The organism is Amycolatopsis sp. NPDC058340, assembly GCF_042723975.1.
Taxonomy (GTDB): Bacteria; Actinomycetota; Actinomycetes; order Mycobacteriales; family Pseudonocardiaceae; genus Amycolatopsis.
Genome location: NZ_JBHXIB010000060.1, coordinates 1 through 48,001, shown reverse-complemented (window position 1 = coordinate 48,001; position 48,001 = coordinate 1). Strand labels below are relative to the sequence as shown.

The window sequence follows — 48,001 nt, the reverse complement described above, 5'->3', positions numbered from 1 at the left end:
CAAGGCAGTGGCTTTCAGAGTCACCACGCGACCAAGACCGGACCCTAACCACTCACACGAGCAGCACAACCACCCTGACACTGAGTGGCTTTCGCGACACGCCCTCTGGCCAGGGACCTCGCCACCGCGGGGGACGGCCCAGCTGACGTTGCGAAAGCCACTTTCGCAACGTTGAAGGTTGCGAAAGTGGCTTTCGCAACCTGCCACCTTCGCCTTACCCCAAGAGCCCGTTCCCGGGACGAACGCAGGGCCTTTTGGTCCAGTGCGACAACCGAGATTTGGCTCTTCGCCTTGGACCAAAAAGCCGCCATCGTGAGCGGTATGGACAACGAAAGAAGAGGCGTGACGATCGGCGTGCTGGGGGTGCTGATCGTCGGCGCGTCCGTGCCGGTGACGGGAATGCTCGACGGATACCCCGTGCTCACCGGGCAGGCGCTGCGGTACGCGCTGGCGGGTGCGCTCCTGCTGGCGTGGGCCCGGCTGAGCGGGCGCCCGCTGCCGTTGCCGGGCGCGCGCGACCTGCCGTCGCTGATCGCCCTCGCGGCGACCGGGATGATCGGATTCCAGGCCTGCCTGCTGTTCGCGCAGCGCTACGCCGAACCCGGCCTCGTCGCCGCGTTCCTCGGCGGCACACCGCTCGTGCTCGCGCTCGCCGGCCCGCTCGCGAAGGGGAAACGGCCGTCGTGGGCGCCGGTGACCGGGGCGGTGCTCGCCGGGCTCGGGATCGCCGTGCTCTCCGGCGGCGGTGCGGCGCGCTGGCAAGGACTGGTGCTCGCCACGCTGGCCATGGTGTGCGAAGCGCTCTTCACCCTGCTCGCCGTCGGTGTGCTCGAAAGGCTCGGGCCGTTGGCGACCGCGACCTGGGGTTGCTTCGCCGCGGGCGCGGGCGGCGCGATCGTCGGGACGATCGCCGACCCGTCCGGCGCCTGGGCCTGGCCGAACGGGCGTGAACTGATCGCGCTCGGCTACCTGACTGTCGTCGTCACCGCGATCGCGTTTCTTCTTTGGTACTCGGCGGTTTCCGCGCTGGGCGCCGATCGGGCCGGAGTGCTGGTCGGCCTGATGCCGGTCTCCGGACTCGCCGTCTCGCTCCTGCTCGGCATGCAGGATTTCCGCTTCTCCCAGGTGATCGGAGTCGCGCTGGTGTCCTCAGGCGTCGCGATCGGCCTGCGCCGTCGCAAGCTCGACGAGCCTGGCGCACTTGACGTCGAAGTGCTTCACGACGTCGCCGCCGATGACCGCGACCATGACCGAGCGCAGCGGCCCGTCCATGGTGACCTTCTGGACGAATTCCGTCCCGCCGTCGACCTCGGTCAGGCTCAGCACGAGATCCATGGCGCCCAAGGGAATCGGCTGGCGAAGGGCGATCTCGCGGTCCTGGATCAGGGACGTGATCGTGAACGGCTCGGCGACCCGTGAGTGCACGCGGCCGCGCAATCCGTTCGGTACCAGGAAACCGGTCGAGCCCGCCTCGGCGGGACCGCGCAGTTCGACGCCGACGAGGTCGGGATCCCAGTCGGGCCACCGGGTGAAGTCGGCCAGCGTCGCCCAGAGCGCGGACGGCGGGCAGGGAAGGATTTCGCGGGAGGTTCTGGTCCAGGACATACCCCGACGATATACGGAACTGGCGGTCTCGTAAACTGGCGTCATGGCGAGAGGCAGGCCCAGGGAAGAAGGAATCGACGACGCGGTCCGCGAGGCCGTGCGGGCGTTGCTGGCCGAAACCGGTTACCAGCGCTGCACGATCGACGCGGTCGCGGCGCGGGCGGGGGTGGGCAAGGCCGCGGTGTACCGGCGATGGCGGTCGAAGGCGGAACTCGTGTTCGCCGCGGTGATCCATCCCGTCGAGCTAGAAGCGCCTTCGGACACGGGTTCGCTGCGGGGCGACGTGGCAGCGGTCCTCGAAGTGATCCAGTCCTCTTTGGACAGTGCGGAACTGCGGCAGGCATTGCCGTCGCTGCTCGCCGACGTCCGGGCGGATCCGGTGCTGGAGGCCCGGTTCGGCGAGGTCTTCCTCGGCCGCGAACGCGGTTATCTGGTCCAGATGCTGGATCGGGCCGTCGCGAGAGGGGAACTCTCGCGACGGCCCGATCCGGCTCTCGTCCACGCGATCCTGCTCGGCCCGGTGCTGACATGGCTGCACCTGTTCACCGAGACACCGCCTTCGGGTGGGTTGGCGGCTTCGCTCGCCTCACCGCTTCACGCGGCTGTGGTCGCTCTCGGCGTTTAGCGGCCTCCGCGCGCCATGCGGAGTACGTCGAGAGCCTCGTCCAGCTGAGCTTCGGTGAGCTTGCCGTTCGCGACGTGACCGCGTTCGATCACGACCTCGCGGATCGTCTTCAGCTCCTTGAGCGCCTGCTTCGCGATCGCGGCGGCCTCTTCGTAGCCGATGTATTTGTTGAGCGGCGTCACGATCGACGGCGAACCCTCGGCGTACTCGCGCGCGCGGCCGGCGTTCACCGTCACACCCGCGAACACCTTGTCCGCCAGCAGCCGCGAGACCGCGGCGAGCAGCCGCGCCGATTCGAGCACGTTGCGCGCGATCACCGGCAGGTTCACGTTGAGCTGGAAGTTGCCGGCCGCGCCCGCGAAGGCCACCGCCGCGTCGTTGCCGATCACCTGGGCGACCACCTGCAGCGTCGCCTCCGGGATCACCGGGTTCACCTTGCCCGGCATGATCGACGAACCCGGCTGGAGATCCGGCAGGGCCAGTTCGGCGAGCCCGGTGCGCGGGCCGGATCCCAGCCAGCGCAGGTCGTTCGCGATCTTGTTCAGCGACACCGCGACCGTGCGCAGATGCCCGGACGTCTCGACGACACTGTCCTGCGTCGCCTGCGCCTCGAAGTGGTCGCGTGCCTCGGTCAGCGGAAGACCGGTCACCGAAGCCAGTTCCTGCGAGACCGCCGCGCCGAAGCCCTCGGGCGCGTTCAGCCCGGAGCCGACCGCGGTCCCGCCGATCGGCAGTTCGCCGAGCCGCGGCAGGCCCGACTTCAGCCGCTCGACCCCGAACCGGACCTGCGACGCCCACGCGCCCGCCTCCTGGCCGAAGGTGATCGGCACGGCGTCCATCAGATGCGTGCGGCCGGATTTCACGATGTCCGCCCATTCGCCCGCGCGTGTCTCGATGGCGGCGGCCAGGTACTCCAGAGCGGGGATCACATCGGAGAGCACTGCTTCCGTCGCGGCGACGTGGATCGTCGTCGGGAAGGTGTCGTTCGAGGACTGCGAAGCGTTGACGTGGTCGTTCGGATGCACGTCGCGGCCCAGCGCCTTCGACGCGAGCGTCGCGATGACCTCGTTGGCGTTCATGTTCGACGAGGTCCCGGAACCGGTCTGGAACACGTCGATCGGGAAGTGCGCGTCGTGCTTGCCTTCGGCGACCTCGTCCGCGGCCTTCGCGATGGCCTCGGCGACCTCGGCGTCCAGTACGCCGAGCCGCGCGTTGACCCGCGCCGCGGCGGCCTTCAGCAGGCCGAGCGCGCGGATCTGGGCACGCTCCAGGCCACGGCCGGAGATCGGGAAGTTCTCGACGGCGCGCTGCGTCTGCGCGCGGTAGAGGGCGTCGACGGGGACGCGCACCTCGCCCATGGTGTCGTGTTCGATCCGGTATTCCTGTTCAGCCATACCCCAAGTCTCGCGCAGCGCCTCTCGGCGCGCTCCGTGTCTTTCGGCACGCGAGGGCTAGGATCGATTGTGTTCTCGATCACGCCGCCCACCACCGGCCGGGAGAGTGCCGAATGAGCGAGTCCGCTGGGGAAACGTCGTACGACCTCGTCATCATCGGGGCAGGTCCGACAGGTCTTTTCGCCGCCTACTACGCGGGATTCCGCGGCCTTTCGATGGCCGTCGTGGATTCACTGCCGGAAGCGGGCGGCCAGGTCACCGCGATGTACCCGGAAAAGATGATCTACGACGTCGGCGGGTTCGCCGAGGTCCGCGGCCGCGATCTGGTGCGGGGCCTGCTCGACCAGGCGGCTCCGTTCAAACCCGCGTATCTGCTCGGACGCAAGGCCGAGAAACTCGAAAGCGTCGAAGGCGGCGTCGCCATCGCCCTCGACGGCGGGCAGGTCCTGCGCGCCGGCGCGGTGCTGATCACCGCCGGGATCGGTGAGTTCACCCCGCGGCCGCTGCCTGCCGGCGACGGCTGGCTCGGCCGCGGCATGGTCCATTTCGTGCCCTCGCTGAAGGCGCACGAAGGGCAGCACGTGGTCGTCGTCGGCGGCGGGGATTCGGCGTTCGACTGGGTGCTCGCGCTCCATCCGGTCGCCGCGAGCGTCACCCTCGTGCACCGGCGCGCGAAGTTCCGCGCGGCCGAGTCGATCGTGCGGCAGGCGCGGGAACTCGGCGTGCGGATCGTCACCGACGCCGAGGTCACCCGGTTCCTCGACCGCGACGGCACACTGGCCGAGGTCGAGATCCAGGTCAAGGGTGCCGAGCCCGAAGTGCTGCGCGCCGACACGGTGGTCGCCGCGCTCGGCTTCACCGCGGATCTCGGGCCGATCGAAAGCTGGGGACTCCAGATCGACCACCGCGCGATCGCCGTCGACTCGACCATGGCGACCCCGCGGGAGCGGGTCTACGCGGCGGGCGACGTCGCGGCGTATCCGGGGAAGGTGAAGCTGATCGCGACCGGGTTCGGGGAGGCGGCGACGGCGGTGAACAACATCGCGGTCATGCTCGACCCGGAGGCGCATCTGTTCCCCGGTCATTCGAGCAACGCGGAATAGCGCGTCACGCCGCGGGCGGCGTGATCTTCTCCGCGATCCACTGCGCGTACGCCACCACCGAAGTCGCGATCGACGGCGAGGTCGCGCACACCGGGTCCGCGTTGCCCGGGCGGCTGATCGTGCCAAGCAGCACCCATTTCCCGTCGACCTTGGCGATCTCCGGCCCACCGGAATCGCCGTAGCACGAACCCGTGTTCCCGCCGGGGTTGTCGGTGCACAACTCGACGGCACCGTCGAACTTCGCGGTGCATCGCGTGCCTTCGACGATCTTCGTGTCCAGCTGCTGCAGCTTCGCCGGACCCTTGCCGCAGCCCGAAGTCGGGCACGTCTGGCCCCAGCCGAGCAGCCGGGTCGGCGTCCCGGGTGCCACGACGGCCCCGATCGCGATCGGCGCCGCTTTCACCGGGGCGGCCAGCCGCACGAGCGCGAGATCGCCGCCCGCGTGCTCGGGTTCGGGGTTGTAGGACGGATTCACGACGATCTCGGCGGGTTTCGCGATCTCGCCGCCCTGGGTGTTGTCCGTGCTGCCGATCCGCGCGCCCAGATTCGCCGGGTTCTTGCCCTCGACGCAGTGGCCCGCCGTCACGAGCCAGTCCGCCGCGATCAGCGTCCCGGCGCAGAAAGCCTTGCCGGAGGCCGAATGCAGCGAAACGACGAACGGATAGGGCTCGTCGGCCTCTCTCCCGCCGACGAGGTCGCCCGCGCCCGTGGCCTGCCCGGCCGGCGTGAGGACCATCGCCGCGAGCAGGACCACGAGCACGCGCTTGAGCACGGTTTCTCCTTAGGGGAGCGGGGGAACTACGTCGTCTTCCAGAGAATCGTCGAGGTGGCCGTCGAAGTTGACGGACGAGTACGAGCGGAGCTTGGTCAGCCGGTGGTAGCCGTCGATCATCCGGACCGTGCCGGACTTCGAGCGCATCACGATCGACTGGGTGGTGGCGCCGCCCGCGCGGTAGTGCACGCCGCGCAGCAGGTCGCCGTCGGTGACGCCGGTGGCGCAGAAGAACACGTTGTCGCCGCGGACGAGGTCGTCGTTGCCGAGCACGCGGTCGAGGTCGTGGCCCGCGGCCAGCGCCTTCGCGCGCTCCGCCTCGTCCTTCGGCCACAGGCGGCCCTGCAGTTCGCCACCGAGGCACTTCATCGCGCAGGCGGCGATGATGCCTTCGGGGGTGCCGCCGATGCCGAGCAGCATGTCGACGCCCGTGCTCGGCCGGGCCGCGGCGATCGCGCCCGCGACGTCGCCGTCGGAGATGAAGCGGATCCGGGCGCCCGCCTCGCGGACCTCCTTGATCAGCTGTTCGTGGCGCGGCCGGTCGAGGATGCAGACGGTGACGTCGGAGACGCTGGAGTTCTTGGCCTTCGCGACCCGGCGGATGTTCTCCGCGATCGGGGCGGCCAGGTCCACCTTGCCCGCGGCGTCCGGGCCGACGGCGAGCTTCTCCATGTAGAAAACCGCGGACGGGTCGAACATGGCGCCGCGTTCGGCGACCGCGAGCACGGCCAGCGCGTTCGGCATGCCCTTGGCCATCAGGGTCGTCCCGTCGACCGGGTCGACCGCGACGTCGCAGTCCGGCCCGTCGCCGTTGCCGACCTCTTCCCCGTTGAACAGCATCGGGGCTTCGTCCTTCTCGCCCTCACCGATGACGACGACACCGCGCATCGACACGGTCGAGACCAGCTGGCGCATCGCGTCCACCGCGGCACCGTCCCCGCCGATCTTGTCCCCGCGGCCCACCCAGCGGCCCGCGGCCATCGCGGCGGCTTCGGTCACGCGGACCAGTTCCATCGCGAGGTTGCGATCGGGGGCTTCAGGACGTCGCGAAGAGTCGGCGGACGAGGTGGGGGTGGGCATGCGGCCTCCCGGGTCAGGAACTCGGCGGGGTCCCAGTCTCTCAGATACCCACGGCGGTTCGGTGGCGCAGGAGCATGGTGAACGTCACTGACCGTCGCCGGCCTCGTCCTCGACGGACGACAACGCGGCCTCGATCCGCTCGCGCGCGCCCTCGAGGTGGTGCTCGCAGACCTTCGCCAGCTGCTCGCCCTTCTCCCACAGGGCGAGCGACTGTTCCAGGGACAGCCCGCCGGCTTCGAGCTCGCGGACGACCTCGACCAGCCTGTCGCGGGCCTGCTCATAGCCGAGTTCGGCGGTCTCGCCACCGGGTTTGCTCACGCTGTGCTTCCTTCTACCGGACGTCGGTGCTTGCCGATACCCGCGCACACTACCGCGCCGGCCATGGCGTTGTCGTAACCCACGAAGGCGAGAGCGAACTCCTGGCCGTCACCCTCCGCGATCGCGGCGACGAGGTTCTCCTGCGCCCGCGCCACCCGTTTGCGGTGCACGGAGCCGTCCGCGAACCACCAACGGGTGCCGACGTGCTCGGCCGTCGCTTCGGAGAGTTTGCGCAGCTGGGCGTCGAGACCCCGCTTCGCCGAAAACGGTGCCGATGAGCCCTCGGCGGACAAGAGTGCCTCGGCCTGGCAGCCCGCCAGCAGCACGGTCCAGCATTCGGCGGCCGCGCGGTCGGTCAGCAACGCGTTGCGCAGTACTCCGGGGGCGTCGGCCCGTCTCGCGGCGTCGATGGTCAAGGGCAGGAAACTCGCCGTCAACGCCCCTCCTCCGGCTCTCCCGAGACGACGGCGCCGAGTGCGCCGTCGACCACGCGGACGCGCAGTTTCGCGCCGTCCACGACCTCGGAGACGGACCGGAGTACCTGGAGGTTGCCTTCGGAATCGGTGTACTGCACCACGGCGTAGCCGCGTTCGAGGGTCGCCGCCGGGCCGAGCGCGGTCAGCCGCGCGCGGGCACTGGCGATCTCGGCCTGATCCTTCGCGAGCAGCGTGAGCATCGCGCGCCGCCCGCGTTCACGGTGGATCTCGACGTCGTCCGAGCGCCGCTGGATCGGGCCGAGCGGATCGGCGAGCACCGGACGGCTGCGCATCTGGTTCAGCAGCCTGACCTGCGTGTCCACCCAGCCGTGCAGGGCGCGGCGGCCGCGATCGCGCATCTGGCGGACGCGCTGGGTCTCCTCGCGCACGTCGGGCACGATCCGCTTGCTGGCGTCGGTCGGCGTCGAACAGCGGAGGTCCGCGACGTGGTCGAGCAGCGGGGTGTCGGGCTCGTGCCCGATGGCGCTGACCACCGGCGTCCCGGCCGCGGACACGGCGCGGCACAGCGCTTCGTCGGAGAACGGCAGCAGGTCTTCCACGCTGCCGCCGCCGCGCGCGATCACGATGACGTCGACATCCGGGTCACGGTCCAATTTGGACAGTGCCTGGAGGATCTGCGGGACGGCGAGCGAACCCTGCACGGCGGTGTTGATCACCTTGAACGCGACATGCGGCCAGCGGGCCTGCGCGTTCACCAGCACGTCGCGTTCGGCGGCGGACGCGCGTCCGGTGATCAGCCCGATTCCCTTGGGCAGGAACGGGATCTTGCGTTTGCGCTCCGGCGCGAACAGGCCCTCGGCGGCCAGCAGCCGTCGCAGCCGCTCGATCCGCGCGAGCAGCTCGCCGATACCGACCGCGCGGATCTCGTTGGCGCGCAGGCTCAGCGAACCGCGGTTCATGAAGAACGTCGGCTTCGCGTGCACCACTACGCTCGCGCCCTCGCGCAGCGGCGGTTCGATCGTGCGCAGCAGGCCCATCGGACAGGTCACCGACATCGAGACGTCCGCGGACGGGTCACGCAGGGTCAGGAATGCGGTGTTGGTGCCCTGGCGGGCCGAGATCTGCGTGACCTGGCCTTCGACCCAGACCGCACCGAGCCGGTTGATCCATTCGCCGACCTTGCGGGCGACCGTGCGGACCGGCCACGGGTTTTCGGCGGTCGTGGACGGACCCGCCGCCGCGGAGGTGGGTTCGGCGCTCACTGGCCTTCCGCGCCGTCGCCGTCGGCCTTCTTCACGTTCCCGATCCGCCGCGCGAGCATGCCGACGAACGACGCCCGGTCGGCGTTCGCCTTTTCGTAGGTCAGCAGCTCTTCCAGCTGCGCGAGGTCGAACCGGCGCAGGCGGGCGCGCAGCTGCGGCAAGGTGAGCGTGTCGTAGTCGTCGAGCCCGGCCGGGCCGGAGGTCACGGGCGCGCCCGCACCGGCGACACTGTCGAACTCGCCGTCGGCATGCTCCTCGGCGAGTGCGCGTTCTTCCTCGGCCCACGGGTCCTCGGTGAGCGCTTCGAGGTCGTGCAAGTGGCCGTTGGTCTCCGCACGCGGCTCGGGGACTTCGGCGTCTTCCCGCAGCGGGATGACGCACGAGTCGCGTTCGTACCGGCGTTCGCCCAGGTCCGGCGGGAGATCTTCGTCGAAGGTCGCCCAGCTGGGCGTGTCCTCGACCGGGCGAAGGCCCGACAGCGCGTCGTCACCCTTGATCGCGAGCTCGGTGACGTGCTGCTGGACGCGCATGGAGAACTGGAGCACCTGGCTGACCACCGTCACGGGGAGCCCGGTGAGCTGCTTGGGAAGTTCGCGAACCCGCTCGGCGGTGGTGACGGCGAGGCCCGCGGCGACCCGGAGGGGGAGCGGGAGAGGCTTCATGCGTCTAGCCTGCCGTATCCGGGCCATCCTGCCCAACCGAACGGGTGTGTCGGCTCACAGGACGTGACTCCCCGCACATACTTCGGCGGGGTTCCCTGGTCACCTGAACGTGAGTGCGAGTAGCCCCGGGGGCAGCCCGTACCCTGGGGGCATGAGTTCTGCGAGTCCCGGAATCACGCCCGCCGGCAGTCCGACGATCACCGAGTCCGGTGTGCCGGCAGGTGGCAAACGTGTCCTGCTCGCCAAGCCTCGCGGCTACTGCGCGGGTGTCGACCGCGCGGTCATCGCCGTCGAAAAGGCACTCGAGCTCTACGGCGCACCCGTGTATGTGCGCAAGGAGATCGTGCACAACCGGCATGTCGTGGACACCCTGCGCGAACGCGGCGTGATCTTCGTCGACGAGACCTCCGAGGTCCCCGAGGGCGAACTGGTGGTGTTCTCCGCGCACGGCGTCTCGCCCGCGGTGCACGCCGAGGCGGCCGAGCGCAACCTGCGGACCATCGACGCGACCTGCCCGCTCGTGACGAAGGTGCACAAGGAAGTCAACCGGTTCGCGAAGGACGACTACGACATCCTGCTGATCGGCCACGAAGGCCACGAAGAGGTCGAAGGCACCGCCGGCGAGGCTCCCGACAAGGTGCAGCTCGTCGACACCGCCGAAGACGTCGACAAGGTCGAGATTCGCGACCCGTCGAAGGTCATCTGGCTTTCGCAGACCACCCTTTCGGTCGACGAGACCATGGAGCGGGTGGATCAGCTGCGGGACAAGTTCCCCGGCTTGGCCGACCCGCCCAGCGACGACATCTGCTACGCCACCACGAACCGCCAGGTCGCGGTCAAGGCCATGGCCGCCGAATGCGACCTGGTGCTGGTGGTCGGCTCGAAGAACTCGTCCAACTCGAAGCGGCTGGTCGAGGTCGCGCTGAAGGCGGGTGCGCGCGCGTCGCACCTGATCGACTTCGCGCACGAGGTCGACGAAGCCTGGCTCGAAGGTGTCGAGACCGTCGGTGTCACCAGCGGTGCTTCGGTGCCGGACGTGCTGGTGATGGACCTGCTGTCGTGGCTGGCCGAGCGCGGCTGGGACAGCGTCGACGAGGTCACCACCGCGAACGAGAAGATCGCGTTCGCGCTTCCGCACGAACTGCGCAAGGCCGCGAAGGCCTGACGTTCCTGACGAGAAAGGGCCGCCCGAGGAAGTCCTCGGGCGGCCCCTTCTTTTGATCGGGCTCAAGCTGCTGGTCAGCGGCTCAAGTGGTAGCAAAGGTCCCTTGCTTCACCGCTCGTCGTCCCACGGACGGCGGCGAGGCGGCTGCCCTCCTCGGCGCGGGTCGTCCGCCCGTGGCGGGCGGCGGCGCGGGGCACCGGGGGCGCTTTCGCCACGGGGGTCGCGACGGCGCGGTTCGCCGTCTTCCGGCGGACGCGGCCGGCGGGGCTGACGTCCCGGAGGCGGCGGTTTGCGGGCGCCGGGTTCGGCGTCGCGGCGGGGCCGGCGCTCGTCGTCGACCGGACGGCGGCGGGGCGGGGCACCTTCTCGCGGCCCACCGTCCCGCGGAGCTCCGCGGCGGGAAGGCGGCGGCGGGGTCTGCCCGGTCCTTGCCGCCGGACGGCCACGCCCCGGCGCGGCGGCCGCGGCGGGCCGGGCGGCGGGCTTGGCCTCCGGTTTGGCGCCAGACTTGACCTTCACCGGGGCGTCGGGATCGCGTTCGCGGTAGATCCGGAAGAAACCGATCGCCAAGGTGACACCGGTGGTGATGGCCATCGTCGGGAAGCCGTTGATCAGCGGCGTGCCGACGTCGAAGGCTCTCGAAAGCAGGTCCGTGCCCTTGCTGCCGTCCGAGGTCAGGAGGATGACTCCAGGGACGGTCACGGCGAGGACCAGGGGCGGCTGCACCATCGGGCCGAACAGCCCGCGGCGCTGGACGGCCACCACCGCGGCCACCGCGCCGAGCGCGTAGCAGGCCTTGAACAGCAGGCCCAGGTCCTTCTGCATCATCATGTCGACGAAGGCGCCAAGGATGGCGAGCCCGAAGCCAACCAGGACGGCCGCCCACCAGGGCAGCCCGCGCCTGGCGCCGACGAGCGGACGCTCGTCCCAGGCAACGGGGACGTCGTCGGCATCAGGATCGCTCTGGCGATCGCGAATCGCGGTCACAGGCTCCACCGTATATCCAAGCTGCGGGCATACCGCCAACAGGCGGTGTGTCTATCGCCTGGTAGTGGTCATTCCGGACCACCCGGACGGACCGTCCGGGCGCTTACCGGAGGTACTACGAGTAAGCGGGCGACAAGGTTGCCGGCCGGGCCGAAACGGAGCCCGCGATTCCGGAAACCGCTGGTGGGGCGGTTCGGTCCGCGTTGGGCTCGTGAGTTCCAGGGTGCCCTTTCGCTCTCCGGCGGCTACTCGATGTGCTTGATCGGCGCGCCAGTGTTACCGCGGGTGAGGGGTGTGTGGAAATAGGGACGTTCAATGTCCCTATTTCCACACACCCTCACCCGCGGGCCGCTTCGAGGCGGGACTGTGGGATTTCAGGTCATCCAACGCCCCACAGTGGGCGTCTGGGGGGCGACGTCACGCAGAGTCGCTGACCTGCGCCACGAACTCGCCACCTTTGCCTCAACCCTGGTCAGACCACTCACGAGGCGGGGAGTTCGTCCGCCTTCCTGATCAGGGGCACCGGCGCCGGGCTGCCCGCGGCGTCCGTCAGCGGCGAGACCGTGCTCCGGAAGCTTTCGAGCGCCTCCAGCTCCCGCCGCCGGGCCGAGATGAAACGCTGCAGGTGGGTGCTCGACAGGTTCAGCGCGTCGACCGCGTTGCCCGCGGCCCGGTGCGCGGCCGCGGCGCCCGCTCGTACCTGCTCGACGTCCTCGACCAGTGCCCGTTCGGTCGCGGCGAACAGCGCGGCGGAGGCCAGTACGGCGAACCCCGTCGGCCCGCAGAGGAAGACCCGCCGGTCCAGCATCCAGCGCAGCAGCTCCGGGTCGGTGTCCAGCGCGGCGACCACGGCCGCGTCGGACGGGACGAACATGATCGTCCCGTAGATCGCGTCGGCCCAGCGCTGGTAGCCCTTGCCCGCCAGCTCGGCCGCCCGTGACCGGAGCTGCCGGACGTGGACGCGCAGGGCGTCCAGCCGTTCTTCGGGGTCGTCGGTTTCGACGGCCTCGGCCCAGCAGGCCATGCTCGCCTTCGCGTCGACAGGTACCGTCCGGCCGCCGCCGACCCGCAGCACCATGTCCGGTTTCGCGGCGCCGCCGCCCGCGAGGTCGGTCTGCAACGTGAAATGCAGCTCCTCGCGGAGCCCGAGCGCGCGTGCGGTCTCCAGGAGGACCTGCTCACCCAGCTCGCCCCGGCCGCTGATCGACGCGAACGCGACCTCGTACCGGCGCAGCGCGAGCTGCTGCTGATCCGCCTTGGCCCGCTCGGCCGCGACCTGTTTCGCCGCCGCGTCCGCCCGCCGCATGCCGTCGTTGTACAGCCGCCACAGCAGCGCGACGGCCGCGAGCAGCAGCAACGCGAGCACGACGGCCGCGGTGGTGATCACCGTCGCCACCGGTACCTCCCCTCCGGATCCGAGTCGGAGGACATCATGGCGGAACCCACCGACAAAACCGGAGTGACGCGGTCGCGCTCCGTATCTGACCTGCGCCGTCCCCGGCGTGTCGGAAAGCGCGGTGCCGCCAAGGGCGCGCCTCCCCTGTCCGGCCGGTGCGCGGCCCTACCTTGGGCTGCGTGAAGCTCCTGCACACCTCCGACTGGCATATCGGCCGCACCTTCCACGGCGCCGATCTGCTCGCCGAACAGGAAGCCGTGCTGGGTCATCTCGCCGATCTCGTGGTCGCCGAGTCGGTCGACGTCGTGCTCGTGTCCGGCGACATCTACGACCGTGCGGTGCCCTCGGCGGAGGCCGTGCGCGTGGCCACCACGGCGCTCGGCCGGATCCGCCAGGCCGGGGCGAAACTGGTCATGACGCCGGGCAATCACGACTCCGCGCCGCGGCTGGGCGCGTTCGCCGAATTCGCCGCGGCGGGCGGACTGCATCTGCGAGCCACGATCGACGGGCTCGCCGAGCCGGTGCTGTTGTCCGACGAGCACGGCGAGGTCGCCCTCTACGGGATCCCGTATCTGGAACCGGAGCCCGCGCGTCACGCCCTGGGCGTGCCCGAGGCCCGCGGCCACACCGGCGTGCTCACCGAAGCGATGCGGCGGATCCGTGAAGACCTCGCCGGACGACCGTCCGGAACGCGGTCGGTGGTGCTCGCGCACGCCTTCGTCACCGGCGGCGAGCCGACCGAATCCGAGCGGACCATCGCGGTCGGCGGCGTCGAGCAGGTGCCGGGTTCGGTGTTCGACGGCGTCGATTACGTCGCGCTCGGCCACCTCCACGGCCCGCAGACCCTCGCCGAGCACCTGCGCTACTCGGGCAGCCCGCTGGCGTACTCGTTTTCCGAGACACGCCAACGGAAATCGGTCTGGCTGGTGGAGCTCGGCGCCGACGGGCTGGCCGAGGTCCGGCGTCACGAACTGCCGGTGCCGCGCCGGCTCGCGATGCTGCGCGGAGAGCTGGCGGAGCTGCTTTCGGATCCGGCGCACGACGGCCTCACCGAGCATTTCCTCTCCTTCACGGTCACCGACCGGGTCCGCCCGATCGACGCGATGCGCAAACTGCGTGAGCGGTTCCCGTACGCCGTGCACATGGACTGGCAGCCGGAAGGCGGACATGACGGGGCCGCGCTGAAATACGCCGAAGCCGTCCGCGGGCGGTCCGACGTCGAGATCACCCGCAGTTTCCTGGAGGACTGCCGCGGCTCCGCGCCGTCGGAGAGCGAGGAGCGGCTCGTGCTGGCGGCGCTGGGCGCGGCGGGCAGGGAGCGCGAAGTATGAGACTGCACCGGTTGGAGGTCGCCGCCTTCGGTCCGTACGCGGGCCGCGAGGTGGTGGACTTCGACCTGCTCGGCGCCGACGGGCTGTTCCTGCTGCACGGTGACACCGGCGCGGGGAAGACGACGCTGCTCGACGCGATCGCGTTCGCGTTGTTCGGTACCGTCCCCGGCGCCCGCGGCGAGGTCAAACGGCTGCGCTGCGACCTCGCCGAGCCGGATCAGGTCACCGAGGTCGTCCTCGAACTGACCGTGCAGGGCCAGCGGATGCGGATCGCGCGCAACCCCGAGTACCAGCGGCCGAAGCGGCGGGGCGAGGGGATGACCGTCCAGCAGGCGAAGGCGGTGCTGAGCTGGGTCGGCACGGTGCCCGCCGGCCACGTGGCCGAGGGCATCACGCGGATCGACGAGGTCGCGCGCACGGTCGAACGGCTCATCGGCATGACGCACGAGCAGTTCTTCCAGGTGGTCCTGTTGCCGCAAGGCGAATTCGCGCGGTTCCTGCGCGCGAACACGGCCGAGCGCGAGGAGTTGCTGGAGCGCCTGTTCGGCACCGAGCGCTTCTCCGACGTCGAGAACTGGTTCGCGAATCTGCGTGCCGAACGCGGCCGGGAGTTGCACGCCCGGCAGCAGACGCTGCGGGAATGGGTCGCGCGGTTCGCACAGGTCGCGGGGCAGGAGGCACCCGAAGAGGGACAGGCCGAGTGGGTCGGCGAGGTGCTCGCCGAGTCGGCGCGCCGCGTCGGCGAGGCGCAGGAGCGTGACACGAAGGCCCGTGCGGCGGCCAAGAAGGCCGAAGCCGTCTGGCAGGAGAACCGGTCCACCGCCGAGCGGATCCGCCGGGTGCGTACCGCGTACACGCGGCTGTCGGTGATCGCCGAGCAGGCGGACCAGCGCGCGGAGTGGGCGGAAGAGGTCGAAGCGGCCCATCGCGCCGCCGGGGTGGTCGCGGAAGCCGATCTGCTCGAACGCAGGCTCGACCAGCTCGCCGAGGCCGAAGCCGCCGAGGCCCTCAGGGCCCGGGAAGTCCCGGACGCAGCGGACAGTCCCGCCGCGGAGCTGCGTGCGCGGGCGGGCGGTTTGCGTGAAGAGGCGGGAGCGCTCGCCGAACTCGTGGCGGAAAGCGAGCAGCAGCAACGGGATCTGGTTCGGCGCGAGCAGCTGACCGCCGCCGCGGGCAAGGCGGAGAAGCAGGCCGAGGACTTCGCCGCCGAACTGGGTGCCGCGCCGGAGAAGGTCTCGGCTTTGCGTGCCGAGGCGGCCGCCGCCGCCGAAGCCGAAGCGAAGCTCGACGGCGCCCGAACGCGCGTCGACGAGCTGACCGCGCTGGTCCGTGACGCCGACGAGATGCCTCGGGCGAAGCAGGTCGTCGAGCGGGCGCGCGCGGCGGTCAGCGAGGCCGTGGACGGCCATCAGCAGGCCCGGCAGCACCGGCTGGACCTGCGGGAGCGGCGTCTCGAAGGGATGGCGGCCGAGCTCGCCGCCGGTCTGCACGCGGGCGAGGACTGCCCCGTCTGCGGGGCGACGGAGCATCCGTCGCCGGCGACGCATACCGGTGGCCTGGTCGACCCCGAGGACGAACGCCGCGCCGAAGTCGCGGAGCAGCAGGCGCATACGCGGCGCGAGAAGGCGAAAGCCGCGTTGCAGGAGGCCGAAAACCGCCTGACCGTCCTGATCGAGCGGTTGGGCGAGCAGACCGCCGAGAGCCTGCGGGCCGGGCTCGGCGAGGCGCGCGATCTGGTCGCCACGCTGTCGGAAGCCGCTCGCCGAAGGCCTGCGCTCGAGACCCAGATCGGTGCCCTGGAACGGAAGATCGAGCAGCTGACCGAACAGCGCGGGGCGGCCGAGCGTCGGACGGTCGAGATCGCGACCGAGGTACGCGGCCTGACGGAACGGCTGACCGAACGCGAGCGGCGGCTGGAGAGCGCGCGCGGCGAGTTCGCCGACGTCGCCGCCCGGCGGCGGCATCTGCTCGGCTTCGCGACCCGCCTCGACGCGCTCGCCGAAGCGCGGCTGAGCGTCGCGGGGGCAAGAGAACGGCGTGACGAGCAGGCGAAGCTGGTCAAGGAAGCGTTGCGGGCCAAGGGTTTCGCCGATCTCGACGAGATGCGGGCCGCGGCGCGGCCGGACGAGCAGATCACGAAACTGGAGGCCAGTCTCGCCGACGCGAAGGTGATGGAGCGGGCCGCCCGCGAGGAGCTTGCGCAGCCCGACCTGTTCGGCATCTCGCCGGAGGACGAGATCGACGTCGGTGCGTCGGCGGACGCGGTGCAGGACACGCGAGGCGAGGCCGAACAGGCTTTCGCGGCCCTGCGGACGGCGAAGACGCGGCACGCGGACCTGACCGGCCTGGCCGAGCGGGTGACGTCCTTGATGGCGGAGCTGGCGCCGGTCGAAGAGCGGTACCTCGAACTGAAGGCGCTGGCCGAGGTGGTCAACGGACGCGGGCAGAACGCGCGGAAGATGTCGCTGCGCTCCTACGTCCTCGCCGCGCGACTTGAAGAGGTCGCGGTCGCGGCGACCGCGCGCCTGCGGACGATGAGCCAGGGCCGCTACTCCTTCGTGCACTCCGACGCGGCCGGGGCGCGGGGCACCCGCGGCGGCCTCGGACTCGACGTGCTCGACGACTACTCCGGCTCCATCCGGCCCGCGAAAACACTGTCAGGCGGCGAGTCCTTCCTCGCGTCGCTCTCGCTGGCTCTGGGGCTCGCCGACGTCGTCGCCGCCGAAACCGGCGGAGCGCTGCTGGACACGTTGTTCATCGACGAGGGCTTCGGCACGCTGGACGCCGAGACGCTCGACATCGTCATGAACATCCTCGACGAGCTTCGCGCCGGCGGGCGAGTGGTCGGGCTGGTTTCGCACGTGGAGGAACTGCGGCAGCGAATCCCGACGCGGCTACGCGTCCGGAAGGCGCGTACGGGCTCTTCGGTGGAGATCCACGCCGCCTGACAGGACCGCGATGGGTCTCGTGAGTGGCAAGGACGGTTAGAACCGTCCTTGCCACTCACGAGGCGGTTCAGGCGGCTTCGTGCGTCAGCAGCCACTGCTTCGCCGGAACGCCCCAACGGAAGTTCCCCACGCCGCCGCCGCTCCGCACCACCCGGTGGCACGGCACGAACAACGCCGCAGCGTTCTTCGCGCACGCCGACGCGGCCGCCCGCACCGCCGCCGGATTCCCCGCCAGCGCCGCGTACTCCGCGTAGCTCACCGGCTCTCCCGCGGGCACCTTCCGCAGGATTTCCCAAGCGTGCTCCCGGAAAGCGCCGGACCGTTGCCGCACCTCGATGTCGGCGACGGCGTCCAGGTCACCCTCGTGGTACCGGCGGATCGCGGTGCTCACCGGCCCCAGATCTCGTCGCTCCTTCACCTCGCCGGGGGCGAGCGACGGCGAGATCAGCGGCGTCAGCTCGGCGACGTCGCCGGTCCAGCCCGAGGCGAGCACGGCCCCGTCACCCGCCACCACGGCGGTGAACGGGCCGATCTTCGTGTCCATTGTGGACCAATACGCGATGCTCATCGTCTTCCTTTCAAGCGCGCAACAGGTACATGCCGGCGTACGAGGACCAGGGCTGCCAGGCCCGTCCGCGTTCGGCCAGTGTCTTTTCGTCGTCGGTGATGCCCAGCGCCGCTGCTCCACGGCGCAGCGCCGGATCGCCGGTCAGCAGGACGTCCGGTGCGCCGAGCACCCGCATCAGGACGTAGTCCGCGATCCCCGGCCCGATCCCCGGGAGCTCCAGCAGCTCCGCCCGCAACTCCAGCGGATCGCGGCCGACGTGGACCGACACCTCGTCCGCCAGCGCGCGGGCCACCGCGGCCACCCGCTCCGGGCCGTGTCCGGCGACCTGGGCCGCCGTCGGGAACAACGTGGTCAGCCCTTCGAGCGACTCGTCGCAGCTGGGCACGCGTTCGCCGAGGCTTTCGACGAGCTCGGCCGTCTCGGCGGGGGAGAGCATCGCGCGCAGCACGAGCTCGTCGCCGTCGACGGCACCGGGCACCCGGATACCGGGGATCGCCTCGACCAGCGGCGCGAGGGCCGGGTCGGCCCCGAGGACCCGCGCGACCGCCTCGGGATCGGCGTCGAGGTCGAGCAGGCGCCGCACCCTGGCCACCGCGCTGCTCAGGTCACGCAGATCGGTGAGCCGCAGGTCGCAGCGGACGTGGTCGTCCTTCGCCGTCACCCACGCCACGCCGGAGCCGTGCGCGAGCCGCAGCGTGCGCCCGTAGCCGGTCACCCCGGAATCGTCGCGGGTCACATGCTCGATGCCGGGAATCGCCTGGTCGGCCAGGAAGTTCAGCGTCCCGTCCGCGTCGAACGGCTTCCGGAACGGCAGCCGCAGGCTCAACCGGGTCCCGGTCGGCAGTTCCTCGGCCTTGCGGCGGCGAAGGCTCGCCGCCCGAAGCTGCGAAGGCGTCGTCGCGAAGACTTCCCGGATCGTCTCGTTGAACTGGCGGACGCTGGAGAACCCCGCGGCGAACGCGACGTCGGTCAGCGGGAGTCCGGACATCTCGATCAGCAGCCGCGCCGAATGCGCCCGGTGCGCCCTGGCCAGCGCCAGCGGACCCGCACCGAGCTCCGCGGTGAGGACGCGGCCGAGCTGCCGTTCGGAATAGCCGAGCCGCCGCGCGAGCCCGGGGACACCGTCGCGTTCGACGGTGCCGTCCGAGATGAGCCGCATCGCCCGTGCGGCGAGGTCGGCCCGGATGTCCCAGTCGGGCGAGCCGGGGACCGCGTCGGGCAGGCAGCGGCGGCAGGCTCGGAAGCCGTGGGACTGGGCGGCCGCCGACGTCGGGTAGAAGCGGACGTTCTGCTGCTTCGGCGTCGACGCGGGGCAAGAGGGACGGCAGTAGATCCCGGTGGTGGAGACGGCCATGATGAACTGGCCGTCGAACCGGGAATCACGGGCGGCGACGGCGCGGTAACACCGTTCGGTGTCGCGCCACACGGCCCGTTCGGCCAGGGTCTGCTCGGTCATGACATCGATCGTGCCACCAGGTCGGAGCGGCGGCTGGCGGAAATCCGACACCGCGATCAAGGCCTCGGCGGATGGGGCGGCGGGCGGCACGTAGACTTCTGGCCCGTGAGTCTCACCCTCGGCATCGTCGGCCTGCCCAACGTCGGCAAGTCCACCCTGTTCAACGCGCTGACCCGCAACGACGTGCTCGCCGCGAACTACCCGTTCGCGACGATCGAGCCCAACGTCGGTGTCGTCCCGCTGCCGGACCCGCGGCTGGACAAGCTCGCCGAGGTCTTCGGCTCCGAGCGGACCGTGCCCGCCGTCGTGTCCTTTGTGGACATCGCGGGTATCGTGAAGGGCGCCTCCGAGGGGGCCGGCCTCGGCAACAAGTTCCTCGCGAACATCCGCGAGGCCAACGCGATCTGCCAGGTCATCCGCGTGTTCGACGACCCGGACGTGATCCACGTCGACGGCCGGATCGACCCGGGCAGCGACATCGAGACGATCAACACCGAACTGATCCTCGCCGACCTGCAGACCTTGGAGAAGGCGCTGCCGCGGCTGGAGAAGGAAGCGCGGACGAAGAAGGAGAACAAGCCCGCGCTCGACAACGCCCAGAAGGCGAAGGAGATCCTCGACGCCGGGCGCACCCTCTTCCAGGCGCAGAAGGAGGTCGACTTCGAGGCGCTGCGCGAGCTGAGCCTGCTCACCACGAAGCCGTTCCTCTACGTCTTCAACGCCGACGAAGGCATCCTCACCGACGAGTCGCGCCGCGAGGAGCTGGCCAAGCTGGTCGCCCCGGCCGACGCGGTCTTCCTCGACGCCAAGGTCGAAGCCGAACTGCTCGAACTGGACGACGAGGAGTCCGTGCGCGAGCTGCTGGAGTCCGTCGGCCAGCACGAGCCGGGCCTCTACTCCCTCGCGCGCGCCGGCTTCCACACCCTCGGCCTGCAGACGTACCTGACCGCCGGCCCCAAGGAGTCGCGCGCCTGGACGATCCCGCAGGGCGCGACCGCCCCGCAGGCCGCGGGCGTCATCCACACCGACTTCGAGCGCGGCTTCATCAAGGCCGAGGTCGTCTCGTTCGACGACCTGATCGAGAACGGCTCGATGGCCGCCGCCCGGTCCGCGGGCAAGGTGCGCATGGAGGGCAAGGACTACGTCATGGCCGACGGCGACGTGGTGGAGTTCCGCTTCAACGTCTGATCTTTCCCGGTACGACTTGCGACGTCTAGAAGACGGCCCGCAGGAAGGCCACGAAGCCGGCGATCCCGAAGAGTGCCAGTCCGCCGGTCCAGATCCGGTAGGACCGGAGCCGGATCATCCGGCGGCGCGTCCGGCCGGCGTTCCTTGCCCTGATCTCGCCTGTGGCGAAGATTTCCGGCCAGCCGTGTTCCCGTTCGATGCGGTGCAGCAGGACCGAGTCGGTGACCTCGTTCTGCCGCTGCCGGAGCAACAGCTGGATCGACATCGCCGACACGATCGTGGACAGGAGCCCCGTGACGGCGGCCGCGAGCGGCGACGACTGTGCCCCGTAGGCGAGGGACAGGAGAAAGGACTGCGCTGTCAGGGAAAGCGCGGGGACCTGCCACATCAGCGTGTCGAAGGCCTGACGTCGCGTGGCGAGGATCTGGTACTGGGTGATGGTCACCGGGGATGCGGCGGGCCGCTCGTCCGAAGAAGGCGTCACTCGATCAGAGTGGCACCTGGGCCACGGCCTCGTGAGTGGTAAGGACGGTTCTAACCGTCCTTACCACTCACGAGCCCGGCTCACTTCCGCAGCAGGCTGTACGCCGCCGAACCGATCAGCTCCAGTGAGACCTGAAGCCGTTCAAGGGAAACGTTGTCCTTGATGGTGTCTTCCGGCGTGTGGTACGTCGGCTCCAGCAGCGCCGGGCCGGTTTCGCCACGCCAGCTGAAGTTGCCCGAAGCGATCCCGCGCTCGAAGAACGGCACGTGGTCGCTCGAACCGCGCGCCACCGGACCCTTGACCCGCGGGTCGTAGCCGAGCCGCTTGGCGGCGGCGTTGACGGCCGCGGTCGTGGCGTTGTCGGCGCCGTCGACCGAAAGCAGCCAGTAGGTGACCGCCGGGTCCCAGCTGGTGGCGACCATGTCGTTCTGGAAGCAGCCCGCGATCCGCTTCGCTTCCGGGTCGGACAGGTTCTTGACGTAGTGCCGCGAGCCGATCAGCCCGTACTCCTCCGAGCCCCACAGCGCGATCCGCAGCGTCTTGTTCGTCGGCAGGTAGCGCAGGACGCGCGCCAGTTCCAGGCACAGCACGGTGCCGCTGCCGTCGTCGTTGGCGCCGGGGGAGCCGGGGACGCTGTCGTAGTGCGCGGTCACCATGACCACGCCGTCGTCCTTGCCGGGGAACGTGGCGGGCCGCTCGGCGATGACGTTGTACGACGTCAGGTTCTTGTGGTGCGTCGCCGTCGCCTTGACGGTGACCGACCCCTTGGCGAGCCGTTCGCGCAGGCGCTCCACCTGCACCTGGGCCAGGCCGAGCACCGGGATGGTGACCGGGGTGGCCAGCGTCGGCGAGAACGCGGACAGCTTGCGTGCCGGGTCGGCGCCGATCCGGCCGAGCAGCACGGCGTCCGCTCCGCGCTGCGCGGCCGTCAGGTAAGCGTCGGCCTTGTTCGCCACGGCGGCGATCAGCACGATCTTGCCGGTCAGGTCGTCGGGCAGGGTGCTGCCGTCGCCGGCGTCGACGACGACGGCCTCGCGCGTGACGTCCTGCAAGCCCTGCGGCGACGAGCCGGTCTGCCAGCTGTCGCGCCCGATCGACAGGCTGCCAAGGAACTTGTCGGCGATCGGGAACGGCTGCAACGTGACCTGGTAGCGCAGGTCGCGAAGGACCTTCGCGATGTAGTCCCTGGCCCGCAGTTCGCCCTCGGTGCCGGCGATCCGGGGGCCGATCTTGTCGCTGAGCACCCGCAGGTGCTCCAGCGCCCGCCGCGAACGGACCCGTGCGACCACGGGGTAATCGCCGAACTCCAGCGACGGCGGGAACTGCGCGCCCGGACGTTGTTGCGTGGCCGCGGCGGCGGTGCCGGGGTTCAACCCGATCGTCGCCGCGCCCGCCAGTGCCACCGCGCCCGCGAGCACCTCACGTCTGCGCAGACCTGCCATGGAACACCCCTCACTTCTCGGAGAAACTCGTTCGAGTAGCTAAGAGTCACGCGGCTCGGAGAGCAACCTCCGATCGTCCCCTTTTTCCTTTCCGTGACGTTTCCTCAGCCCTGGGCGCCGAAGGCCTTCAGGAAGGTGTCGACGGCGGCCTCGGCGATGGCGCGAAGTTCGGCCTCGGGAGTGGGGCGGGTGCCGAGCCTCGCCCGCTTGTCGGCCGGACCGGACAGCAGCGCGAAGAACTGGTCCGCGGCCAAGAGCGGGTCCGCTGTTCGAAGGTGCCCGGAGACGGTCAGGCGGGCGAGCCGGTCGGCCAGTGCTTCGGCCACGCGGTCCGCCGCACGCGTGTGGATGACGTCGAGCAGGTCGGGGAACTGGCCCGTCTCGGCCGCGAGCAGCCGTCGCAGCGCCCACGAGCGGTCGGCGCAGTAGCACTCGAGCAGTTTCCAGCCGACCGTCTCCAGCGTGGCGCGGAGATCGTCGCCCGCGCCGGTGAGCCGCTCGACCACGGCCAGGTTCTCGGCCAGCGCCCGATCCGCCGACGCGGAGACCGTCTCGCGGAACAGGCTCTCCTTGTCGCCGTAATGGCTGTACACGGTGGCCTTGGCGACGCCCGCTTCGGCCGCGATCACGTCCACGCCCGCCTGCGCGTATCCCTCTCGCGCGAAAACGGTGAAAGCCGCGTCGAGGATCGCTTGCCGCTTGTCGATCCGGCCTCGGGCCGTACCAGTTCCACTCATGCGCTCAGCGTACCGGGACGACCGGATAGGCAGACTCGCAAGTCTGGCAAAACAGACCTGCTAGTCTCGGACTCACCGGTCTGAAAAATCAGACTGGTGAGTCTGTTTCGAAGGGAAGAGCATGACAACCACCCGGGACGATCGGCTGGGCTCCGCGCTGCGGCTGCTGATCGGCGTGATCCTGCTCGGCGGGGCGCTGGGCATTCTGAACAGCACGATGGTCGCCGTCGGGATCCGCGACCTCGCCGAGGACTTCGAAGCCTCGCTGGGCACCGTGGGCTGGGTTTCGACCGGGTTCCTGCTCGCGGTCACCGTCACCATCCCCGTGACCGGCTGGGCGGGTGAGGCCTTCGGCGGCAAGCGGATGTGGCTCGCCGGGCTCGGCGTCTTCCTCGCCGGCTCGCTCGGGTGCGGGCTGGCGTGGGACATCGAAAGCCTGATCGCCTTCCGCGTGCTGCAGGGGATCGGCGCGGGCATCCTCGATCCGCTCGTGCTCACCCTGCTCGCCCGCGCCGCCGGGCCGCGGCGCGCGGGCCGCGTGATGGGGCTGATGGCCGCCGTGCTCTCGCTCGGTCCCGTGCTCGGCCCGGTGCTCGGCGGCGTGGTGCTGCAGGGTCTCGGCTGGCGATGGATGTTCCTGCTCTGCGTGCCGCTCGGCGCGCTGGCGGTGCTGCTCGCGCTGCGCGTCATGCCCGCGGATCCTCCTGCCGAGCGGCGGGCACGGCTCGACATCCTCGGTGTCGCCCTGCTCGGGCCGGGTTTCGCGGGCCTGCTCCTGGTGCTGTCCCAAGCCGCGAACGGCGCGGACCTTCTCTCTTCGCCGGTGCTCGTCCCACTGGTGGCTGGCGTTCTCTTGCTGGCCGGTTACGTGGTTCACGCGCTGCGCGGTGAGGCGCCCCTGGTCGACGTCCGGCTGTTCGCCCGTCGCGGGTTCGCCGCGAGTGTGACCGTCATGGCGCTGACCGGGCTGGCGATGTTCGCGAGCCTGATCGTGCTCCCGCTGTACTTCCAGCAGGCCGGGGGACACGGGGCGCTCGTGGCCGGGCTGCTCGTCGCGCCGCTGGGCGTCGGGGCCGCGGTCGCCGCCCCGCTGGCGGGACGCGTCAGTGACCGGGTCGGTTCACGCACCCTGGCGCTGGCAGGCGGTCTCGTGGCCGCCATGAGTGCCGTCCTCTTCACCACGTTCGACGCGGGGACCGGCGACGCGGCGGTGGTGCTCGCCGGGCTGGCCCTCGGCACCGGGCTCGGTTTCGTCGGCCCGCCCGCGATGGGAGCGGTGTATCGCACGTTGCCGGGACCTCTGGTGCCACAGGGAAGTTCGGTGCTCTACATGCTCAACCAGCTCGGCGGTTCGATCGGTGTCGCCGTGGTCGCGTTGATCCTCGCCACCACGACCGGCCCGGTCGCGGGTCTGCACGCCGTGTACTGGTTCGTCGCGGGCACGATGGTCGTCCTGCTCGCCGCCGCCGCGCGCCTGCCGGGCGGGGGTGACCGGTGAAGACGATCGTGATCTCCGGCGGTACCGACGGGATGGGCAAGGCCCTCGCGATGGAGTACCTCGGCCGAGGCGACACCGTCGTCGTGCTCGGCCGGGACGCGGCGAAAGGCGCGGTGTTCGGCGAAGCGGACCGCGCGACTTTCATCCAGGCGGACCTCGGCCTCATCGCGCGCAACCGTGAGGTCGTCGAGCGGATCACCACCACGTTCCCGGTCGTGGACGCGCTGGTGCTGTGCGCCCGCCACTTCCGTTCGACCAGGGTGGAGACGGCTGAAGGCATCGAAAGCACCTTCGCGTTGGAGTACCTCAGTCGTTATCTGCTCAGCCACGGGCTCGCCGCCGCCTTGGGCCGGGCCGAACGGCCCGTCGTCGTCAACGTCTCCGGTCCGGGGGTGCCCAAGCCCGAGATCCGCTGGCATGACCTTTCGCTGACGAGGGGCTATGACGGCGTCGCCGCGCAAATGCAGGCGGGACGGGCCAACGACCTGCTCGGCGTCGCGTTCGCCGCCGAACATGCCGCGAGCGGGATCTCGTCCGTGCTGCTCAACCCCGGCGGTGTCTCGACGAGCTTCTCCGGGGAGTACGACGCGGCGACCGCTGCCCACGTCGAAGCGTTGAAGAGATATGGGAAACCCGTCGGGGAAGGCATCGTGCCGATCATCGCGCGGATCGACGACCCGCCCGCCGAGCCGCTCAGCGCGTTCGTGGAAGGGCGGCGGATCGCGGCGACCGGCCCGGGATTCGAACCCGCCGCGGCGAATCGGCTGGCCGAGGTCACTCGCGGGTTGCTGGCGGACGAACGACGGCGTGGGCGAGGGTAACTTCGGAGGGGTGAAACCGCTGAGTCCCGACATGTTCGCGCCCGGCTGCCCGTCGAACCTGACCCCGTTCCGGATCGGCGACAAATGGGCGGGCCTGGTCGTGCAGTGCCTGGAAGAAGGACCGCGCCGGTTCTCCGAGCTGCGGGTGCCTTTGAGGGGAGTCACGCCGAAGGTGCTCACGGAGACCCTCAGGGCTCTGGAGCGCGACGGCATGATCACGCGGACGGCGTACGACGAGACACCGCCGCGGGTGGAATACGAGCTCACCTCGCTCGGCCGGACGTTGTTCGAGCCGATGGAGGCGTGCCGTAAGTGGGCGGCGGAGCACCTTCCGGAGCTCGTCGCCGCCCGTGAGGCGTCCTTGGCCGGCAGCCAGGCGAAGCCTGCCCGTTGAGGGTGGCGGTGGGGCGGGGCCCGGGTTAGCCGAGCAGGCCGAGCACGACGATCGTCAGCAGCGTGATGGCGGCGGCGAAGGTGGTCACCCAGGCGCGCTGGGCGGCGGTGATCGAGGCGTTGTTCACGGCGGTTCCCCGGGGGAGAGAAGCGACAGGTCCGCCGGGAACAGCGCGTTGATCAGGCTCCGCGTTACCTTCGAAGCGGTGGTGTGATCAAGATCACTGATCGTGCTGGTGATGCCGCTCGCGCGCGGTGTACCAGAGCACTCCGGCGGCGGCCGCCACCATCGCGCCGAACGCCGAGAACCCCACCACGATCGCCTGCGTCATCACTCGTCCTTTCTCGTTGTGTCCCTACCGGGGTGACGTCCGAGAAGCGGAGTTGTGGCGCGGTCGTAGCGGACGTCACATATCCGCGAGTACCCCGTCGATCTGCGACGCGAGCGAGAAGTCCTTCTCCGTCAGCCCTCCGGCGGAGTGCGTGCTGAGCCGGAACGTCACCGTCCGCCAGCGGATGTCGATGTCGGGATGGTGGTCGGCCGCCTCAGCCAGTTCGGCGACCTTGTCCACCGCTTCGATGGCCTTGGGGAAGCTCGGCAGCTTCGCCGTCCGCTCGATCGTCACGCCGTCACGAGTCCAGCCGGAGAGCTTGGTCACGGCTTCGTCGGCCTGCTGGTCGTTCAAGATTTCCGCCATGACTCCATGGTGGTACGCCGTCGGCTACGCTGCACGTTTGCCACGGGTCCCCCCTTGAAGAACGCAGGAGGCTAGATGAAACGCGCCCTCCGCACGGTCGTTGCGGCTGGCACGGTGGCCGCCCTCGTCGCGGGCTGCTCGCTCTCCGGGAACACGGGGAACGACCCGCAGGCGCCGGCGACGGTCACGCTCGTGACACACGACTCGTGGCTCGCGCCCCAGGAGGTCCTCGACGCGTTCGAGCGGCAGTCCGGGATCAAGATCTCCGTGCTCAAACAGGGTGACGCCGGCGCGCTGACCAACAAACTGGTGCTCACCAAGGCGAATCCGATCGGTGACGTCGCGTACGGCATCGACTCGACGTTCGCCTCGCGCGCGCTCACCGAGGGCGTTTTCGAGCAGTACACCAGCCCGGAGGCCGATCGCGGCCCGCAGCGCTACTCCGTCGACCCAGGGCACCGGCTCTCCGCGGTGGACCTCGGCGACGTCTGCGTCAACATCGACACCCGGTACTTCGCGGACAAGGGGATCCCGGAGCCGAAGTCGTTCGCGGATCTGACCGACGCCAAATACAAGGACCTGATGGTCGCCGAGAGCCCCGCGACGTCGTCGCCCGGGCTGGCGTTCCTGCTCGGCACCGTCGCCCAGTTCGGCGAGCAGGGCTGGCAGGGGTATTGGACGCAGCTGAAGGCCAACGGGCTCAAGACGGTCAGCGGCTGGGAAGAGGCCTACTCCAAGGAGTTCTCCGGCTCCTCGGGCAAGGGCCCGCGCCCGATCGTCGTCTCCTACGCCTCTTCGCCCGCCGCCGAGATCGGCGACGACGGCAAGCCGCGCACGAAGGCACTGCTCGACACCTGCTACCGGCAGGTCGAGTACGCGGGTGTGCTCGCGGGCGGCAAACAGGTCGAGAAGGCCCGCAAGGTCGTGGACTTCCTGCTGTCGCAGCAGTTCCAGGTCACCGTGGCGAGCAACATGTACGTGTACCCGGCCCGTCAGGGCGTCGAGCTCCCGCAGGGCTGGGCTCAGGCCGCGCCGCTGCCGCAGCAGCCGAAGACGCTCGAACCGGCCAAGATCCAGGCCGGGCGCGAGCAGTGGATCGCCCAGTGGCGCACGCTACTCGAAGGCTGAGTACCACCAGGCCGACTTTCCGTGGAGCCGGGCTGGCCGCACTCGCCGTGCTGCCGCTCGGTTTTCTCGTGGTGTTCTTCGCCTGGCCGGTCGCGGCGATCATCGGCAGGGGCTTCGGCTCCGGCGGGGTCGGCACGGCCGTCGGCGACCCGCTGACCTGGAAACTCGCCGGATTCACCGTCGCAAGTGCCGGGGTCTCGACGATCGTCGCGGTGCTGGCGGGTCTGCCGGTCGCGTTCCTGCTCGCGCGGGTGCGGCTGCCGGGGGTCTCGCTGGTCCGGACGCTCGTGCTGGTGCCGTTCGTGCTGCCGACGGTCGTGGTCGGCCTGGCGTTCCGCGCGCTCTGGCCCGACGGCGGATTGCTGCCGCTGGTGCTGGCCAACGCCTTCTTCAACGTCGCCGTCGTCGCGCGCACGGTTTCCGGGCTGTGGAGCCATCTCGACCCGCGCACGGTGGACGCGGCCCGTGCGCTCGGCGCGTCGCCGTGGCGTGCCTTCCGTTCGGTGACGCTGCCCGCGCTCGCGCCTGCCGTCGCGTCGTCGGCCGCGGTGGTCTTCCTGTTCTGCGCCACCAGCTTCGGGGTCGTGCTCATCCTCGGCGGGGCGAAGTACCGCACCCTGGAGACCGAGATCTACCTGCGCACGGTCGAACTGCTCGACCTCTCCGGCGCGGCGGCGTTGTCGCTGGTGCAGTTCGCCGCCGTCGTCGCCGCGCTGGTCGTCGGCGCGCTGGCGAGGCGGCGCCGGGAGAACGCGGTGCGGCTGCGTTCGCGGAGCGAGACAGCGCGGCGGCCGAGGGGCGGCGAGTGGTGGGCGGTGACCGCCGGGCTCGCGGTGATCGCGCTCCTGATGACGCCGATCGTGGCACTCCTGGTCGAATCCGTGTCCACTTCGGACGGTTGGAGCCTCGCCGGGTACGAAGCGCTCGCCGGGCACGGCTCCAGTGGCGCCCTTCGGATCTCCGGCTGGGACGCGGCGTCGATGTCGCTGCGGACGGCGTTCGACGCGACGACGCTCGCGATGATCGTCGGGGTGCTGGCCTCGGTCGTGCTGGTGGCGTTGCGCCGCACGCCGGGCAGGCTGGCCCGTGGCATGGGCGAGACGATGGACGCCGCGCTGATGCTGCCGCTGGGCGTGTCCGCGGTCACCGTCGGGTTCGGCTATCTCGTCACGCTCGACGCGCTGCCGGGCGACCTGCGGACGTCGCCGCTGCTGGTGCCGCTCGCGCAGGCGCTGGTGATCATCCCGCTGATCGTGCGGATGGTGCTGCCGGTGCTGCGGTCGGTCGACGTCCGGCTGCGGCAGGCCGCGTCGACGCTCGGCGCGAGCCCCGGCCGGGTGTGGCGCGAGATCGATCTGCCGCTGACGGCGCGTTCGCTGGTCGCGGCGGCCGGCTTCGGTTACGTGGTCGCGCTCGGCGAATTCGGCGCGACGAGCTTCCTGGCCAGGCCGGACGCGCCGACGCTGCCGGTCGCCGTCGCGACGCTGATCTCGCGCCCGGGGGAGCTGAACAACCAGATGGCCTACGCGGCCTGCGCGCTGCTCATGATCGTGACCGTGGTGGCGGTGGTGCTGATCGACCGGTTCGGCGCGGTCCGCGGGCAGAATTCGGTAGGGGAGTTCTAGTGTCGCTGTCGGTACGGGACTTGACCGTCCACTATGGATCCTTCGCGGCGGTGAAGGACGCCCGGCTGGACATCGCCGACGGTGAGGTGCTGGCGCTGCTCGGCCCGTCCGGTTCGGGGAAGTCGACGCTGCTGCGGGCGATCACCGGCCTGGAGCCGCTGACGTCGGGCACCGTGCGGTGGGACGGCGAGGACCTCGCCGGCGTCCCCGTGCACCGGCGGGAGTTCGGGCTGGTCTTCCAGGACGGGCAGCTGTTCCCGCACAAGGACGTCGCCTCGAACATCGCGTTCGGCCTGCGGATGCACGACGTCCCGCGCGGCGAGCACGCTGACCGCGTCCGCGCGCTGCTGGAGCTGGTCGGGCTCACCGGCTACGAGCGGCGGCGGGTGACCGAGCTGTCCGGCGGGCAGGCGCAACGCGTGGCACTGGCCCGCGCGCTGGCGCCGGAGCCGCGGTTGCTGCTGCTGGACGAACCACTGTCCGGTTTGGACGCCGGACTGCGCGAACAGCTGGCGATCGACCTCGCGGCTTTGCTGCGGCGCAGCAAGATCACCGCGCTGCTGGTCACGCACGATCAGGAAGAGGCGTTCACGCTCGCCGACCGCGTCGCCGTGCTCGAAGACGGCGAGATCCGGCAGGAGGGCGCGGTGCGCCGCGTCTGGCGGCAGCCGGTGGACGAAGGCGTGGCGCGGTTCCTCGGCGTGACCACGTTCGTCGACGGCGCGGCCTCCGGCGGGGTGGTGCGGACGCCGCTCGGCGAGGTCGCGCTGCCCGATGCCGAGGACGGCGCGGTGCGCCTCGGCCTGCGCCCGCACGGTCTCCGGGTCGCTCCGGACGGCGTCGAGGGCGAGGTCGTCGCCGTGGTGCACCGGCGGGAGCACGTCCGGCTCGTGGTCGCGCCCGGCGGTGATCTGTCCACTGTGGACGCGGTCGCGCCGGTCACCGCCGATCTGCGCCCGGGTGACACCGTGCGGCTCGCTCTGGACCCGGACGGCGTCGCCCAGCTCCGCGTTCGTTGAGGGGTGAGGCGAACGTGGCTTTCGCAACGTCGACAGGCCCTCGGAATGCGGTAATCCGGTCCGAAACCTGCGGTTTTCCTCAGTGGCGGCCGGGCTCGCCCGTCATACCGTCGTCCCCATGCTCCTGAAGACGATCTTGTCCTTCGTTCTCGCGATCAGCCCGGCCGCCGCACCGGCCACGCCGGAAATCCCGGTCGCCGAGTTGCACGCCAGGCTCACCGCCCTCGCCGACGGCCGGGACATCACCGCCGGGCTGATCCACGTCCGGAACGGCACCCGCCGATGGTCGAGCGCGGTGGGCGTGCGTGACCTGGCCTCCGGGACGCCCGCGGTCGACGGCGGTCACTTCCGCGTCGGCAGCGTCACCAAGACCTTCGCGGCCACCGTCCTCCTGCAGCTGACCGACGAGGGGCGGCTGGCACTCGACGATCCGATCGAGCGCCACCTGCCCGGTGTCGTGCCCGACGGCGGTCGCGTCACCGTCCGGCACGTCCTGCAGCACACCAGCGGCCTGCACGACTACATGAGCGAGCCCGGATACTCGACCAATCGCTGGCGAGCCGATGCCCGCTTCGACGACTACACGCCTTCGCAACTGCTGAAGGTGGCGTTCGCGGAGGGCCCGGACTTCGAGAATCCGGGAGAGTCCTGGCATTACTCGAACACCAACTACGTCGTCGCCGGTCTGCTGATCGAGAAGCTGACCGGACGCCCGTATGGCGAGGAGGTGACGCGGCGAATCCTGCGCCCGCTCCACCTCACGCACACCAGCGTGCCGGGTCACCGCTCCTCCTTGCCCGTCCCGCACGCCCGCGGCTATGAACCGCTGCCGACGACCCCACCGTCGATCGTGGACGCCACCGACATGGATCCCTCTCTGGACTGGGCGGCCGGTGAGATGGTCTCCACCACAGGCGACCTGAGCACCTTCGTCACCGCCCTGATCGAGGGCAGGCTGACAAGCCGGGCGAGCCTCACGGAGATGCGGCGGATGAGGGACGCCGTTCCGCTGTTCCGTTACGGCCTGGGCTTGCAGGAGTTCGCGATCCCTTGTGCGACCGGCCCCAAACCGGTGTGGGGGCATACGGGCCAGCTGATCGGCTACCTCACCGTCGCCTTCACCGACGGGAAGGGCAAGTCGCTGACCCTGTCGCTCAACCCGCACGAGCGGGACCCGTCCACCGAAGCGGTGGTCTCCATGGCGACGGCGGTCTTCTGTTCGCGATGAGTCCTCTGGACGCGGTGCGCGAGTACCGCGTCCAGAGGACGAAACGCGGGAGGTCAGCCGTCCCGGGTGGTCAGGCGCGCGTAGGCGATGGAGAGCCCGATGACGATGTAGCAAGCTGCCCGCAGAGCGCCTTCGCCGAGCATCGACATGTCCAGCGGATCCATCAGTACCGCGGCAGGCGCCTGCGCCCAATCCTTGTTGAGCAGGAACGGATGAAGCCACGAGACCGCGTCCAGGAAGCCGAGGATGGTGAACACGATCGTCCCGGCCAGCACCGAGGCGACCACCAGCATCGGGTGCTCGGTGAACGACGAGATGGCGAGCGCGACCGCGCCGACCGCCCACAGCTGGAGGGTGATCCACAGCGCCACCACCAGAAGCCTGCCCAGCGCGTCCCAGACGCTCAGCGTCGAACCGGTGAGGGTGAACATCGAGTCGGTGCCGCTGATGATCAGCCCGGTCACGAAACCGGTGAACGTCATCGCCAGCACCGCGACCACCGACACCGTCGCGACGCCGAAGGCCTTGATCGCGAGCAGCTTCCCCCGCCCGACCGGCGCGATCAGCCAGCCGCGCAGCGTCCCGTGGGCCGCCTCGCCGGCGATCGCGTCCGCCCCGGCCATCGCCGAAGCGAGGGGGAGCAGCAGCGCCAGTGTCATGGTCAGCGCCGCGACCGGAAGGATGAACCCGTTGTTCATCGCGGAGGCGAGCAGCGCGCCGTCCCCGCCACCGCCGCCGCCGTTCGCTTCCGAGGGGTCGACCAGTGTCAGCGCGACCCCGATCACGATCGGGATCAGCGCGAGCAGGCCCAGTACGGCCAGCGTGCGGGGCCGCCGGAAGATCCAGCGCAGTTCGGCGCGATACAACCGGAGCAGGCCGATGCTGTCCCGGCCGGTCCTCGCCGCGGGTGCCGCGGCCAGAGCGTGGGTCACGACTCCCCCTCACCGTCTACAGTGGACTCCGGCTGGGTCAGCCGGGCGAACAGGTCCTCCAGGCCGGTCCGCGCCCGCGCCGCCTCGTGCACGGCCACCCCGGCCGTCACCAGATGACGCAGCACGTCCGGGGCCTCGGCGGCGGTGAGGTCCACGCGGACGCCGTCCGGGGTGAGCCTGCTGCCGATCCTGTTCTCCCGCAACGTCTCCACCGCGAGTTCGCCGTCCGGCGTCCGCACCAGCAGCGCCGCGTTCCCCGATTCCAGCAGCTCCGAGAGCTCGCCCTGGGCGATCACGTTCCCGGACTGGAGCACCGCGACATGCGTGCAGGTCGCCTCGACCTCGGCCAGCAGATGCGACGACACCAGCACGGTGACGCCGTCGGCGTGCAGTTCGGCGATGATCCGGCGGATCTCCCTGGTCCCCGCCGGGTCGAGGCCGTTGGTCGGCTCGTCGAGCACGACCATCCGGCGCGGCACGAGCAGCGCGCTCGCCAGCCCCATCCGCTGCTTCATCCCCAGCGAATACCCCTTGTAGCGCCTGGTCGCGGCGTCGGTCAGCCCGACGCGCTCAAGCGCCGCGTCGACCGCTCCGGGGATCCCGGCCGAGGCCAGCCTCGGTTCGGCCGCGGCCACGCGCAGCAGGTTCTCGCGCCCGGAGAGAAAAGGGTGGAAACCCGGTCCTTCGACGAGCGCGCCGACGTCGGGCAGCGCGTGCGCCGCCTCGTCGGGCATCTTCTTGCCGAAGAGTTCGACCTCGCCCTCGGTGGGCCGCACGAGACCGAGCAGCATCCGGATGGTCGTCGTCTTGCCCGATCCGTTGGGGCCGAGCATCCCCAGCACGGCGCCTTCGGGAACGTCGAGATCGACGTGGTCCACGGCCACCGTGCGGCCGTAGACCTTGCGCAGGCCCCTGGTGCGGGCCGCCATGGGTACCGCCGGAGCGGACGCCTCCTGGGAGGCGTCCGTCCCGGCTTCGAACGTGGTGGTCACTTCGCGGCCAAAGCCTCGAAGAGGACCTGCTCCGGCACCGCGCCGGCGGCGTAGCGGCCGTCGTCGGTCAGCACGCCGCTGCCGACCTTGGTGGTCACCAGCCAGCCGCTGCCCCACGCGCCGCTGACCGGCTTGGCGAACCGCGAAAGCAGCGCCTTCGGGTCGACCTGGCGGCCTTCCTCGTCCTTGGCCTCGCCGGCCTTGGCCAGCGCGTCGGCCGGGATCTTGCCCGTGATCGCGGTGTCCCAGCCGTCGCCGACGACCTTGATTTCGGACTTCGCCTGCTCGGCCAGCTCACGGTTCTTCGGGTCGACCTCGGCGGTCTTCTCGGTCACCTTCGCGCCCTTCGGCGGGGTGAACTCGAAGTTCGACGCGGGCTGGGCCGCGAAGTTGATCTCGCTGAACGAGACCTCCAGCGCCGGGGACGAGGTGCCGTTGGCCAGCACCGTGACCCGCAGCGGCAGCCGGGTCTGGTCGTCGATCGCGACGCGGATCTCGCGCAGGAGCGTGCGCTCGGTCGGCTTCGGGGTCAGCACCAGTTCGTACGCGGACCGGTTCGCCACCGAGGCCGTCCCGCTGACGGCGATCGTGCTGCTCTCGCGCACCTTGCCGAGCAGTTCCGACGCGACCGTGGCCGGGTCGACGTTCTTGCTCTCGGCCTGGTGCTCCTTGGCCAGCCCGTCCGGGATGGTCACCTTGGTGGCCGAGTTGTCCTTGGAGCTGTACTCCCAGACGGTCTGGCCGTTCCGGACGATGGTCTGCTGGCTGGAGCCCTCGGTGAGCGAAACCTTGCTCTTGCCCGCGCCGTCGGTCGAAATCTGCGCCGAGTCGACGTCGAGCGCCGAGACGCCGGGCAGGGTGCTGCCGACCTGCGGCAGGCCGAGGTCGTTGCTGACCTTGACCTTCCCGTCGAACGCCGACGGCTTCGCGTTGAGCGTCGACTGCACCAGCTCTTCGGCGCTGATCTGCGGCAGGACGGGCGCGTCGCCCGCGGTGGCCGGCATCGCGACGACGGCGAGGCCGCCGACGCCGAGTGCCGTACCCACCACCGCCGCGGTGATGGCCTTCCTCTTCGGATCCATGCTGTCTCTCCCTGTTTCCCCGAACCCCAGTGTGCTCGGGTCTTGGCGACAACGCTTCCCCGGAAACGCTGAGATACCACTCAGACTCCGCCTCCCCGGCTGAGATGGCGCTGAGAGGTCGCGCGTGAGCTGGTGAAAGCGTGAATGATGAAGAGCGTGAAACCTCGAGTGCTGGTGGTCGACGACGAGCCCGGCGTGCGCAAGGCGTTGCAGCGGGGGCTGCGCGCCGAGGACATGGACGTGGTCACGGCGGCCGACGGGCCAAGCGGCCTGAGGCTCGCGCAGACGGGCTCCTTCGACGTCGTCCTGCTCGACATCATGCTTCCGGGGCTCTCCGGCTACCGCGTGCTGGAACGGCTGCGCGCGCTCGGCGTCACCACGCCGGTGCTGATGATCTCGGCGAAGGACGGCGAAGTCGACCAGGCCGACGGCCTCGACCTCGGCGCCGACGGTTACCTCGTGAAGCCGTTCTCGTTCGTCGTGCTGGTCGCCCAGGTGCGCGCGGTGCTGCGGCGGGCGTCGCCGGACGGGACCCGCGGGCCGCTGCGCATCGGCGCGCTGGAAGTCGACCGGAGCCTGCGGCAGGTTCGCTACGACGGCGTCGACGTGGCGTTCAGCCCCCGTGAGTTCGCGCTGCTGGAGGTGCTGGCCGGCCGGGCCGGGACGGTCGTCACCAAGGACGAGCTGTTGCGCGCCGTCTGGGGCGACGAGCAGGCCGCGACCCGCAACGTCGTCGAGGTCTACGTCGGCTATGTGCGCCGCAAACTCGACGCGGTCGGCGCGGGCGCCCTGGTCAGGACCGTGCGCGGGCACGGATACCTGGCCTCGGATCCGCAGCTCGACGAAGTGATCGCCCCGGCGGGACAGGGGTGATCGGCTCGCCGTCTTGGTGGCGCCGCCGCTCGCTCCAGGTCCGGATCACCCTGCTCACGGCCACGGTCACGCTCGGCTTCCTGCTCGGGCTGGCGGCGGTCGCGGGGGACAACCTCCAGCCGCTGCTGATCGGCTCGGTCGACGACGAGCTGAGCGCTCAGCTGGAGACCGCCAAGGCCGACGTCTCGGCCGGGCGGACGCCCACGGGGTCGGCGGTCACCGTCCGCGTCCTCGACACCGCCGGCGGGCCGGTGGACGGCCTGCCGCCGGCGAACCTCGGCCCCACGGACGTCCGCGCGCTGAAGGCTGGCGAATCGATCACGACCGGCGGCGAGCACAGCTGGCGCTGGGCGGGCACCGTCGTCACCGCACCCGATGGGCAGCAACGGCTCGTCGTCGCGGGTGCGGGCTTGGTCGGTTTCGCGACGGCCGTGCACTCCGGCGGGTTGTGGCTGTTCGTGGTCGCGTCCGTCGGCGCGGTGGGCGCGGGGATCGCGACGTGGCTGCTGGTGCGGTTCGCCCTGCGGCCGGTGGCGCGGATGCGCGGCTCGGTGCGGGCCCTCCCGCCGGGCGCGCGGCTGCCGCTCCCGGATTCGCACGACGAACTCCGCGCGCTGGCCGAGGAGTTCAACGCGCTGCTGGCGCGGCAGGAGGAGGGCGCCGACCGGCTCCGGCGGTTCACCGGGGACGCCGCGCACGAGCTCCGCTCGCCGGTCGCGTCGATCCGGGTGCAGGCCGAGGTCGCCGTCGCCAATCCCGATCCCGACCTCTCGCAGGAGACGCTGTCCGACATCCTGGAGGAGGCGGAACGGCTTTCCGCGCTGCTCGACGGGCTGCTGGCGCTGGCGAGGTCGGACGCGGGGGAGGTCCCGCCCGCGGAACCGGTCGAGCTGGTGAGCGAGGTGCGGGCCGCGGTCGCGCGGATGCCGTCCGGCGCACCCGAGATCCGGGTGAGCGGCACGGTCGGGACGGCCTGGGCGCTGGCCACGCACTCCGAGGTCGAACTGGTGCTGAGCAACCTGCTGCGCAACGCCTGCCGGTACGCGCGGAGCGAGATCGTGGTGTCGGTGCTCGCGGCGCGGTCCACCGTACGGGTGGTGGTCGACGACGACGGTCCGGGCATCGCCCCTGAGCACCGGGAACGGGTCTTCGACCGCTTCTACCGCGTGTCCGATTCGCGGGCGCGGTCCTCGGGCGGCACCGGGCTGGGGCTGGCGATGGTCGCGGAGGCCGTCCGGCGCCGGGGAGGCCGGGTGCGCGTCGGCGAATCACCCGATGGCGGGGCCCGGTTCCAGGTCGTGTGGCAGGCGGCGCGCCCCGGCGCGTGATCGGAGCCGGAACACGCGTGACTGAAGCCGGAACACGGTCTTCCGCCTTCAAACACACGTGATCCGGCTCCAAGCACGCTCGGCCGTAGGGTGTGCGCGTGGTGATCGTGGGCGCCGCCATCGTGCGGGACGGACAGTTGCTGGCGCAGCAGCGGGCTTGGCCCGCCGATCACGCCGGGCAGTGGGAGTTGCCGGGCGGGCGGGTCGAGGACGGCGAAAGCGACGAGGCCGCCCTGGCGCGGGAATGCCTGGAGGAACTGGACGTCGCCGTGACGGTCGCGGGCCGGGTCGGCGAGGACGTGCCGCTGCCGAAGGGCAAGGTGCTGCGGATCTACGCCGCGACGCTGGTCGGCGCGGGGGACGAGCCGCGGGCGGTGGAGCACGAGGACGTCCGGTGGATCTCCGCGCACGAACTCGACGACCTCGACTGGCTGCCCGCCGACCGGATCCTCCTGCCCGCCCTGCACACCCTGCTCGAAAGTCCGTGAAGGACTCCTTGAGGGACCCAGAGTCCCTCAAGGAGTCCTTCACGGAACTTCAGCCCGCGCCGATGAGCCGCAGCGCGGACTGCAGCCGGTGCTCACCCCGTTCCGCCGCCCGGACGGCCCCCGCCTTGCGCACCCGCTCCAGCTCACCGGGGTCGGCCAGCAGCGCCAGCGCGCCCTCCCGGACCGGCCGCAGCTCCTCGATGAGCGCCTCGGCGACGGCCTCCTTCACCTGGCCGTAGGAGTCGAACCGATCGGCGAGGACCTCGGGCTTCTCACGGGTGCACGCCGCGAGGATGTCCAGCAGGTTCGCCATCCCCGGCCTGGCTTCCGGCGCGTAGGCGGGCTTCGACCCACCGTCGGTCTTCGCGCGTTTGACCTTCCGCCGGACCTGGTCGGGCTCGTCGAGGACGAAGATCACCCCGGCCTCTTCCTTCGTCGACTTCGACATCTTCCGCGTCGGCTCGGCGAGATCCATGACCCGCGCGCCGGCGGGCGGCAGCACCGCCTTCGGCATGGTGAACACGTCGCCGTAGGTGGTGTTGAACCGCTTCGCCAGCGTTCGAGCCAGCTCGACGTGCTGCCGCTGGTCCTCGCCGACCGGGACCTCGTCCGCACCCTGCAGCAGGATGTCGGCCGCCATCAGCACCGGATAGGTCAGCAGGGACAGCCGGACCCCGGCCCGGCCCTTCGACTTCTCCTTGAACTGGATCATCCTGGCGGCCTCGCCGTAGTTGCAGGTGCACTCCAGGACCCAGTTGAGGGCGCCCAGCTCGCGCGCGATGTCGGACTGCACGAACACGCGGTCCGGCTCGATCCCGGCCGCGATCAGCACGGCCAGCTGCTCCGACGCCATCGAACGCAGTTTCGCCGGATTGTGCGAGTTCGTCATGGCGTGCAGGTCGGAGACGAAGTACAGGTCGTCCGGCCCGCCCTCGTCCGCCCAGCGCCGGATGGCCCCCAGGTGATTCCCGACGTGGACGTGGCCGGACGGGGTGATCCCGGACAACCTGATCATCTGCCTTCTTCCTTCCGGATTCGGGCCGCCCCAGGGTCCGGGCACGAAAAAGGCCGCCCGGTGGGGCGGCCTGGTGGTGCGCTCGTCTGGTTCAGCGCAGGACTTCGGGGCCGCCGGAGGGCGGCCACCACTGGGCGTTCTGCGCGCGCATGCCGACGATGCTACCGCAACCGTGAAAGCAGCGGCAGATCACTCATTCCGGGCACAGTGCGTCAACACTTCGTATCAGCCGGGGCAGTACGTCCGTCATATTGGAGATCCGGGTCTACCTTCTACTCATGTTCGTCGTCCTGCTGACCTACACCGCGCCCATCGAAGAAATCGACTACGTGCTCCCGGATCACGCCGACTGGCTGACCAAACAGTACGAACACGGCAATTTCCTGGCCTCCGGCAGGCGCAACCCGCGCATCGGCGGCGTGATCATCACCAAGCCCATGGCCAGGGGAAAGCTGGACGCGATCCTCGCGACCGACCCGTTCTCGATCAAGCACATGGCCAGCTACGAGGTGATCGAGTTCTCGCCGACCCGCACCGCGCCGGAACTGCGGGCGATCAACGAGGCGGTGGTGCACTGACGATCTTCTAAGCGGCCTTCGCGATCTTCGTTTTCGCCTTTTTCAGCGCGAGAACGGGACATTTGCCGCACCGCGACTTCGACCGGCAGCATTTCTTCTTGACCTTGCCGGACTTCATCCATTTGCGCACGAGCTTGTGCGGGTCGTCGGGTAGTTTCTTGCCCACGCGCGCTCCTTCTCCGACCGGTGTCGGCGACCCCTACACGTTAGGTGAGCCTAACCGATCTGGGGGCGTGGGGCTGCTCACAGTCGGGCTACAGGTATCCTGGTGTGGTCCGCGTATGGCCAAAGTCGGCCAGCCGTGTCTCGAACGCGCGAGCGCGGGCACCACACCCGAACTTGAAACCTTTGGAGCCTTCGCGTGCCCGCAGCCAGCGCCACCGCAGTCGATGCCGGCCGCTCGTCCGGCAAGACCCGGCCCGACCTGCGCAACGTCGCCATCGTCGCACACGTCGACCACGGCAAGACGACCCTCGTCGACGCCATGCTCCGGCAGTCCGGTGCCTTCGAGGAACGCGCCGAACTCGTCGACCGCGTGATGGACTCCGGGGAGCTCGAGCGGGAAAAAGGCATCACCATCCTCGCGAAGAACACCTCCATCCGGCGCCAGACCGACGAGGGCGCGGTGACGATCAACGTCATCGACACCCCCGGTCACGCCGACTTCGGCGGCGAGGTCGAACGCGGCCTGTCCATGGTGGACGGTGTCGTGCTGCTGGTCGACGCCAGCGAGGGCCCGCTCCCGCAGACCCGTTTCGTGCTCCGCAAGACCCTCGAGGCCGGCCTGCCGGTGATCCTGGTCGTCAACAAGACCGACCGGCCCGACGCCCGGATCTCCGAGGTCGTCGAGGAGACCCACGACCTCCTGCTCGACCTGGCCGGTGACATCGAGGACGCCGACCTCGACGCGATCCTCGACCTGCCGGTCGTCTTCGCCTCCGCGCGAGCGGGCAAGGCGAGCCTGGAGCAGCCCGCCGACGGCGCGGTGCCCGAGAGCGAAAACCTCGACCCGCTGTTCGAGACCCTGATGCGCCACGTGCCGCCGCCCTTCGCCGACCGCGAAGGCCCGCTGCGCGCACTGGTCACCAACCTCGACGCCTCCAACTTCCTCGGCCGGATCGCGCTGATCCGCATCCACTCCGGCAGCCTGCGCAAGGGCCAGACGGTGGCGTGGATGCGCGAGGACGGCAGCATCCAGAACGTCCGCATCTCCGAACTGCTGGTCACCGAGGCGCTCACCCGCGTCCCGGCGACCGAGGCCAGCGCCGGCGAACTGGTCGCCATCGCCGGTATCCCGGAGATCACCATCGGCGACACCCTCGCCGACGTCGAGAACCCGGAGGCGCTGCCCCGGATCGCCGTCGACGAGCCCGCCATCTCGATGACCATCGGTGTCAACACCTCGCCGCTGGCCGGCCGCAGCGGCGGCGACAAGGTCACCGCCCGGCTGGTGAAGGCCCGCCTCGACCAGGAACTGATCGGTAACGTCTCGATCCGCGTCCTGCCGACCGAGCGCCCCGACACCTGGGAGGTGCAGGGCCGTGGCGAGCTGGCGCTGGCCATCCTGGTCGAGCAGATGCGCCGTGAGGGCTTCGAGCTGACCGTCGGCAAGCCGCAGGTGGTCACCAAGATGATCGACGGCAAGCTGCACGAGCCGTTCGAGCGGCTGTCGATCGACTCCCCGGAGGAGCACCTCGGCGGCATCACGCAGCTGCTGGCCGCCCGCAAGGGCCGCATGGAGCACATGGGCGGGCACGGCACCGGCCGCATCAAACTCGACTACGTCCTCCCGGCGCGCGGCCTGATCGGCTTCCGCACCGACTTCCTCACCGAGACCCGCGGCACCGGTATCGCGAACCACGTGTTCGAGGGCTACCAGCCGTGGGCGGGCGAGATCCGCACCCGGCACTCCGGTTCGCTGGTCGCCGACCGGTCCGGTCCGATCACCGCGTACGCGATGATCCAGCTCGCCGACCGCGGCACGTTCTTCGTGGAGCCGGGCGCCGAGGTGTACGAGGGCATGGTCGTCGGCGAGAACCCGCGTGCCGAGGACCTCGACATCAACATCACCAAGGAGAAGAAGCTGACGAACATGCGTCAGTCCTCCGCCGACGTGATGGAGACGCTGGCCCGCCCCCGCAAGATGGGCCTGGAGGAGGCGCTGGAGTTCTGCTCCGTCGACGAGTGCGTCGAGGTCGCCCCCGACGTCGTCCGGATCCGCAAGGTCACGCTGGACGTCAACCAGCGCGCCAAGGAGCGCAACAAGATGAAGAACCGCGGCTGATCCAGAGGCCGAGATGGGGCGATTCGGGTTCTAGTTCGAATCGCCACTCACGGGACGCGCCCATCACGCCGCCCGCCCTTCCCTGGAAGTACGTGAAGGCCCCCTTCACTGCGCTAGACGCAGTGAAGGGGGCCTTCACGTACTTGCGCTGTGACTGCTGGGGCAGGTGATGTCGCCGGGGCTTCGGGAGGCGATCGAGTAATCCGTGAGGGCCTCCTTCCCTACCTTGAGGGTAGGCAAGGAGGCCCTCACGGACCTGCGCCCGGCAGACCACCGTCCAGTAGGTGCCTAAGACACCTTGGCTCTAGCTGAATCGCCACTCACGAGTTCAGACCGCGAGTTTCCTCGGCTGAGCCGAGGGAAGGAGTCCTTCACGCGCCACCGCTGTGGCTGGTGGCGTTCGTGGCCGCATGTGGCGATCGCGTAGTCCGTGAAGGCCTCCTTGAGGGACCCAGAGTCCCTCAAGGAGGCCTTCACGGACCAGGTCCAGACCTATGCCGGAGGGCGCTTGTTCACTCACCGTGAGTAGGCGCCCGCCGCGTTTCCGGCGGGCGAATACGGTCACGCACCGTATTCGAGCGAGCGTTCTTCGTTAAAGAAAGGTCCTTTCCGTACAATTCCGGGGAAAGTCGATCGCCCTTTTCGGACGGTGTTCACAACACCGGAACGGCGGCGGCGGAACGACGGCGGGACGGCCGCGCGCGCCGGCTCGGCGAATGCGGATCCGGACCGCCGCGAAACAAAAGTTCCTAAACGCGTCCGGATAGGACTCGTGGTCGCGATCGTTTCGGTCGTGAATCGTGCGGTGGCGAACATTCCGGCCGGCGTTCCGGAATGTTCCGGGTTGCGGAACCGATTGCCGGAGTATCGCGCTCGGGTGCGGCCAAAAAGCCTCGGCGCGGCAGGAACCCGGAGGGGCTCCCGGGCGTCCATCGGAGGAGGACGGCATCCGGTCGGGCGGCGGCCGGGCCGATATGGGAATCTCGCTGCCGAGGCCATGTCCGGCGTGATAGCTCTATGGCGACGGGGCGAGGGACAAACCAGGAGGATCCAGGCGTGCGGTCACGGACCACAGCGGCACCCATGCTGGCGTGCGCGGCGGTGTTCCTCGCCGCCTGCAGCAACACCCCGCCCCCGCCCGTGGTCAGCTCTTCGGCCTCTCCGGTGAGCACGTCGACCACGAAGACGCCTTCGCAGGTCGTCGTGGGTGTCGACGACGTCCTCGGTGGCTACAACCCCCACAACCTCGCCGACGCGTCCCAAGTGACGTCGGCGCTTTCGCAGCTGCTGCTCCCGTCGGTGTTCCGGCCCAAGGACGACGGCAGCTTCGAACTGGACAAGAACCTGATGAAGTCCGCCGAGGTCGTCTCGCAGCAGCCGTTCACGGTCGCGTACACGATCCGCCCGGACGCCTCCTGGTCCGACAGCGCGCCGATCGCCGCGGAGGACTTCGCCTACCTCCGCGAGGCGATGCGCGACCAGCCGGGTGTCATCGGCGCCGCCGGCTACCGGCTGATCTCGGACATCCAGTCGCGCGAAGGCGGCAAGCGGGTCGAGGTCACCTTCTCCAAGCCGTACCCGGGCTGGCAGACGCTCTTCGACAACCTCCTGCCCGCGCATCTGCTCAAGGACGCCCCGAACGGGTGGCAGGGCGCGCTGGCGACGGCGTTCCCGGCCGTCGGCGGCCCGTACTCGATCAAGGGCCTCGACACCGCGCGCGGAGAGATCACGCTGGAGCGCAACGAGCGTTATTGGGAGAAACCCTCCGCCCTCGACCGGATCGTGCTCCGCGCGGCCGATCAGGAGGGCACACTGGCCGCGCTGCGCAGCGGCAACGACCAGTTCGCGATGACCAGGACCGACGGCACCGGCCTCAAACGGCTCGGCGAACTCGGCTCCGCCGTCCAGCTGCACACGGTCGCGCGTCCCACGGTCGCGCAGATCCTCCTTCGGCCGGTGAGTTCGACGCTGTCGGATCCCAAGGTGCGCGAAGGCGTCACCGCGCTGATCGACCGCGGCAAGCTGATCACCGAAGCGACCGACGGCGGCCCGTCGGACAAGCTCCGTGCCGACGCGCAGATCCGCGTCCCGTCGGCTCCCGGTTTCCAGCCGACGATCCCGGCTCCCGGCCCGCCGTCGGCGGCCGACCCGGTCAAGGCCGAGGAACTGCTCAAATCCGCCGGATACACCAAGGAAGCCGGAACCTGGCGGAAGAACGGGAAGAACCTTTCGCTGGTCGTCGCGTCGCCCGCCAAACAGGAGCCGTACGCGACGATCGCCAAGGAACTGACGGCGCAACTGGTGGCCGCGGGGATCGAGGTCAACGCGATCGCGCCGCAGCCGAGGGAGCTGTTCTCGACCCTGCTGGCGATGCCGGTGTTCAACGGGATCCAGCAGACGACGCCGGAGGGCGCGGGCAACGTCGGCATCGACATCGCGGTGATCGGCCAGGTCACCGGTGGTCCGGACGTGGCTTCGGCGCTGGCGTCCACCTTCGGCTGCCGCCCCGATCAGCTCGCCGACAAGACCAAGGCCGTCGTCCCGGCGAACCCGCTGGGCTTCTGCGATCCGGCCCTGCAGCCGTCGATCGACGCCGCGCTGACCGGCGCCACCCCGGCCGCGGCCGCGCTTTCGGCCCTGGAACCGGAATTGTGGCGTCGGAATGTTGCCATTCCGTTGTTCCAGCTGGCCGATACCCTCGCCATCGGCTCTGGTATTTCCGGAGTAACCGCAGGTCCTCCTATGGTGGGCCCTTTCGGGTCGGCGGTGAACTGGACGAGGGGTCCGAAGTAGCCGTTTCGAGTCCGAGTCCGACCCTGGAGGGTGACCTTTCCCGGCACGTTCGAGTGGCGGACTGATTCCTCAAGGTAACCGGTGTATTTCTTGATGTCAGCCGCAAGTTACCCTTTGGTCACGATCGCCCCGGAACTGGTGACTGTTCGTGCATTTCCTTTCTAGCGTGCACCCGCAGTGCGCCAAATGAGTGTCGCTTGGCGTGTCATAGGCTCCGGGCCATCTCACCGGAGCGGTGTGGGGTCCTGTTCCGATCTCAGGAGCCCAGTGCTAGGAGGGCACACTTCATGAGGAAGTCCAAGGCAGTCTCCGCCTGGTCGCTGGTCGCGGCCTCCGCGCTTGTGCTGAGCGCATGCAGCGGTGGCGACAGCGGTAGTACCGACCAGAACGGGTCGTCGACCGATATCAAGAGCATGGCGGTCGGCAAGGCGCAGAACGGCGAAAACTTCAAGCTCGCGGACACCCCGGGGTACGAAGGCACCGTCACGGTGGGCATCGACGACGGGTACTCGGGCTACAACAACGACACACCCGACACCAACACGTCGTACAACAACTACATCCTGACCGCTGTGCTCGCCGGCTCCCTGGCGCTCGACGGCAACAACAAGGTCTTGCTGAACAACGACGTGCTCGACTCCTGGGAGGTCACCTCCAAGTCGCCGCAGACCGTCGTCTACAAGATCAAGCCGAACGTCAAGTGGTCCGACGGTCAGGCTTGGGACTGCGACGACTTCTACCTTGCCTGGCTGTCGCACAGCGGCAAGGCCAAGACCGCCGACGGCAAGCAGGCCTTCCTCTCCGCTTCGACGACCGGCTACCAGCTGATCAACGAGGCGACCTGCAAGGACGACCTGACCTTCGAAACCAAGTACACCGAGCCTTACCTCGACTACAAGGGTCTCTTCGGTCCGCCCGCGATGATGCCGGCGCACATCCTCGAGGCGAAGACGGGCATCGCCGACATCACCAAGCTGACCCCGACCAGTGACGCGGCCCAGCTGAAGAAGGCCGGCGACTTCTGGACCAACGAGTGGAAGGGCTTCAAGGCGGACATCATGCCCGCTTCCGGCCCGTACAAGATCACCGCGTTCGACGCCAACCAGAAGGCCGTCACGCTCGAGAAGAACCCGAACTGGATCGGTGGCAAGGGTGGCCCCTCCAAGATCGTCGTGAAGGCGATGGAGGACACCAAGGCCATGGCGACCGCGCTGCAGAACGGTGAGATCGACATCGCCGCTTCGACCCAGCCCGACGCCACCGCGGCCAACACCATGAAGGGCCTTTCCGCCCAGGGTGTCACCTACGGTTCGGCCTCGCAGCTGACCTTCGAGCACATCGACCTCAACTACAAGCGCATGTTCAAGGACAAGGACCTGCGCAAGGCGTTCTTCGAGGTCGTCAACCGCCAGGAGATCACCGACAAGCTGCTCAAGGAGGTCCAGGCCGACGCGACCCCGCTGAACAGCGTTGTGTTCATGCCGGGTGAGCAGGGCTTCAAGGACCTGTACAGCAGCAAGGCCGGCCTGGGTGCCGAGGCCGCGGCCAAGACGCTGACCGACGCCGGCTGGGTCAAGGGTGGCGACGGCATCTTCGCCAAGAACGGCCAGCGCGCGTCGTTCAAGATCTCGCACAACCAGAACGCCCGCCGTCAGCAGACCGTCGAGATCATCATCTCGCAGGCCAAGGCCGCCGGTATCGAGATCACGGACGACCAGGACGCCAACTTCCTGAAGGGTGGCCGTCTCGCGGCCAGCGACTACGACGCCGCGCTCTTCGGCTGGTCGCAGCAGCCGTTCAAGGCCGAGGCGAAGTCGATCTACATCACCCGTGTCGACGACAGCAGCCAGAACTACCAGGGCCTGTCGAACCCGACGATCGACTCCGCCTTCGAGGCGGCGGTGAAGGCGACCGACGAGGCGTCCCAGGTGGAGAACTACCAGAAGGCCGACCAGGCGATCGCGGACGAGTACGCGTCGCTGCCGCTGTTCCAGACCCCGTCCATGTGGGCGTTCAAGGGCATCGACCGCACTTACATGCAGTCGTACAACGGTGTCCTGTGGAACGCCGGTGAGTGGGAGCAGAAGAAGTAGGGCTTCGGTCCCGCTTTTTCACCACTCGCTTACGCGATCCTGGTGGTACGGGGGCCCGGCCAAAAGCCGGGCCCCCGTACCCGCCGGAAGTAGCTGTTGACCGTAGGGTTACCGCCACTACGGTGGACAACCGGGCAGCGGTCCAGCACTTCGGCGACCAGGCCCGGATGAGGAGCAGTTCGTTGAACCTGGTGATCTACATTCTTCGCCGTCTGGCGATATCGATTCCCGTCCTGCTGGTCGGGACTTTCCTGTGTTTCGTCATGGTCGCCGGCACCGGTGACCCGCTCGCCGAGATGAAGAGCAACCCGGCCATGAGCAAGGAAGCCATCGCGCAGATGGCCTCGCAGCTCGGGCTGGACCAGAGCATCGTGCCCCGGTACTTCACTTGGCTCGGCAACTTCGTGACCGGCGACTGGGGCGTTTCCATCGCACAGGGCAACGCGCAGGCCCCGGTGTTCCCGAAGGTCATGACCGCGTTCGAGGTCACCTTGAAGCTCGTGGTCGGCGCCGAGATCCTCGCGCTCATCCTCGGCGTGCTCGTCGGTGTGGTCGCGGCGGTCAAGCAGTACTCGATCATCGACTACATCGCCACCACGCTGGCCTTCCTGCTGTTCTCGATGCCGATCTTCTGTGTCGCCATCGTGCTCAAGCGGTACGCGATCGAGTTCAACGGCTGGGTGCGCGATCTGGGACTGTCCGATGTGCTCGGTAACCCCTGGATCCGCACCACGAGTCCGGAATCACTGAATTTCGACGGTCCAGGCGGTTTCCTGGCCAGTTACGTCGGCGCCTATCTGCTGCCGACACTGTCCATCATGGCCATCAGCTTCGCCGCCTACAGCCGGTTCCAGCGCGCTTCGATGCTGGAGACGCTGAACGCGGACTACGTGCGGACCGCGCGTGCGAAGGGGCTCGCCAACGGCCGGGTCATCTTCCGCCACGCCTTCCGGAACGCGCTCATCCCGGTGACCACGCTGTTCTCCGTCAACTTCGGTGCCGTGCTCTCGGGCGCGATCATCACCGAGACGGTGTTCAACTGGAATGGCATGGGCAAGCTGCTCGTCGAAGCGGTGACCAAGAGCGATACGCAGGTGATGATGGGGTGGCTGGTGCTCATCGCCAGCAGCATCATCGTCGCCAACCTGATCGCCGACCTGATGTACGGCATCCTGGACCCGAGGATTCGCGTTGGCTGACTTGAACTCCCTTATCGCGGCGGAAGGCTCCAAGCCCGCCGACGGCTCGCTCCCGGAAACGGCGCTGCCCGAGCCGCAGAGTCAGGGCAAGCTGGTCCTGCGCAAATTCCTGCGGCACAAGCTGGCCATGGTCTGCACGGGTGTCCTGCTGCTGCTCGTGCTGACCGTCATCATCATGCCGATCTTCTGGCCGTACAGCTACGAGGACAGCTCCTTCCCGTCCTTCGCCAAGCCCAGCGCGGACTATCCGCTCGGGACGACGCAGGTCGGCAAGGAAATGGTGTCGCAGATCCTGCGCGGCACGCAGTACTCGCTGCTGATCGCGCTCATCGTGTCGCTCGTCGCCACCACCATCGGCACCGTTTTCGGGGCCATGGCGGGGTATCTGCGCGGCTTCACCGACTCGGCGATCTCCCGCGTGACGGACCTGTTCCTGATCGTCCCGCAGATCGCCGCGGCCGCCATCCTGGCGAAGGTGTTCGGCGGTGGTACCTGGTACATCGTCGCGATCGTGCTGGCGGCCTTCGGCTGGATGCCGATCGCCCGTATCGCCAGGGCCGAGTCGATGTCGCTGTCCCAGCGCGAGTTCGTGGACGCCGCCCGCGCGTCCGGTGCCGGGACGTTCCACATCGTGTTCAAGCACCTGGTGCCGAACATGGTCGGTCTCATCACGGTCAACGCGACCCTCGCGATCGCGCAGGCCGTGCTGATCGAGGCGGCCCTGTCGTTCATCGGGCTCGGGGTGCAGCTGCCGGACACTTCGCTCGGCCGCGTCATCCTCGAGAACTACGCGCAGCTGCAGGCGCGGCCGGCGCTGTTCTTCGGCCCGTTCATCGTGCTGGTGCTGATCTCGCTGACGATCAACTTCATCGGTGACGGCCTGCGGGACGCTTTCGACCCGCGGCAGCGCCGCCAGAAGGCGTAAGGCCCTCTATAGCGCGTGAAGGCCCCCTTCCCTCGGCTCAGCCGAGGGA

General features: G+C 69.7%; 43 protein-coding genes and 1 pseudogene. 23 read left to right on the top strand and 21 right to left on the bottom strand.

Features of this window, described 5'->3' with window-relative positions:
- Nucleotides 1–321: 321 nt before the first annotated feature.
- A pseudogene (locus ACFWIW_RS37065) lies at nucleotides 322–1,152 on the top strand (DMT family transporter); the annotation flags it as partial.
- Here ACFWIW_RS37065 and ACFWIW_RS37060 read toward each other — a convergent pair.
- Nucleotides 1,150–1,605 (bottom strand): SRPBCC family protein, encoded by a 456-nt coding sequence (locus ACFWIW_RS37060; RefSeq protein ID WP_378372750.1) that lies wholly within the window; start codon nucleotides 1,603–1,605, stop codon nucleotides 1,150–1,152. The pseudogene ACFWIW_RS37065 and the gene ACFWIW_RS37060 overlap by 3 nt on opposite strands.
- Before the next feature lie 43 nt (nucleotides 1,606–1,648).
- On the opposite strand from ACFWIW_RS37060, the gene ACFWIW_RS37055 reads away from it, so the two are divergent.
- Complete coding sequence (locus ACFWIW_RS37055; protein ID WP_378372749.1) at nucleotides 1,649–2,230, top strand: TetR/AcrR family transcriptional regulator; 582 nt, start codon at nucleotides 1,649–1,651, stop codon at nucleotides 2,228–2,230.
- Here ACFWIW_RS37055 and ACFWIW_RS37050 read toward each other — a convergent pair.
- The gene (locus ACFWIW_RS37050) at nucleotides 2,227–3,624 is read right to left on the bottom strand and encodes a class II fumarate hydratase (protein ID WP_340687108.1); all 1,398 of its coding nucleotides are present in this window, start codon (nucleotides 3,622–3,624) and stop codon (nucleotides 2,227–2,229) included. The two genes, ACFWIW_RS37055 and ACFWIW_RS37050, sit on opposite strands and share 4 nt — an antisense overlap.
- A gap of 113 nt (nucleotides 3,625–3,737) precedes the next feature.
- On the opposite strand from ACFWIW_RS37050, the gene ACFWIW_RS37045 reads away from it, so the two are divergent.
- Nucleotides 3,738–4,727: an NAD(P)/FAD-dependent oxidoreductase gene (locus ACFWIW_RS37045; RefSeq protein WP_378372748.1), complete on the top strand. Its 990-nt coding sequence runs from the start codon at nucleotides 3,738–3,740 to the stop codon at nucleotides 4,725–4,727.
- A gap of 4 nt (nucleotides 4,728–4,731) precedes the next feature.
- Here the strand turns inward: ACFWIW_RS37045 and ACFWIW_RS37040 are convergent, their stop codons facing one another.
- The 6 genes from ACFWIW_RS37040 to ACFWIW_RS37015 form a co-directional block, all read right to left on the bottom strand.
- Nucleotides 4,732–5,499 (bottom strand): S1 family peptidase, encoded by a 768-nt coding sequence (locus ACFWIW_RS37040; protein WP_378372747.1) that lies wholly within the window; start codon nucleotides 5,497–5,499, stop codon nucleotides 4,732–4,734.
- A 9-nt stretch (nucleotides 5,500–5,508) separates the two neighbouring features.
- The gene (glpX, locus tag ACFWIW_RS37035) at nucleotides 5,509–6,579 is read right to left on the bottom strand and encodes a class II fructose-bisphosphatase (RefSeq protein WP_378372746.1); all 1,071 of its coding nucleotides are present in this window, start codon (nucleotides 6,577–6,579) and stop codon (nucleotides 5,509–5,511) included.
- An 84-nt stretch (nucleotides 6,580–6,663) separates the two neighbouring features.
- On the bottom strand, nucleotides 6,664–6,897 hold the full coding sequence (locus ACFWIW_RS37030) for an exodeoxyribonuclease VII small subunit (protein ID WP_240599782.1): 234 nt from the start codon (nucleotides 6,895–6,897) through the stop codon (nucleotides 6,664–6,666).
- Nucleotides 6,894–7,334 carry a hypothetical protein gene (locus ACFWIW_RS37025; RefSeq protein WP_378372745.1) on the bottom strand — a complete coding sequence of 147 codons (441 nt, stop codon included), beginning with the start codon at nucleotides 7,332–7,334 and terminating at the stop codon, nucleotides 6,894–6,896. The genes ACFWIW_RS37030 and ACFWIW_RS37025 overlap by 4 nt, the downstream gene beginning before the upstream one ends.
- Entirely contained in the window at nucleotides 7,331–8,596 is a 1,266-nt protein-coding gene (xseA, locus tag ACFWIW_RS37020; protein WP_378372744.1) for an exodeoxyribonuclease VII large subunit, read from the bottom strand. The genes ACFWIW_RS37025 and xseA overlap by 4 nt, the downstream gene beginning before the upstream one ends.
- Entirely contained in the window at nucleotides 8,593–9,258 is a 666-nt protein-coding gene (locus ACFWIW_RS37015; RefSeq protein ID WP_378372743.1) for a lipid droplet-associated protein, read from the bottom strand. Before ACFWIW_RS37015 ends, xseA begins: the two co-directional genes overlap by 4 nt.
- 151 nt (nucleotides 9,259–9,409) lie before the next feature.
- On the opposite strand from ACFWIW_RS37015, the gene ACFWIW_RS37010 reads away from it, so the two are divergent.
- A complete protein-coding gene (locus ACFWIW_RS37010; protein ID WP_378372742.1) occupies nucleotides 9,410–10,423 on the top strand; it encodes a 4-hydroxy-3-methylbut-2-enyl diphosphate reductase in 1,014 nt (337 codons plus the stop codon).
- 108 nt (nucleotides 10,424–10,531) lie between these two features.
- Here the strand turns inward: ACFWIW_RS37010 and ACFWIW_RS37005 are convergent, their stop codons facing one another.
- Together ACFWIW_RS37005 and rmuC are read right to left on the bottom strand one after the other, a co-directional pair.
- Nucleotides 10,532–11,410, bottom strand: coding sequence for a DUF6542 domain-containing protein (locus ACFWIW_RS37005; RefSeq protein WP_378372741.1), 879 nt, complete (start codon nucleotides 11,408–11,410; stop codon nucleotides 10,532–10,534).
- 481 nt (nucleotides 11,411–11,891) lie between these two features.
- The gene (gene rmuC, locus ACFWIW_RS37000; protein WP_016337155.1) at nucleotides 11,892–12,806 is read right to left on the bottom strand and encodes a DNA recombination protein RmuC; all 915 of its coding nucleotides are present in this window, start codon (nucleotides 12,804–12,806) and stop codon (nucleotides 11,892–11,894) included.
- Between the two features lie 179 nt (nucleotides 12,807–12,985).
- Between rmuC and ACFWIW_RS36995 the strand changes: the two genes are divergently transcribed.
- Nucleotides 12,986–14,137, top strand: coding sequence for an exonuclease SbcCD subunit D (locus tag ACFWIW_RS36995; protein WP_378372740.1), 1,152 nt, complete (start codon nucleotides 12,986–12,988; stop codon nucleotides 14,135–14,137).
- Complete coding sequence (locus ACFWIW_RS36990; protein ID WP_378372739.1) at nucleotides 14,134–17,085, top strand: AAA family ATPase; 2,952 nt, start codon at nucleotides 14,134–14,136, stop codon at nucleotides 17,083–17,085. The genes ACFWIW_RS36995 and ACFWIW_RS36990 overlap by 4 nt, the downstream gene beginning before the upstream one ends.
- Nucleotides 17,086–17,152: 67 nt before the next feature.
- On the opposite strand, the gene ACFWIW_RS36985 is transcribed toward ACFWIW_RS36990, so the two are convergent.
- Nucleotides 17,153–17,653 carry a methylated-DNA--[protein]-cysteine S-methyltransferase gene (locus ACFWIW_RS36985; protein ID WP_378372738.1) on the bottom strand — a complete coding sequence of 167 codons (501 nt, stop codon included), beginning with the start codon at nucleotides 17,651–17,653 and terminating at the stop codon, nucleotides 17,153–17,155.
- Between the two features lie 10 nt (nucleotides 17,654–17,663).
- Nucleotides 17,664–19,109, bottom strand: a complete 1,446-nt coding sequence (locus tag ACFWIW_RS36980) for a DNA-3-methyladenine glycosylase 2 family protein (protein WP_378372737.1) — start codon at nucleotides 19,107–19,109, stop codon at nucleotides 17,664–17,666.
- 105 nt (nucleotides 19,110–19,214) lie between these two features.
- Between ACFWIW_RS36980 and ychF the strand changes: the two genes are divergently transcribed.
- On the top strand, nucleotides 19,215–20,297 hold the full coding sequence (ychF, locus tag ACFWIW_RS36975) for a redox-regulated ATPase YchF (protein ID WP_240599790.1): 1,083 nt from the start codon (nucleotides 19,215–19,217) through the stop codon (nucleotides 20,295–20,297).
- A 25-nt stretch (nucleotides 20,298–20,322) separates the two neighbouring features.
- On the opposite strand, the gene ACFWIW_RS36970 is transcribed toward ychF, so the two are convergent.
- The 3 genes from ACFWIW_RS36970 to ACFWIW_RS36960 form a co-directional block, all read right to left on the bottom strand.
- Nucleotides 20,323–20,781 carry a hypothetical protein gene (locus ACFWIW_RS36970; protein WP_378372736.1) on the bottom strand — a complete coding sequence of 153 codons (459 nt, stop codon included), beginning with the start codon at nucleotides 20,779–20,781 and terminating at the stop codon, nucleotides 20,323–20,325.
- Between the two features lie 80 nt (nucleotides 20,782–20,861).
- Nucleotides 20,862–22,223: a M20/M25/M40 family metallo-hydrolase gene (locus ACFWIW_RS36965; RefSeq protein WP_378372735.1), complete on the bottom strand. Its 1,362-nt coding sequence runs from the start codon at nucleotides 22,221–22,223 to the stop codon at nucleotides 20,862–20,864.
- Nucleotides 22,224–22,327: 104 nt separating this feature from the next.
- Nucleotides 22,328–22,960 (bottom strand): TetR/AcrR family transcriptional regulator, encoded by a 633-nt coding sequence (locus ACFWIW_RS36960; protein ID WP_378372734.1) that lies wholly within the window; start codon nucleotides 22,958–22,960, stop codon nucleotides 22,328–22,330.
- A gap of 121 nt (nucleotides 22,961–23,081) precedes the next feature.
- Between ACFWIW_RS36960 and ACFWIW_RS36955 the strand changes: the two genes are divergently transcribed.
- The 3 genes from ACFWIW_RS36955 to ACFWIW_RS36945 are packed head-to-tail and all read left to right on the top strand — an operon-like array spanning nucleotide 23,082 to nucleotide 25,673.
- Complete coding sequence (locus ACFWIW_RS36955) at nucleotides 23,082–24,458, top strand: DHA2 family efflux MFS transporter permease subunit (protein WP_378372733.1); 1,377 nt, start codon at nucleotides 23,082–23,084, stop codon at nucleotides 24,456–24,458.
- Nucleotides 24,455–25,279, top strand: a complete 825-nt coding sequence (locus ACFWIW_RS36950; protein WP_378372732.1) for an SDR family NAD(P)-dependent oxidoreductase — start codon at nucleotides 24,455–24,457, stop codon at nucleotides 25,277–25,279. Before ACFWIW_RS36955 ends, ACFWIW_RS36950 begins: the two co-directional genes overlap by 4 nt.
- A 31-nt stretch (nucleotides 25,280–25,310) precedes the next feature.
- On the top strand, nucleotides 25,311–25,673 hold the full coding sequence (locus ACFWIW_RS36945; RefSeq protein ID WP_240601333.1) for a helix-turn-helix domain-containing protein: 363 nt from the start codon (nucleotides 25,311–25,313) through the stop codon (nucleotides 25,671–25,673).
- Nucleotides 25,674–26,079: 406 nt separating this feature from the next.
- On the opposite strand, the gene ACFWIW_RS36940 is transcribed toward ACFWIW_RS36945, so the two are convergent.
- Nucleotides 26,080–26,370, bottom strand: a complete 291-nt coding sequence (locus ACFWIW_RS36940) for a 4a-hydroxytetrahydrobiopterin dehydratase (RefSeq protein WP_038508499.1) — start codon at nucleotides 26,368–26,370, stop codon at nucleotides 26,080–26,082.
- 75 nt (nucleotides 26,371–26,445) lie between these two features.
- On the opposite strand from ACFWIW_RS36940, the gene ACFWIW_RS36935 reads away from it, so the two are divergent.
- The 4 genes from ACFWIW_RS36935 to ACFWIW_RS36920 all read left to right on the top strand — a co-directional run bounded on the left by ACFWIW_RS36935 (nucleotide 26,446) and on the right by ACFWIW_RS36920 (nucleotide 31,370).
- Complete coding sequence (locus ACFWIW_RS36935; protein WP_378372731.1) at nucleotides 26,446–27,498, top strand: thiamine ABC transporter substrate binding subunit; 1,053 nt, start codon at nucleotides 26,446–26,448, stop codon at nucleotides 27,496–27,498.
- A gap of 47 nt (nucleotides 27,499–27,545) precedes the next feature.
- Nucleotides 27,546–29,123, top strand: a complete 1,578-nt coding sequence (locus tag ACFWIW_RS36930) for an ABC transporter permease (RefSeq protein WP_378372753.1) — start codon at nucleotides 27,546–27,548, stop codon at nucleotides 29,121–29,123.
- A complete protein-coding gene (locus ACFWIW_RS36925) occupies nucleotides 29,123–30,142 on the top strand; it encodes an ABC transporter ATP-binding protein (protein ID WP_378372730.1) in 1,020 nt (339 codons plus the stop codon). Before ACFWIW_RS36930 ends, ACFWIW_RS36925 begins: the two co-directional genes overlap by 1 nt.
- 118 nt (nucleotides 30,143–30,260) lie before the next feature.
- On the top strand, nucleotides 30,261–31,370 hold the full coding sequence (locus tag ACFWIW_RS36920; RefSeq protein WP_378372729.1) for a serine hydrolase domain-containing protein: 1,110 nt from the start codon (nucleotides 30,261–30,263) through the stop codon (nucleotides 31,368–31,370).
- 53 nt (nucleotides 31,371–31,423) lie between these two features.
- On the opposite strand, the gene ACFWIW_RS36915 is transcribed toward ACFWIW_RS36920, so the two are convergent.
- The 3 genes from ACFWIW_RS36915 to ACFWIW_RS36905 are packed head-to-tail and all read right to left on the bottom strand — an operon-like array spanning nucleotide 31,424 to nucleotide 34,376.
- Entirely contained in the window at nucleotides 31,424–32,302 is an 879-nt protein-coding gene (locus ACFWIW_RS36915; RefSeq protein WP_378372728.1) for an ABC transporter permease, read from the bottom strand.
- Nucleotides 32,299–33,294 carry an ABC transporter ATP-binding protein gene (locus ACFWIW_RS36910; protein WP_378372727.1) on the bottom strand — a complete coding sequence of 332 codons (996 nt, stop codon included), beginning with the start codon at nucleotides 33,292–33,294 and terminating at the stop codon, nucleotides 32,299–32,301. The genes ACFWIW_RS36915 and ACFWIW_RS36910 overlap by 4 nt, the downstream gene beginning before the upstream one ends.
- The gene (locus ACFWIW_RS36905; protein ID WP_378372726.1) at nucleotides 33,291–34,376 is read right to left on the bottom strand and encodes an outer membrane lipoprotein carrier protein LolA; all 1,086 of its coding nucleotides are present in this window, start codon (nucleotides 34,374–34,376) and stop codon (nucleotides 33,291–33,293) included. Before ACFWIW_RS36905 ends, ACFWIW_RS36910 begins: the two co-directional genes overlap by 4 nt.
- A 144-nt stretch (nucleotides 34,377–34,520) precedes the next feature.
- Between ACFWIW_RS36905 and ACFWIW_RS36900 the strand changes: the two genes are divergently transcribed.
- From ACFWIW_RS36900 to ACFWIW_RS36890, 3 genes are all read left to right on the top strand, one after another.
- Complete coding sequence (locus ACFWIW_RS36900) at nucleotides 34,521–35,249, top strand: response regulator transcription factor (protein ID WP_037340943.1); 729 nt, start codon at nucleotides 34,521–34,523, stop codon at nucleotides 35,247–35,249.
- Nucleotides 35,246–36,577 (top strand): ATP-binding protein, encoded by a 1,332-nt coding sequence (locus ACFWIW_RS36895; RefSeq protein WP_378372725.1) that lies wholly within the window; start codon nucleotides 35,246–35,248, stop codon nucleotides 36,575–36,577. Before ACFWIW_RS36900 ends, ACFWIW_RS36895 begins: the two co-directional genes overlap by 4 nt.
- 98 nt (nucleotides 36,578–36,675) lie before the next feature.
- Nucleotides 36,676–37,065 carry a (deoxy)nucleoside triphosphate pyrophosphohydrolase gene (locus tag ACFWIW_RS36890; RefSeq protein ID WP_378372724.1) on the top strand — a complete coding sequence of 130 codons (390 nt, stop codon included), beginning with the start codon at nucleotides 36,676–36,678 and terminating at the stop codon, nucleotides 37,063–37,065.
- A gap of 49 nt (nucleotides 37,066–37,114) precedes the next feature.
- On the opposite strand, the gene trpS is transcribed toward ACFWIW_RS36890, so the two are convergent.
- On the bottom strand, nucleotides 37,115–38,080 hold the full coding sequence (trpS, locus tag ACFWIW_RS36885) for a tryptophan--tRNA ligase (RefSeq protein ID WP_378372723.1): 966 nt from the start codon (nucleotides 38,078–38,080) through the stop codon (nucleotides 37,115–37,117).
- Between the two features lie 278 nt (nucleotides 38,081–38,358).
- Here trpS and ACFWIW_RS36880 point away from each other — a divergent pair, with 278 nt between their 5' ends.
- Complete coding sequence (locus ACFWIW_RS36880; protein ID WP_378372722.1) at nucleotides 38,359–38,658, top strand: YciI family protein; 300 nt, start codon at nucleotides 38,359–38,361, stop codon at nucleotides 38,656–38,658.
- Between the two features lie 7 nt (nucleotides 38,659–38,665).
- Here ACFWIW_RS36880 and ACFWIW_RS36875 read toward each other — a convergent pair whose 3' ends face one another.
- On the bottom strand, nucleotides 38,666–38,824 hold the full coding sequence (locus ACFWIW_RS36875) for a hypothetical protein (RefSeq protein WP_007028942.1): 159 nt from the start codon (nucleotides 38,822–38,824) through the stop codon (nucleotides 38,666–38,668).
- Between the two features lie 195 nt (nucleotides 38,825–39,019).
- Here ACFWIW_RS36875 and typA point away from each other — a divergent pair, with 195 nt between their 5' ends.
- The 5 genes from typA (at nucleotide 39,020) to ACFWIW_RS36850 (ending at nucleotide 47,952) form a co-directional block, all read left to right on the top strand.
- Nucleotides 39,020–40,942 carry a translational GTPase TypA gene (typA, locus tag ACFWIW_RS36870; protein WP_378372721.1) on the top strand — a complete coding sequence of 641 codons (1,923 nt, stop codon included), beginning with the start codon at nucleotides 39,020–39,022 and terminating at the stop codon, nucleotides 40,940–40,942.
- Nucleotides 40,943–42,025: 1,083 nt separating this feature from the next.
- Nucleotides 42,026–43,735 carry an ABC transporter family substrate-binding protein gene (locus tag ACFWIW_RS36865; protein WP_378372752.1) on the top strand — a complete coding sequence of 570 codons (1,710 nt, stop codon included), beginning with the start codon at nucleotides 42,026–42,028 and terminating at the stop codon, nucleotides 43,733–43,735.
- A gap of 287 nt (nucleotides 43,736–44,022) precedes the next feature.
- On the top strand, nucleotides 44,023–45,828 hold the full coding sequence (locus ACFWIW_RS36860; RefSeq protein WP_378372720.1) for an ABC transporter family substrate-binding protein: 1,806 nt from the start codon (nucleotides 44,023–44,025) through the stop codon (nucleotides 45,826–45,828).
- Between the two features lie 182 nt (nucleotides 45,829–46,010).
- Nucleotides 46,011–47,027, top strand: a complete 1,017-nt coding sequence (locus ACFWIW_RS36855; protein ID WP_378372751.1) for an ABC transporter permease — start codon at nucleotides 46,011–46,013, stop codon at nucleotides 47,025–47,027.
- Nucleotides 47,020–47,952 carry an ABC transporter permease gene (locus ACFWIW_RS36850; RefSeq protein WP_378372719.1) on the top strand — a complete coding sequence of 311 codons (933 nt, stop codon included), beginning with the start codon at nucleotides 47,020–47,022 and terminating at the stop codon, nucleotides 47,950–47,952. Before ACFWIW_RS36855 ends, ACFWIW_RS36850 begins: the two co-directional genes overlap by 8 nt.
- The last annotated feature ends 49 nt before the right edge of the window (nucleotides 47,953–48,001 follow it).

Excerpts from the sequence above, each read along its gene's own strand:
- ACFWIW_RS37060 (WP_378372750.1), bottom strand. The coding sequence starts at position 1,605 with ATGTCCTGGACCAGAACCTCCCGCGAAATCCTTCCCTGCCCGCCGTCC.
- ACFWIW_RS37055 (WP_378372749.1), top strand. The coding sequence starts at position 1,649 with ATGGCGAGAGGCAGGCCCAGGGAAGAAGGAATCGACGACGCGGTCCGC.
- ACFWIW_RS37050 (WP_340687108.1), bottom strand. The coding sequence starts at position 3,624 with ATGGCTGAACAGGAATACCGGATCGAACACGACACCATGGGCGAGGTG.
- ACFWIW_RS37045 (WP_378372748.1), top strand. The coding sequence starts at position 3,738 with ATGAGCGAGTCCGCTGGGGAAACGTCGTACGACCTCGTCATCATCGGG.
- glpX (WP_378372746.1), bottom strand. The coding sequence starts at position 6,579 with ATGCCCACCCCCACCTCGTCCGCCGACTCTTCGCGACGTCCTGAAGCC.
- ACFWIW_RS37015 (WP_378372743.1), bottom strand. The coding sequence starts at position 9,258 with ATGAAGCCTCTCCCGCTCCCCCTCCGGGTCGCCGCGGGCCTCGCCGTC.
- ACFWIW_RS37010 (WP_378372742.1), top strand. The coding sequence starts at position 9,410 with ATGAGTTCTGCGAGTCCCGGAATCACGCCCGCCGGCAGTCCGACGATC.
- ACFWIW_RS36990 (WP_378372739.1), top strand. The coding sequence starts at position 14,134 with ATGAGACTGCACCGGTTGGAGGTCGCCGCCTTCGGTCCGTACGCGGGC.
- ACFWIW_RS36985 (WP_378372738.1), bottom strand. The coding sequence starts at position 17,653 with ATGAGCATCGCGTATTGGTCCACAATGGACACGAAGATCGGCCCGTTC.
- ACFWIW_RS36980 (WP_378372737.1), bottom strand. The coding sequence starts at position 19,109 with ATGACCGAGCAGACCCTGGCCGAACGGGCCGTGTGGCGCGACACCGAA.
- ACFWIW_RS36965 (WP_378372735.1), bottom strand. The coding sequence starts at position 22,223 with ATGGCAGGTCTGCGCAGACGTGAGGTGCTCGCGGGCGCGGTGGCACTG.
- ACFWIW_RS36960 (WP_378372734.1), bottom strand. The coding sequence starts at position 22,960 with ATGAGTGGAACTGGTACGGCCCGAGGCCGGATCGACAAGCGGCAAGCG.
- ACFWIW_RS36955 (WP_378372733.1), top strand. The coding sequence starts at position 23,082 with ATGACAACCACCCGGGACGATCGGCTGGGCTCCGCGCTGCGGCTGCTG.
- ACFWIW_RS36945 (WP_240601333.1), top strand. The coding sequence starts at position 25,311 with ATGTTCGCGCCCGGCTGCCCGTCGAACCTGACCCCGTTCCGGATCGGC.
- ACFWIW_RS36940 (WP_038508499.1), bottom strand. The coding sequence starts at position 26,370 with ATGGCGGAAATCTTGAACGACCAGCAGGCCGACGAAGCCGTGACCAAG.
- ACFWIW_RS36935 (WP_378372731.1), top strand. The coding sequence starts at position 26,446 with ATGAAACGCGCCCTCCGCACGGTCGTTGCGGCTGGCACGGTGGCCGCC.
- ACFWIW_RS36920 (WP_378372729.1), top strand. The coding sequence starts at position 30,261 with ATGCTCCTGAAGACGATCTTGTCCTTCGTTCTCGCGATCAGCCCGGCC.
- ACFWIW_RS36905 (WP_378372726.1), bottom strand. The coding sequence starts at position 34,376 with ATGGATCCGAAGAGGAAGGCCATCACCGCGGCGGTGGTGGGTACGGCA.
- ACFWIW_RS36900 (WP_037340943.1), top strand. The coding sequence starts at position 34,521 with ATGATGAAGAGCGTGAAACCTCGAGTGCTGGTGGTCGACGACGAGCCC.
- trpS (WP_378372723.1), bottom strand. The coding sequence starts at position 38,080 with ATGATCAGGTTGTCCGGGATCACCCCGTCCGGCCACGTCCACGTCGGG.
- ACFWIW_RS36880 (WP_378372722.1), top strand. The coding sequence starts at position 38,359 with ATGTTCGTCGTCCTGCTGACCTACACCGCGCCCATCGAAGAAATCGAC.
- ACFWIW_RS36865 (WP_378372752.1), top strand. The coding sequence starts at position 42,026 with ATGCTGGCGTGCGCGGCGGTGTTCCTCGCCGCCTGCAGCAACACCCCG.
- ACFWIW_RS36860 (WP_378372720.1), top strand. The coding sequence starts at position 44,023 with ATGAGGAAGTCCAAGGCAGTCTCCGCCTGGTCGCTGGTCGCGGCCTCC.